46 protein-coding genes and 2 pseudogenes (2 of these 48 running past the window's edge) are annotated in these 56689 nt (G+C 74.1%); 22 read left to right on the top strand and 26 right to left on the bottom strand.

Translation table 11 applies throughout. The features are described 5' to 3' along the window. Nucleotides 1-766, top strand: partial view of an alpha/beta hydrolase gene (locus tag ACBJ59_RS22735; protein ID WP_375112227.1) — the 3' portion only. 779 nt of this gene lie to the left of the window's left edge; the window shows 766 of its 1545 coding nt (coding positions 780-1545); the start codon falls outside the window, past its left edge; its stop codon occupies nucleotides 764-766. 30 nt (nucleotides 767-796) lie between these two features. On the opposite strand, the gene ACBJ59_RS22730 is transcribed toward ACBJ59_RS22735, so the two are convergent. Next, nucleotides 797-4117 (bottom strand): hypothetical protein, encoded by a 3321-nt coding sequence (locus ACBJ59_RS22730; protein ID WP_375112226.1) that lies wholly within the window; start codon nucleotides 4115-4117, stop codon nucleotides 797-799. 125 nt (nucleotides 4118-4242) lie between these two features. On the opposite strand from ACBJ59_RS22730, the gene ACBJ59_RS22725 reads away from it, so the two are divergent. After that, nucleotides 4243-4860 carry a hypothetical protein gene (locus ACBJ59_RS22725; RefSeq protein WP_375112225.1) on the top strand — a complete coding sequence of 206 codons (618 nt, stop codon included), beginning with the start codon at nucleotides 4243-4245 and terminating at the stop codon, nucleotides 4858-4860. Here ACBJ59_RS22725 and ACBJ59_RS22720 read toward each other — a convergent pair. Together ACBJ59_RS22720 and ACBJ59_RS22715 are read right to left on the bottom strand one after the other, a co-directional pair. Next, nucleotides 4841-5599: a response regulator gene (locus ACBJ59_RS22720; RefSeq protein WP_375112224.1), complete on the bottom strand. Its 759-nt coding sequence runs from the start codon at nucleotides 5597-5599 to the stop codon at nucleotides 4841-4843. The genes ACBJ59_RS22725 and ACBJ59_RS22720 overlap by 20 nt on opposite strands. Next, nucleotides 5596-6522 carry a sensor histidine kinase gene (locus tag ACBJ59_RS22715; RefSeq protein ID WP_375112223.1) on the bottom strand — a complete coding sequence of 309 codons (927 nt, stop codon included), beginning with the start codon at nucleotides 6520-6522 and terminating at the stop codon, nucleotides 5596-5598. Before ACBJ59_RS22715 ends, ACBJ59_RS22720 begins: the two co-directional genes overlap by 4 nt. A 130-nt stretch (nucleotides 6523-6652) precedes the next feature. On the opposite strand from ACBJ59_RS22715, the gene ACBJ59_RS22710 reads away from it, so the two are divergent. The 3 genes from ACBJ59_RS22710 (at nucleotide 6653) to ACBJ59_RS22700 (ending at nucleotide 10919) form a co-directional block, all read left to right on the top strand. After that, the gene (locus tag ACBJ59_RS22710) at nucleotides 6653-7369 is read left to right on the top strand and encodes an ABC transporter ATP-binding protein (RefSeq protein WP_375112222.1); all 717 of its coding nucleotides are present in this window, start codon (nucleotides 6653-6655) and stop codon (nucleotides 7367-7369) included. Then, the gene (locus tag ACBJ59_RS22705) at nucleotides 7366-9714 is read left to right on the top strand and encodes an FtsX-like permease family protein (protein ID WP_375112221.1); all 2349 of its coding nucleotides are present in this window, start codon (nucleotides 7366-7368) and stop codon (nucleotides 9712-9714) included. Before ACBJ59_RS22710 ends, ACBJ59_RS22705 begins: the two co-directional genes overlap by 4 nt. Before the next feature lie 83 nt (nucleotides 9715-9797). After that, nucleotides 9798-10919: a cobalamin-independent methionine synthase II family protein gene (locus ACBJ59_RS22700; RefSeq protein WP_375112220.1), complete on the top strand. Its 1122-nt coding sequence runs from the start codon at nucleotides 9798-9800 to the stop codon at nucleotides 10917-10919. Nucleotides 10920-10955: 36 nt separating this feature from the next. On the opposite strand, the gene ACBJ59_RS22695 is transcribed toward ACBJ59_RS22700, so the two are convergent. The 4 genes and pseudogenes from ACBJ59_RS22695 to ACBJ59_RS22680 form a co-directional block, all read right to left on the bottom strand. After that, complete coding sequence (locus ACBJ59_RS22695) at nucleotides 10956-11180, bottom strand: hypothetical protein (RefSeq protein ID WP_375112219.1); 225 nt, start codon at nucleotides 11178-11180, stop codon at nucleotides 10956-10958. After that, the gene (locus ACBJ59_RS22690; RefSeq protein ID WP_375112218.1) at nucleotides 11155-14751 is read right to left on the bottom strand and encodes a WD40 repeat domain-containing serine/threonine protein kinase; all 3597 of its coding nucleotides are present in this window, start codon (nucleotides 14749-14751) and stop codon (nucleotides 11155-11157) included. Before ACBJ59_RS22690 ends, ACBJ59_RS22695 begins: the two co-directional genes overlap by 26 nt. A gap of 391 nt (nucleotides 14752-15142) precedes the next feature. Beyond that, nucleotides 15143-16765 (bottom strand): alpha-L-arabinofuranosidase C-terminal domain-containing protein, encoded by a 1623-nt coding sequence (locus ACBJ59_RS22685; protein WP_375112217.1) that lies wholly within the window; start codon nucleotides 16763-16765, stop codon nucleotides 15143-15145. Between the two features lies 1 nt (nucleotide 16766). Then, nucleotides 16767-17090: pseudogene (locus tag ACBJ59_RS22680) on the bottom strand (carbohydrate ABC transporter permease); the annotation flags it as partial. A 321-nt stretch (nucleotides 17091-17411) separates the two neighbouring features. Between ACBJ59_RS22680 and ACBJ59_RS22675 the strand changes: the two are divergent. Beyond that, the gene (locus ACBJ59_RS22675; RefSeq protein ID WP_375112216.1) at nucleotides 17412-18401 is read left to right on the top strand and encodes an endonuclease/exonuclease/phosphatase family protein; all 990 of its coding nucleotides are present in this window, start codon (nucleotides 17412-17414) and stop codon (nucleotides 18399-18401) included. Between the two features lie 10 nt (nucleotides 18402-18411). Here ACBJ59_RS22675 and ACBJ59_RS22670 read toward each other — a convergent pair whose 3' ends face one another. Both ACBJ59_RS22670 and ACBJ59_RS22665 read right to left on the bottom strand, forming a co-directional pair. Further along, nucleotides 18412-18663, bottom strand: coding sequence for an SDR family oxidoreductase (locus ACBJ59_RS22670; RefSeq protein WP_375112427.1), 252 nt, complete (start codon nucleotides 18661-18663; stop codon nucleotides 18412-18414). Further along, a complete protein-coding gene (locus tag ACBJ59_RS22665; protein WP_375112215.1) occupies nucleotides 18618-19061 on the bottom strand; it encodes an SDR family NAD(P)-dependent oxidoreductase in 444 nt (147 codons plus the stop codon). The genes ACBJ59_RS22670 and ACBJ59_RS22665 overlap by 46 nt, the downstream gene beginning before the upstream one ends. 175 nt (nucleotides 19062-19236) lie before the next feature. On the opposite strand from ACBJ59_RS22665, the gene ACBJ59_RS22660 reads away from it, so the two are divergent. Together ACBJ59_RS22660 and ACBJ59_RS22655 are read left to right on the top strand one after the other, a co-directional pair. Then, on the top strand, nucleotides 19237-20040 hold the full coding sequence (locus tag ACBJ59_RS22660; RefSeq protein WP_375112214.1) for an SAM-dependent methyltransferase: 804 nt from the start codon (nucleotides 19237-19239) through the stop codon (nucleotides 20038-20040). Between the two features lie 190 nt (nucleotides 20041-20230). Next, entirely contained in the window at nucleotides 20231-22333 is a 2103-nt protein-coding gene (locus tag ACBJ59_RS22655) for an MMPL family transporter (protein ID WP_375112213.1), read from the top strand. An 895-nt stretch (nucleotides 22334-23228) separates the two neighbouring features. Here ACBJ59_RS22655 and ACBJ59_RS22650 read toward each other — a convergent pair. Beyond that, a pseudogene (locus tag ACBJ59_RS22650) lies at nucleotides 23229-23669 on the bottom strand (wax ester/triacylglycerol synthase domain-containing protein); the annotation flags it as partial. A 250-nt stretch (nucleotides 23670-23919) separates the two neighbouring features. Here ACBJ59_RS22650 and ACBJ59_RS22645 point away from each other — a divergent pair. Further along, the gene (locus ACBJ59_RS22645; protein WP_375112212.1) at nucleotides 23920-24750 is read left to right on the top strand and encodes a phosphatase PAP2 family protein; all 831 of its coding nucleotides are present in this window, start codon (nucleotides 23920-23922) and stop codon (nucleotides 24748-24750) included. Here the strand turns inward: ACBJ59_RS22645 and ACBJ59_RS22640 are convergent. The 4 genes from ACBJ59_RS22640 to ACBJ59_RS22625 are packed head-to-tail and all read right to left on the bottom strand — an operon-like array spanning nucleotide 24692 to nucleotide 28350. Beyond that, complete coding sequence (locus ACBJ59_RS22640; RefSeq protein WP_375112211.1) at nucleotides 24692-25753, bottom strand: NAD-dependent epimerase/dehydratase family protein; 1062 nt, start codon at nucleotides 25751-25753, stop codon at nucleotides 24692-24694. The two genes, ACBJ59_RS22645 and ACBJ59_RS22640, sit on opposite strands and share 59 nt — an antisense overlap. Beyond that, nucleotides 25750-26916, bottom strand: coding sequence for a hypothetical protein (locus ACBJ59_RS22635; protein WP_375112210.1), 1167 nt, complete (start codon nucleotides 26914-26916; stop codon nucleotides 25750-25752). Before ACBJ59_RS22635 ends, ACBJ59_RS22640 begins: the two co-directional genes overlap by 4 nt. Continuing rightward, on the bottom strand, nucleotides 26882-28102 hold the full coding sequence (locus ACBJ59_RS22630) for a beta-ketoacyl-[acyl-carrier-protein] synthase family protein (RefSeq protein ID WP_375112209.1): 1221 nt from the start codon (nucleotides 28100-28102) through the stop codon (nucleotides 26882-26884). Before ACBJ59_RS22630 ends, ACBJ59_RS22635 begins: the two co-directional genes overlap by 35 nt. Continuing rightward, a complete protein-coding gene (locus ACBJ59_RS22625; protein ID WP_375112208.1) occupies nucleotides 28102-28350 on the bottom strand; it encodes an acyl carrier protein in 249 nt (82 codons plus the stop codon). Before ACBJ59_RS22625 ends, ACBJ59_RS22630 begins: the two co-directional genes overlap by 1 nt. A 204-nt stretch (nucleotides 28351-28554) precedes the next feature. Between ACBJ59_RS22625 and ACBJ59_RS22620 the strand changes: the two genes are divergently transcribed. The 6 genes from ACBJ59_RS22620 to ACBJ59_RS22595 all read left to right on the top strand — a co-directional run bounded on the left by ACBJ59_RS22620 (nucleotide 28555) and on the right by ACBJ59_RS22595 (nucleotide 35474). Next, on the top strand, nucleotides 28555-29748 hold the full coding sequence (locus ACBJ59_RS22620) for an aminotransferase class I/II-fold pyridoxal phosphate-dependent enzyme (protein WP_375112207.1): 1194 nt from the start codon (nucleotides 28555-28557) through the stop codon (nucleotides 29746-29748). A 111-nt stretch (nucleotides 29749-29859) separates the two neighbouring features. Continuing rightward, the gene (locus ACBJ59_RS22615; RefSeq protein ID WP_375112206.1) at nucleotides 29860-30816 is read left to right on the top strand and encodes an NAD(P)H-dependent flavin oxidoreductase; all 957 of its coding nucleotides are present in this window, start codon (nucleotides 29860-29862) and stop codon (nucleotides 30814-30816) included. Nucleotides 30817-31053: 237 nt separating this feature from the next. Continuing rightward, nucleotides 31054-32298, top strand: coding sequence for a PP2C family protein-serine/threonine phosphatase (locus ACBJ59_RS22610; protein ID WP_375112205.1), 1245 nt, complete (start codon nucleotides 31054-31056; stop codon nucleotides 32296-32298). A gap of 85 nt (nucleotides 32299-32383) precedes the next feature. Continuing rightward, nucleotides 32384-33280 (top strand): aldo/keto reductase, encoded by an 897-nt coding sequence (locus tag ACBJ59_RS22605; protein ID WP_375112204.1) that lies wholly within the window; start codon nucleotides 32384-32386, stop codon nucleotides 33278-33280. 59 nt (nucleotides 33281-33339) lie between these two features. Next, a complete protein-coding gene (locus ACBJ59_RS22600; protein WP_375112203.1) occupies nucleotides 33340-34086 on the top strand; it encodes an alpha/beta fold hydrolase in 747 nt (248 codons plus the stop codon). Further along, nucleotides 34083-35474 (top strand): hypothetical protein, encoded by a 1392-nt coding sequence (locus ACBJ59_RS22595; protein WP_375112202.1) that lies wholly within the window; start codon nucleotides 34083-34085, stop codon nucleotides 35472-35474. The genes ACBJ59_RS22600 and ACBJ59_RS22595 overlap by 4 nt, the downstream gene beginning before the upstream one ends. Here the strand turns inward: ACBJ59_RS22595 and ACBJ59_RS22590 are convergent. The 4 genes from ACBJ59_RS22590 to ACBJ59_RS22575 are packed head-to-tail and all read right to left on the bottom strand — an operon-like array spanning nucleotide 35471 to nucleotide 40652. Next, nucleotides 35471-37522, bottom strand: a complete 2052-nt coding sequence (locus ACBJ59_RS22590) for a hypothetical protein (protein WP_375112201.1) — start codon at nucleotides 37520-37522, stop codon at nucleotides 35471-35473. The two genes, ACBJ59_RS22595 and ACBJ59_RS22590, sit on opposite strands and share 4 nt — an antisense overlap. Next, the gene (locus ACBJ59_RS22585) at nucleotides 37519-38805 is read right to left on the bottom strand and encodes an ABC transporter substrate-binding protein (RefSeq protein ID WP_375112200.1); all 1287 of its coding nucleotides are present in this window, start codon (nucleotides 38803-38805) and stop codon (nucleotides 37519-37521) included. The genes ACBJ59_RS22590 and ACBJ59_RS22585 overlap by 4 nt, the downstream gene beginning before the upstream one ends. A 37-nt stretch (nucleotides 38806-38842) precedes the next feature. Continuing rightward, nucleotides 38843-39694, bottom strand: coding sequence for a carbohydrate ABC transporter permease (locus tag ACBJ59_RS22580; protein ID WP_375112199.1), 852 nt, complete (start codon nucleotides 39692-39694; stop codon nucleotides 38843-38845). After that, entirely contained in the window at nucleotides 39684-40652 is a 969-nt protein-coding gene (locus tag ACBJ59_RS22575; RefSeq protein WP_375112198.1) for a carbohydrate ABC transporter permease, read from the bottom strand. The genes ACBJ59_RS22580 and ACBJ59_RS22575 overlap by 11 nt, the downstream gene beginning before the upstream one ends. A 277-nt stretch (nucleotides 40653-40929) precedes the next feature. Between ACBJ59_RS22575 and ACBJ59_RS22570 the strand changes: the two genes are divergently transcribed. Then, nucleotides 40930-42009, top strand: a complete 1080-nt coding sequence (locus tag ACBJ59_RS22570) for a LacI family DNA-binding transcriptional regulator (protein ID WP_375112197.1) — start codon at nucleotides 40930-40932, stop codon at nucleotides 42007-42009. Between the two features lie 252 nt (nucleotides 42010-42261). Here ACBJ59_RS22570 and ACBJ59_RS22565 read toward each other — a convergent pair whose 3' ends face one another. After that, the gene (locus ACBJ59_RS22565) at nucleotides 42262-44739 is read right to left on the bottom strand and encodes a beta-galactosidase (protein WP_375112196.1); all 2478 of its coding nucleotides are present in this window, start codon (nucleotides 44737-44739) and stop codon (nucleotides 42262-42264) included. Between the two features lie 30 nt (nucleotides 44740-44769). After that, the gene (locus ACBJ59_RS22560; RefSeq protein ID WP_375112195.1) at nucleotides 44770-45423 is read right to left on the bottom strand and encodes a TetR/AcrR family transcriptional regulator; all 654 of its coding nucleotides are present in this window, start codon (nucleotides 45421-45423) and stop codon (nucleotides 44770-44772) included. Nucleotides 45424-45511: 88 nt separating this feature from the next. Here ACBJ59_RS22560 and ACBJ59_RS22555 point away from each other — a divergent pair, with 88 nt between their 5' ends. From ACBJ59_RS22555 to ACBJ59_RS22545, 3 genes are all read left to right on the top strand, one after another. Further along, nucleotides 45512-46822 carry a cytochrome P450 gene (locus tag ACBJ59_RS22555; RefSeq protein ID WP_375112194.1) on the top strand — a complete coding sequence of 437 codons (1311 nt, stop codon included), beginning with the start codon at nucleotides 45512-45514 and terminating at the stop codon, nucleotides 46820-46822. 98 nt (nucleotides 46823-46920) lie between these two features. Next, nucleotides 46921-47967 carry an NlpC/P60 family protein gene (locus ACBJ59_RS22550; protein WP_375112193.1) on the top strand — a complete coding sequence of 349 codons (1047 nt, stop codon included), beginning with the start codon at nucleotides 46921-46923 and terminating at the stop codon, nucleotides 47965-47967. Between the two features lie 104 nt (nucleotides 47968-48071). Then, nucleotides 48072-48428, top strand: coding sequence for an ArsR/SmtB family transcription factor (locus ACBJ59_RS22545; protein WP_375112192.1), 357 nt, complete (start codon nucleotides 48072-48074; stop codon nucleotides 48426-48428). Nucleotides 48429-48456: 28 nt separating this feature from the next. Here ACBJ59_RS22545 and ACBJ59_RS22540 read toward each other — a convergent pair whose 3' ends face one another. Further along, complete coding sequence (locus tag ACBJ59_RS22540) at nucleotides 48457-48906, bottom strand: hypothetical protein (protein ID WP_375112191.1); 450 nt, start codon at nucleotides 48904-48906, stop codon at nucleotides 48457-48459. A gap of 218 nt (nucleotides 48907-49124) precedes the next feature. On the opposite strand from ACBJ59_RS22540, the gene ACBJ59_RS22535 reads away from it, so the two are divergent. After that, nucleotides 49125-49937 (top strand): N-acetylmuramoyl-L-alanine amidase, encoded by an 813-nt coding sequence (locus ACBJ59_RS22535; RefSeq protein ID WP_375112190.1) that lies wholly within the window; start codon nucleotides 49125-49127, stop codon nucleotides 49935-49937. Nucleotides 49938-50243: 306 nt separating this feature from the next. Here the strand turns inward: ACBJ59_RS22535 and map are convergent, their stop codons facing one another. Beyond that, nucleotides 50244-51107 carry a type I methionyl aminopeptidase gene (gene map / locus ACBJ59_RS22530; protein ID WP_375112189.1) on the bottom strand — a complete coding sequence of 288 codons (864 nt, stop codon included), beginning with the start codon at nucleotides 51105-51107 and terminating at the stop codon, nucleotides 50244-50246. Nucleotides 51108-51309: 202 nt separating this feature from the next. Here map and ACBJ59_RS22525 point away from each other — a divergent pair, with 202 nt between their 5' ends. Further along, entirely contained in the window at nucleotides 51310-51654 is a 345-nt protein-coding gene (locus tag ACBJ59_RS22525; RefSeq protein ID WP_375112188.1) for a peptidase inhibitor family I36 protein, read from the top strand. A 55-nt stretch (nucleotides 51655-51709) separates the two neighbouring features. Here ACBJ59_RS22525 and ACBJ59_RS22520 read toward each other — a convergent pair whose 3' ends face one another. Together ACBJ59_RS22520 and ACBJ59_RS22515 are read right to left on the bottom strand one after the other, a co-directional pair. Beyond that, complete coding sequence (locus ACBJ59_RS22520; RefSeq protein ID WP_375112187.1) at nucleotides 51710-52624, bottom strand: alcohol dehydrogenase catalytic domain-containing protein; 915 nt, start codon at nucleotides 52622-52624, stop codon at nucleotides 51710-51712. A 62-nt stretch (nucleotides 52625-52686) separates the two neighbouring features. Continuing rightward, on the bottom strand, nucleotides 52687-53553 hold the full coding sequence (locus ACBJ59_RS22515) for an NmrA/HSCARG family protein (RefSeq protein ID WP_375112186.1): 867 nt from the start codon (nucleotides 53551-53553) through the stop codon (nucleotides 52687-52689). 110 nt (nucleotides 53554-53663) lie between these two features. Here ACBJ59_RS22515 and ACBJ59_RS22510 point away from each other — a divergent pair, with 110 nt between their 5' ends. Next, nucleotides 53664-54233 (top strand): TetR/AcrR family transcriptional regulator, encoded by a 570-nt coding sequence (locus ACBJ59_RS22510; protein WP_375112185.1) that lies wholly within the window; start codon nucleotides 53664-53666, stop codon nucleotides 54231-54233. Between the two features lie 37 nt (nucleotides 54234-54270). On the opposite strand, the gene ACBJ59_RS22505 is transcribed toward ACBJ59_RS22510, so the two are convergent. Together ACBJ59_RS22505 and ACBJ59_RS22500 are read right to left on the bottom strand one after the other, a co-directional pair. After that, entirely contained in the window at nucleotides 54271-55683 is a 1413-nt protein-coding gene (locus tag ACBJ59_RS22505) for a sensor histidine kinase (protein WP_375112184.1), read from the bottom strand. Between the two features lie 288 nt (nucleotides 55684-55971). After that, a protein-coding gene (locus ACBJ59_RS22500; protein WP_375112183.1) for a S8 family serine peptidase crosses the window boundary here: on the bottom strand, nucleotides 55972-56689 show its end. It continues 3011 nt past the right edge of the window; 718 of the gene's 3729 nt are visible here — the last part of the coding sequence; the start codon falls outside the window, past its right edge; it ends in the stop codon at nucleotides 55972-55974.

Genomic DNA, 56689 nt, shown 5'->3' with positions numbered 1-56689 from the left:
GACCGCCTCGTGTGCCCTGCACGGCCGGGACGTCCGGGCGCTGTGGCGGGACCTGCTGGCCCGGGCCGACCGGGGCGAGCTGGAGTTCCCCGGCGCTCCCGGGGTCAAGCTGAGCAGGCTGAACCTCATCCAGCAGGCGTTCGGCGCCTTCTACGGCCCGGCGTTCAAGGAGCTGGCCGAGTTCCTCGCCGCCCTGGACAGCGGTGCGCAGGCGGCGCGGGCGATCCTGACGCCCCCGGCCGCCACGGCGGACCAGGTGATCAACGATGCCACCCAGGTGTTCTGCGAGGACTACCTGCTGCCCATCCGCGACTACCGGGACTACGCGCGGCACCTGCGCAGGTCGGCGGCCATCGCTCCGGACATGCTCATCAGCGGCGCGGGCCACCCGATCACGGTCGCCTGCCTCGGCACGCCCGCCCCGATCCCGAACCCGCAGCACCGCCTGCGCGTGTCCGGCACGCCCGCGCTGCTGCTCGGCAACGCCCTGCACGACCCCGCCACGGGCTACCCGTGGGCGGTCAACGCGGCGCGCCAGATCGGGCGCGAGGCGCGGCTGCTCACGTACGAGGGGTGGGGGCACGGCATCTACGGGCGCGGCGAGTGCCCGACCGGCGCCATCGACGGCTACCTGACCTCGCTCACCGCGCCGGACCGGGGCGCGAGGTGCCCGGCGGTGCCGCCCGCCGAGGTGAGCCCGCTGCGGGCCCGCCCGTTCCCGGGGCCGGTGCCCGGGATGCCCGGCTGGACGTACGCGCTGTCGTAAGGGGATCGGGGGCCTCGGCGAGGCCCCCGATCAGCAGTGGTAGGTGAAGCCGAACAGGCCCGCCGCGCCGGCCGCGCACAGTCCCGACCCGTCGGGGAACCACGCGCAGGAGCTGAGCTCGCCGTCCACCACGATCGCGGCCGGGCAGCTGCGCGTGGCCACCTCCCACACCCGCAGGCAGCCGTTCCGCGCGGTGGTGGCCAGCCAGGCGCCGTCCGGGGAGAAGGCCACGCCGGTCAGCCGGTCGTCGTGGCCGAACCGGGCCACCCGCTCCCCCTGGCCCTCCCCGTCCGGCCCGCCCTCGACGTCGAACAGCTCGACGGCGCCGTCGGTCGTGGCCGCCGCCACGTACCGGCCGTCCGGGGAGACGGCGACGGCCTTGACGATGCTCTCCGCCTCCAGCCGGACTCCCGTCGGCCGCCCGTCCGGCCTGCGCAGCCGCACGTCCCGCTCCGACGCGACGGCCACCCAGGACGCGTCCGGCGCGATGGCCACCGCTCTCACGTCCTCGTCGTACGACTCCAGGACCCTGGATCCCTCCGGGGTCAGGACCCGTACCTCGTCGTTCACGGCGGCGACCGTCCAGCCGCCGTCGTGGGAGATCGCCACCGACGGCACGGTGGCCATGGATCTGGTGGAGGGCAGCTGCTCGGTCCGGCGCAGGGTCCCGTCCGGGTCCCACAGCTGCAGGCGTCCCTCGTGGTCGCCGGTGAGGAGGTACGCGCCGCCAGGGGCGACGGCCACGCTCCACGTCCATTCGTCGGGCCCCTGCGCTCGTACGCCGCCGTCGGGGTCCCAGAGCGTGAACCCGTCGGGCCCGGCGGTGGCCAGGTACGAGCCGTCGGGGGCGATCGCGACGGCGTGCAGATCGTGCCCGCGGGGCCGGTCCGCGGGGCCCTGGGGTACGGCCCGGTCCATGTCCCAGACGCGGATCGTGCCGTCCTCGCTCGACGAGACCAGCCGACGGCCGTCGGGCGTGATCGCCAGGCCGGTGATCGCCTTGGTGTGGGCGTTCAGCCGGGCCCGCACCGAACCGTCGACGTCCATGATGACGATGTCGTCGTCGAAGTCGCCGACGGCGAGCCGGCGGCCGTCGGGGGCGATGGCCAGGCCGGTGCCGTGGTAGAAGACGCTGTCGAGCTCGCCGCGCGGGCTGCCGTCGGCGTTCAGCAGGAGGAGGCTGCCCGGCCCGGTGATCATCGCCAGCCATTCGCCCGAGGGCGCGATGGCCACCGCCTCGGCGCTCGTCTCGCTCGTGCGGGCGATCGGCCGGCGGGTGCCGTCGGCGTTCCACAGCTCGATGGTGCCCCGCCCGACGGCGGCCAGCCAGGTGCCGTCGGGGGCGATGGCGATGCGCTCGTACGCACCGCTCGCGTCGTCCAGGACGGCGCGCGGGGTTCCGTCGGCGTTCCAGAAGCGCAGGAACCCCTCCCCGGCCGCGGCCAGCCACGTCCCATCCGGTGCGATCGCCACGGTCTCGGCGTCGCCGGGCAGGTCGTCGAGCACGGCGCGCGGCTTGCCGTCCGGCTCCCACAGGCGGACGGTCTCGTCCCAGCTCGCCGTGGCCAGCCAGGCGCCGCCGGGGGCCACCGCGACCGACGTGACCCGCGTGTCGTGCGGGAGCAGGCTCTCCACGCGAGTGCCGTCCACGCGCCGGCGCAGCACCCGCCCCCGGTCGCCCGCGGCGGCCACCCAGGAGCCGTCCGGGACCATGGCGAGGTCGAGCAGCTGCTCCGCCGGGCTGTGGTACGTGGCCAGCAGCGCCGGATGCGGCAGGTCCGGCGGCGTCCAGCGGGCCTCCAGCCACGGCCCGCCCCCTTCCGCCAGCCACCGGCGGGCCTCCTCGCCCTTGTCCGGCGTCGCGTGCAGGCGGGCGGCGAGCGTGGGCACGACGCTCACGCCCAGCTCGCGTGCCGATTCGAGCAGGTGGGACGAGCCGGCCAGGGTGAGCCGCAGCAGCTCGGCCGTAGCGGTGCCCGACCTGTCCAGGTCCTCCAGGGCCGCCTCCACCCCGGAGTGGTGGATCCGGGTCGACAGCCAGGTCACGTCGCACACCAGCGACTCCAGCCGCTCCTCGTCCCCGGCGTCGGCGTACAGCCCGGCCAGGTTGCGCAGCATCCACTCCTCCGTGCCGGGCAGGTCGGCCCAGCCCTCGGGCGTCTCGTCCGGGTCGGCGTCGGCCAGCGTCCGGCGCGCCCGCCGCAGACCCTCCGGGCCGAGCAGCTCGCGGACGCGGGCGCCGACGGCGTCCGCGAGGACGAGCACCGGGTGATCGGTACGGCGGCTCATCAGGCGCAGGCTCTCCAGCCGGGCGATGAGCGCGCCGATCCGGCCGCCCGTCATGGTCCCGCCCGAGCTCCACAACATGGCGGCCACGCCGATGGGGATGGCCTCGCCCGCGCCGAACAGGCCGAGGTGCAGGAACCGTTCGGCGGCGGCCGGGTCCACGTCGCGCAGGCGGCCGACCGAGTGGTCGACGATCGCGCCGATCAGCGCCGCCCGCGAGTCGGGGTCGGCGAGGTCGGTCCGCTCCGGCAGCCCGGCGACCAGGCGCGCGGCCACCTCGGTGGCGGACTCAGCGGCGCACTCGGTGGCGGGCTCAGCGGCGGGCTTGGTGGAGGACTCGGTCGAGGACTCAGTGGCCGGCTCGGTGGCGGGCTCTCCCGTGCCGGCCTGGCTGATGATGGCCCCGTGTGCCATGGCCAGGGCGAGCGGCCAGCCGCCGGTCAGCTCCGCCAGCCGCGTGGCCGTGCCCTCGTCCAGGGCGGGCAGGTCACGGCGCAGCATCGCGGCGCCCTCCTGGACGGTCATCGCTCCGATGCGCACGGTGATCGCGAACGGCGGCGGCTCGTCGGCCGCCCGCGCGGTGACCAGCCAGGCGCAGCCTGGCGCCGCGAACGCCATCGCCAGCACCAGGCCCGCGTGCCGCAGCCCGTCGATCACCACCAGGCGGGGTCCGGGCGTGAAGATCTCCGTTTCCAGGAGCCCGTTCATCGCCTCCTCGTCGCGGGCGAGGCCCAGGAGATCGTGCCCCTCCAACCAGGAGTAGAGCTCCATGTCCTCACCGTGCAGGCGCTCCAGCACCTGGGTCAGCTCGTCGATCCAGTTGTCGGGGTGTGAGCCGCCGGCGCTCACCCACCCGATGCCCTCGGGGTAGCGCTCGGCCACCTCCGCACGGCGCAGCGCGGCCGCCACGACGGCGGTGACGCCCATCCCCTCGACGCCTTCCGTTTCGGGGACCACCATCACCAGACCGCTCTCCCCCGAGGTCAGCGCGGCCACGACCCGGTCGACGTCCGCCGCCCGCTCGATCCAGCCGTCCGCGCCGGGAACCGCCCCCGTCTGTGTCACGTATGTCCCCCTCCGCCGTCGTTTCCCGGATCAACGGTCCGGGGCCCGGGCAAGTTCATGGAGATGTTTCGCAAAACGCGGAAGCGTGACGGTACGGCTGCCGACCGCGACTAACGTGGCCTTCCATGCACCAACCCCCGCAGAACGCCCCTCACCCGGCTCCCGTGGTGATCGACGTCGGCGCCGACGCCAAGGTCAAGGCGCTGGTCGGCGGCTCGATAGCGGGCGTGATCGGGCTCCTCGCGATCTTCTCGGCGCTGACCGGGCAGGTCACCGGCGGGACCGGCACCGCGGTCGTGGTCGCGGTCCTGGGGCTGGTCTTCCTGCTCATCGGCCTGCTGCCGGTCATCGCCTGGAAGAGGATCGGCCGACCGCGCAGGCTGGTCCTCGACGCCTTCGGCGTGCGCTGGGACGACCCGCAGGGCCGGCCGTGGGCCGTGGCGTGGGCGGAGCTGTCCGGGGTGGGCATCTCGCGTACGCGGCAGCGCCGGGTCAAGCCCGCTGACCACCTCCTCCGCAAGACCATGGTCCGGCTCGACCTGTTCCCCGCCGATCAGGGCTTCCGCGCCCGCCATCGGGACATGGAGCACCTGTGGGAGTTCCACACGGTCAAGAACGGCTACCGGCTGCCGCTCGGGTCGAACCCCAAGTACATCCCGGTCATCGAGCAGGCGATGCGGCAGCACCGGCCCGGGGCGTACCTGGGGGTGAAGGACGAGGGGTTCATGGTGGGCCTGGTCTGAGGTCGGCCTGCCCGGCCATGGGCGCGACGAGGCCCGTCTCGTAGGCGAGCACGACCGCCTGGGCGCGGTCGCGCAGGGCGAGCTTGGCGAAGATGCGGGCGACGTGCGTCTTCACGGTGGCCTCGCTGAGGGTCAGCGCGTAGGCCAGCTCGGCGTTGGACAGGCCCTTGCCCATGAGCGTCAGCACCTCCAGCTCGCGCGGCGTCAGGGCGGCGAGGTCGCTGTGGAGGGCGGGGGACGGCGGGCCGGGGGAACGGTCGGCGGCGGCGAAGCGCTCGACGAGGCGGCGGGTGATCGAGGGGGCCAGGAGCGCGTCGCCGGTGTTGACCAGGCGTACGGCGGCGGCCAGGTGCTCGGGGGTGACGTCCTTGAGGAGGAAGCCGCTGGCGCCGAGGGCGAGAGCGGCGTAGACGTACCGGTCGAGGTCGAACGTGGTCAGCATGATCACCCGGCAGTGCGGGTCGTGGGCGAGGACGCGGCGGGCCGCCTCCAGGCCGTCCATGCCGGGCATGCGGATGTCCATCAGCACCACGTCCGGGGAGAGTCTGATCGCCTCCGCCACCGCCTCCGTCCCGTTGGCGGCCTCGCCGACCACGTCGAGGCCGCGCGCGGTCAGGATGAGGCGGAAGCCGACCCGGACGAGCTCCTGGTCGTCGGCGATCAGCACCCGGGGCCCGCCCGCCTCCGCCCGGCCCTCCACCGCCTCCGTCCGGCTGCTGGCCGCGTCCGCGCTGGTCATGGGCGCTCCAGCGGGATCCGGGCGCGTACGCGGTAGCCTCCGCCGAGTCGCCGGCGCGCGTCGAGGTCGCCGCCATAGACGGCGACCCGCTCCCGCAGTCCCAGCAGCCCGCGCCCCGCCCCGCGCGCCGACCGCTCAGCGCCCGACCGCTCGCCGCCCGACCGTCCGGAACCCATCCGCCCGGCGCCCATCCGCCCGGCGTCGCCCATCCGCCCGACGTCGCCCGGGCGCTCACCGGAGGCGATCGCTCGCCGGGCGGCGCCCGTGAGCACGCTGGGCCCGGTGTTGAGCACCTCCACCCGCAGGTACTGGTCGGTGTAACGCACGCTCACCTCCGCCCGCGCCCCGCCCACCCCGTGCCTGAGCGCGTTTGTCAGCGCCTCCTGGACGATCCGGTACGCGGTCACGTCGATCCCGGCCGGCACCGGGCGGGGCTCCCCCGAGACCCGCACCTCCACCGGCAGCCCGGCGAACGCGATCCGGTCCGCCAGCGCCCCGAGCTGGCCCAGCCCCGGCTGCGGCGCCAGGTCCGCCGGGTCGCCGTCGTCGGAGCCGTCCTGCGCCGGCGCCAGCAGGCCGAGCAGGTGCCGCAGCTCGGTCATGGCGTCGCGGCCGGCCGACTCGACGGCCTTGAGCGCGCTCTCGGCCTCGCCCGGCATCGTGGGCAGGACCTCACGGGCGGCCCCCGCCTGCACCACCATGAGGCTCACGTTGTGGCTGACGATGTCGTGCAGCTCGGCCGCGATCCGGGCGCGCTCGGCGTCCACGGCCGTGCGGGCCGCCCGTTCGCGCTCGCGGTCCAGCAGCCGGCCCTGCTCCCCCAGCGCCGCCCGGTAACGCCGCCGCGTCCGTACGAGCGCCACCGCCAGCCACCCCGCGGTGCCGCACGCCAGCGCCAGAGCGGCGATCAGCCATTCCCACACCGGACAATCCTCGCCTGCGCCGCCCACGATCCGCATCCTCCCGGGGCCCTACATCCACGGGATGACGGCAGCCCCCGGTTACATCCGGGGCGGGATGCCCGCGCGGCGGTCCGGAACCTAGGTTCTGACCATGAACTCTCACCACGACCCCGGCGGGCGGCTCGTCGTGCGGCTGGAGGACGTCCACAAGGAGTACGGCGCGGCCAGGGCCCTGGACGGCGTGTCGCTGGCGGTCCACGCCGGGGAGGCCGTCGCCGTGATGGGGCCGTCGGGGTGCGGCAAGTCCACGCTGCTCAACATGATCGCCGGCCTCGACCGTCCGACGCGGGGCACGGTCGAGGTGGACGGCCAGGACCTGAGCACGCTGAACGAGACCGGGCTCGCGCTGTTCCGCCGCCGCCGGATCGGGATGATCTTCCAGTTCTTCAACCTCATCGAGGACCTGCCGGCGCTGGACAACGCCGCCCTGGCCGCCCAGCTCACCGGCACGCCGGCGCGGCAGGCGCGTGACCGGGCGCTGGAGCTGTTCGAGGAGCTCGGCATCGCCGAGCGGAAGGACTCCTACCCGGCGGCGCTGAGCGGCGGCGAACGGCAGCGCGTCGCCGTGGCCAGGGCGCTGATGAACCGGCCGGCGCTGTTACTGGCCGACGAGCCGACCGGGGCGCTGGACAGCCGCTCCGGCGAGCAGGTGATGGACCTGCTGATCGACCTCAACCAGATCGGCCAGACGCTGCTGATCGTCACGCACGACCCGGAGCTGGCCGGCCGCTGCGCCGGCCGCCTGGTCGAGCTCGCCGACGGGCGGGTGGCCGGCGGGCACAGCCTGCGGCTGGAGGGAACCTCATGAGCGCGGCGCGGAAGCCCGGGCTCGCGGAGGCGGTCCTCGCAGGGGTGGGGCCGGTGTGGCGGGCCGCGCGGGGGGCGGTGCGGCGGCGGAGGGTGCAGACGGTCGTGCTCGGGGTCGTGGTGTTCTGCTCGACCGTGACCATCGTGATCGCGCTGGGCCTGCTGGAGAGCGTGTCGGCGCCGTTCGAGCGGGCGTTCGCGGCCCAGCGTGGCGCCCACGTGGTGGCGGCGTACGACGCGGGGAAGGTCTCGGCGGCCCGGCTGGCGGGCGGTGCGCGCGCGGCGGGGGTCGAGGCGGTGGCGGGGCCGTTCGCGCAGGCGGCCGTCACGATCCCGGACTCGTTCGAGCACCTGCCGCCCGGCCCGCTCTCGGTCACCGGCCGCGCGGCCCCCGGCGGGCCGGTGGACCGGGTGGACCTGTGGACCGGCCGCTGGCCGGCCCGCCCCGGGGAGATCGTGCTGAGCCGGCCGCCCAACTCCCACTTCTCGTTCCTGCTCGGGGTGACGTTCACCGTGCGGGAGGGCTCGACGTTCACCATCGTCGGGCTGGCCAGCAGCGTGAGCAGGAGCGGCGAGTCGTGGGTCACCCCGGAGCAGGCCGCCGCCCTGCGCCCGGGCACCCTCCAGATGCTCTACCGCCTGGACGGCGCGGCCACCGACGCCGAGGTCCGGCGCGGGACGGCCGCGATCACCGCGGGCCTGCCGGCCGGCGCGCTGCTGGGCACGCGGTCGTACCTGACGGTGAAGCGCGACGCCAACCGCATGGCCTCGACCTACCTGCCGTTCCTGACCGGGTTCGGCGTTCTGGGCCTCGTGGTGGCGGTGCTGATCGTGGCGAACGCGGTGAGCGGGGCGGTCGTGGCCGGGTTCCGGCACATCGGGGTGCTCAAGGCCCTCGGCTTCACCCCGAACCAGGTCGTCGCCGTCTACCTGACGATGGTGCTGGTCCCGGCGGTGGCGGGCGGCGCGCTCGGGACCTTGGCGGGCGGGCTGGCCGCGCGGCCGCTGCTGGACGACGTCGGGGCCGGGACGTTCAGCGTCGCGGTCAGCCCCTGGGTGTACGCGGCCACGCTCGCCGGCATGCCGGCCGTGGTCATGCTCGCCGCGCTGGTGCCCGCGCTGCGCGCGCGCCGGGTGCCGTCCGCCGTGGCGATCAGCGCGGCCGGCGCGAGCCGGTCCGGGAGGGGGCGGCGGGTGCAGCGTCTGCTGTCCGGCGCCCGGCTGCCGCGGGCGGTCAGCCTGGGGCTGGGGCTGCCGTTCGCGCGGCCCGGCCGTACCGCGCTCACGCTGGCGGCCGTCGTGCTCGGCGCGGCCACGGTGACGCTGGCGACCGGCCTGTCCACCACGATGACCGCGTACGGCCAGGCCGCCCAGCGCGTCGGGTACGTGCACACCATCGTCCAGACCGGCCAGGCCCGCCAGCGCGAGACGCCGCCCCGGCACGACGACGCCGCGATCGAGGCGCTGCTGCGCGCCCTGCCGGGCGCGGTGCACGTGACCGCCGACGCGTGGATCGACCTGCACCTCACCGGCTACCCGGAGCCCATCATGGGCCGGTTCCTGCGCGGGGACTCCGCGACGCTGGGCGAGACGCTCGTCGAGGGGCGCTGGCTGAGCGGCCCCGGGGAGGTGGTGGCGCCCTCGGCGTTCCTCGGCAAGCACGGCCTGGCGGTGGGCGACCGGGTCTCCCTGTCCCTGGGGCGCGGGCGCGCGGAGGCGACCGTCGTCGGCGTCACGATGGACGGCTCCGCCGACCTCGTCCAGGCCGACTGGCAGACGCTGACCGCGCTCGCGCCCACCCAGAGGGCCACCCAGTACGAGGTCCGCCTGGCCCCGGGAACGTCGGTCGAGTCCTACAACGCCGCGGTCAGGGCGGCGGACCCCGGCCTCTACCCGGTGGCCAAGAGCCGGACCGACGAGACCACCGTGGCCGTCATCGGCTTCGCGTCCGTGCTCACCCTGCTGCTGGGCACGGTCTCCGCGCTGGGCGTGCTCAACACCGTCGTGCTCGACACTCGGGAGCGGCGGCGCGACATCGGCATGCTGAAGTCCATCGGGATGACGCCGCGCCAGGTCACCGTGATGATGGTGACGTCCATGGCGGCCCTGGGGGTGGCGGGCGGGCTGCTCGGCGTGCCGATCGGCGTCGCCGCGCACCGCCTGGTCGTCCCCGCCATGGCCGGCGCGGCGGGCGTCACGCTGCCGGCGTTCATGGTCGACGTCTGGCACTTGCCGATGCTCACGCTGCTCACCCTGGCGGGGGTGGCGATCGCGGTGCTGGGGGCGTACGTGCCGGCCCGGTCGGCGGCCCGGCTCACCATCGCCACCGTGCTGCGCAACGAGTGACGGCGGCGTTCCCGGGGTGGACGGGCCAGATCGGGCGGTGGAGGCTGATCCCACGGACCGTCTGCGAGACTCCGGGAGGAAAGATGCCCACGACCTACCACGCCGAGCACGTCGGCAGTCTCCTGCGCCCGCCCGAGCTGCTGCTGGCCCGCCAGGCCAGGAAGCGGGGCGAGATGAGCGACGAGGAGCTGACCCGGCTGGAGGACAGCGCCGCCCTGGCCGCGATCGAGCTCCAGCGCGCGGCGGGGATCGAGGTCTTCACCGACGGCGAGGCGCGGCGGGACACCTGGATGGCCGGGCTGCTGGAGTCGCTCGGCGGGGTGTCGCCCATCGAGCTGCCCTCCACCGCCTGGTTCCGCGGCGACGGCGAGGAGGTGCCGCCCGAGGAGACCTCGTGGGACATGGTGGCCGCGACCGGCAAGCTCACGCAGAAGGCGAACTCCACGGCGGTCGAGGCCGGCTTCCTCGCCCGGCACGCCCCCGGCCAGTACAAGATCACCATGATGAGCGCCTCGATGGGCAACCTCCTGTGGCTGCCGGACGTCAGCGGCGAGGCCTACCCCACGCCCGGCGACCTGCTGCGCGACCTGCTCCCCCTGCGGGTCGCGGAGATCGAGGGCCTGCTGGAGCGCGGGGTGACCTGGATCCAGCTCGACTCGCTGAGCTACAACCACCTCATCGACCCGGGCTTCCGCGCCCGCGTGCTCGGGGCCGCCGCGCCCGACCCGACGACCCTCCTCGACCTGACGGTCTCGATCGACGCCGCCCAGGTACGCGCGGCCAAGCAGGCCAACCCGGACGTCACGGTCGCCATGCACATCTGCCGCGGCAACAACCGCAGCGCGTGGGCCGCCAAGGGCGGCTACGAGCCGGTCGCCGAGCGGCTGTTCGGGGAGGTGCCGGTGGACCGGTTCCTGCTGGAGTACGACACGGAGCGGGCGGGCGGGTTCGAGCCGCTGCGCTTCGTCCCCCAGGGCACGATCGTCGTGCTCGGGCTGGTCTCCTCCAAGGTGCCCCGGCTGGAGTCGCAGGACGAGCTGCGCCGCCGGATCGACGAGGCGGCCAAGTACGTGCCCATGGAGAACCTCGCCCTCAGCCCGCAGTGCGGCTTCGCCTCCACCGCCAGGGGCAACCTGCTGACCGTGGACGAGCAGCGGCGCAAGCTGGAGCTCGTGGTGGACACGGCGCGCATGGTCTGGGGCTGACCCGGCCCTCATGACACACGTCACTGGTCGCAGACGTCACCTGTGGCAGGGGTCGCGGAACGGGAGGCCGGGGACGAAGGCCGTCCACTCCTCGCGGGTGAGGGAGCGGGCGGCCTGGGCGCACGCGGTCGCCGAGGCGTCCGCCGCGAGCGCCGCCGTGTCCCACTCCCAGACGGCGTAGGCGTCGCCGGTCACCTGGACGAGGTCGGCCGCCGCGGCGACCAGGGTCCTGCCGTCACCCGTGAACGCCAGGGCCCGCACCTCGCCTCCGTGGCCGGTCAGAGGGGGGGCCGAGGGGAACGCCGGTGGCGGTGTCCCACAGCCGTACGGTGCGGTCCAGGCTCCCGGTGGCCAGGTACGTCCCGTCGGGGGCGAAGGCCACGGCCTGGACCTGGCCGGTGTGACCGGTCAGGGGCCCGCCGTGCGGCCGGGCGGTGGACACCTTCCAGAGCCGGGCCGTCCGGTCCTCGCTGCCCGACAGCAGCAGCGCGCCGCCGGGGCCGAAGGCCAGCGACGTGACCGGCAGGGTGTGGCCGCGCAGCACTCCGCGCTGCCGGCCTGTCGCCACCTCCCACAGCAGCACTGACCCGTCCGCGGTGCCCACGGCGAGCAGGGTGCCGCCGTCCGGGCTGAAGGCCGCCGCCGTCACCCGCGCCGGATGCCCGGCCAGGGGCGCGCCGCTCGCCCGGCCGTCGGGCAGCGTCCAGACCCGGACCGAGGCGTCCGGGCCGGTCGTGGCCAGGAGCCGGCCGTCCGGGCCGTAGGCCAGGGGGCGGCCGTGTACGGAGGCGGGGCCGTCGAGGATGGTGGTGTTCAGGCCGCGGTCGTCGTCGAAGGAGCCGGAGGCGGCCAGCGAGCGGCCGTCGGGGCCGAGGGCCACGCCGTCCACGAGATCGTCGGGCCGGATGCGCAGCCGCTCGCCGCGCCATCGGGCCGACCGCACGTCCCATGACCAGATGCTTCCGTAGCCGGCGCGGCTGCCGTCGTACGGCTGGACCACGAGGCGGCCGGCGTCGGCGCTCAGCACGGCCTGGGTGGTGTCCGGGCGCTCGTACCAGCGGGGCGGGACCGGCCGGTCGGCCGGGACCTGGCCGCCTTCCGGACCGATCAGCGTGAGCCGGTGGCGGGTGCCGCGCGGGAGCCGCCACAGCCGTACGGTGGCGTCGGCGCTCGCGCTGGCCAGCACCCCGCCGTCGGGGCTGAACGCGACGGCGTTGACCGCGTGCGTGTGGCCGGTCAGCGGGTCGCCCAGGGGCCGGCGGCCGCGCACGTCCCAGAGCCTGATCGTGCCGTCCTGGCTCGCGGTGGCCAGGACGCCGCCGTCCGGGCTGAAGGCCGCCGAGGTGATCAGGCCGGTGTGGCCGGTGAGCGGGCGGCCCACGACGCGCCTGGTGGCGACGTCCCAGAGCTGGATGCGCTCGCTGCCCGTGGTGCCGGCCAGGAGCCTGCCGTCCGGGCTGAACGCGAGCGCGGCGACCTCCTCCCGGGGCTCCGGCGTGACGCTCCCGGCGGCGGGTTCGAGCGGATCGCCCGTCAGCCTGCCCGAGGCGACCTCGAACGTCCTGATCGGGCCGCGCGGGTAGGCGGCGGCGATGAGGGTGCCGTCGGGGCTGAACGCGACCGGCCCCGGCGCACCCTCCAGGGAGTGCAGGGCGGCCACCGGCGTGCCCGAGGCCGCGTCCCACAGCCGGGACGCGCCGGTGGAGCCGCCGGCCGTGGCCAGGAGGCTGCCGTCCGGGCTGAACGCGGCCCACTGCCGGGTCCACGGTGTGCGCTCGCCGCCGGTCCAGCCGCGGCGCGTGGCGGTGTCCCAGACGCGTACCCGTCCGGTCGGGCCGGCCACGGCCAGCCGGGTGCCGTCGCCGCTGTACGCCACCGCCATCCCGTCCTCGTCCCCCTCGCCGCCCGCCACCGGCCACGCCACGGGGGCCAGCCGGGTCGTGTCCCACATCCGCAGCGGCGCGCCCCGGCCGGTCGCGGCGAGGGTGGCGCCGTCGGGGCCGAAGGCGACGGAGTGCACCTCGCCCGGGAACCCGCCCAGCACCGCGAGCTGCGGGCGGGCCGTGGCCGCGCGGATCGCCGCCCTGGTCTCGGGCGACGGCGGGACGATCCGGCCGGCGGCCACGGCCAGCAGTCTGGCGGTCTGGGGCGCGGTGATCGCCAGTGCCTGGCTCTGGGCGACGAGCTGGCGGCTGAGCGCCTGGTCGCGCTGTGCCCGGGCGCGTTCGCGTTCGGCGTCCGCGGCGATGTTGAGCAGCACCAGGCCCGTGGCGGCGGTCAGGAGCACGGCGACCATCGCGGCCAGCACGGTGATCACCGTACGGCGGCGGCGCTCGCGGCGGGCGGCCGCGCGCAGCGCCGACTCCAGGAAGGCCCGCTCCAGGTCGTCGAGCTCGATCCGGGTACGGCCGGCCGCGGCCCACGTCGTCACCTGCTCGAACAGGGTGCCCCGCGGCAGGTCGCCGTCGCGGCGGCCGTGGTCGCGCCAGAAGCGGGCCGCCGAGCGCAGCCGCGCGAGGACGCCGAGCCCTTCGCCCTCCTCGCGCACCCAGGCCCGCAGCCGGGGCCAGGCCGGGATCACGGCCGCGCTCGCCAGCGTCAGCCCGCCGTCGTCGTCCTCCGCCAGCAGTCCCGCGTCCAGGAACCCGCCGAGGGGCGGGACCGGCTCGGGCGGCTCGCCGGGCTCGGCGCGGCGCGGGGTGCGGCCGTCCTCGCCGATCAGCCTGAGGAACGTGGCCGGCACCCGCTCCCGCTCCCAGCCGGAGAGCTTGCGGTACGCGGCCTCCGCGGCGTCCCCCAGCGCGGGCGGCCCGGCCAGGCCCGCCGGCACCCGCAGCCCCCGGGCCCGCTCCTCGCCCCGGACCAGCAGCTCCTCCAGGGTGAGCTCGTCGCCCTCGCCCAGGAAGTCGCCACCGGCGTGCTCGCCGCCGCGGCCGAGCCCCCGGCCGGGCCCGCCGCCGGGCCCCCCGCTGGGCCCGCCGCCGCCCGTCGAGCCGGAACCGCCTGCCGGGGCGGCGTCTCCAGCGGAGACGGTGCCGGCAGGTGGGGTGAGCAGGCGCAGGAGGAGGGCCTCGGCGGTGGGGCGGTTCGCCGGGTTCTTCGACAGGGCGGCGGCCACCGGCCGGCGCAGGACTTCCGGCAGTGCGGTCAGGCCGGGGACGGCGTGCGGGGCTCGGTGGATCGCCGCCGCCGCGTCGCCGCCCGGATGGGGCGGGAGGCCGGTGGCGGCGAACAGGATGATCGCGGCCCAGGCGTACACGTCGGCCTCCGGGCCCGCGCACCCGCCGCCGAACAGCTCCGGCGCCAGGTAGTGCGCGGTGCCCGGCAGGTCGTGCGAGGAGGTGCCAGTGAAGGCCAGGATCCGGGCCGCGCCGAAGCCGACGACCCGGGGGCCGTCCGGGCCGAGCAGGACGTTGTCCGGCCTGAGGTCCCGGTGCACGGCGCCGGCGGCGTGGATGGCGGTCACGGCGGTGGCCGTGCCGGTGGCCAGCCGGCGCAGGTCGTCGCCCGCCAGCGGGCCGTGCTCCGCCACCACCGCCCGCAGCGTCGGCCCGGCCACGAACTCGCTGACGATGTACGGCCGCTCGGCGTCCAGGTCGCAGTCCAGCACCCGGGCCGTGCAGAAGGAGGCCACCCTGCGTACGGCCGCCGCCTCCCGCCTGGCCGGCCCGCCGGGGAAGCCGCCCTCGCGCAGCACCGTGACCGCCACCCGGTGGCCGGCCTCGTCGTAGCCCTCGTACACGTCGCCCTGCCGGCCGGAGCCCAGCCGTCCGGCCAGCCAGTAGGCCCCGACGCGGGCCGGGTCCTGCGCGGAGAGCGGGACGCGGGCCATCGCGGACCTCCGGGGAGCGGCAGGGCGGCCGGGCACGCGTCACGGTAGACCGGGGGCGGGCCGCGTGCCTCTCACCGCGGGCGTCTCGGTTCCGTTCCCGCCAGGAGTGCCCCTCCCCGACCGCGCGGCGGTCAGCAGCCCGTCGGTCTCCTGCTCACTGCCGGTACCCGCGCCACCCCTCCTCCGCCTCGGGCCGCAGGCCGGGGCCCGCCGATCTCCGACAGCACCACCGGCCGGCCCCGGCCGGGCAGGCTCGCCGAGCAGGGGCGACGCGGCGCGCGGGCGGCGGCCGGTCGGTGCGGACGCGCGCGGGCGGCCGGTCGGTCGGTGCGGACGCGGCGCGCGGGCGGACCAGCTGGGGCGGGGGTGGTCGGTCACGGTTGTCCCGATCTCAGAGGGCCAGCACGGTCACCGAGTGCGGCGCGACGGTCCAGGCCCCGCCGCTCGCCTCGACGTCTCCCAGGTCACGTACGGCGATCGTGTCCGGCGCGCCGAGCGTGTTGACCGCGCCGAGGCCGGGCACGTCGGCGCCCAGGCTGCGGACGCGGGCGGTCGCGGGCGTGTTCGCCGCGGCGCCGTCGAGCACGATCCGCAGCCGCAGGGCCGCGTCGCGGTGCCGGTTCACCACCGCGACCCGGACCGAGCCGTCGTCGGCGCGGGTGGCCGACACGTCCAGGTAGGGGACGGTCATGGGCGCGGTGAGCAGCCGGCCGTCCGGGCCGCGGTTGTCCCCGAGCCGGACCGCGGCGGTCCGCGCGGGCCCCTCCACCTCGCAGGGCAGCACGGTGCGGCCGGTGTGGTGGCGGTAGAGATGCCACACGTGGTAGATGGCCGACCGCAGCGCGCCGCCGGGGCGGGCGACGACCAGGCCGTTGGCGTTCACCAGGCTCACCGGGTTGGCCATGGCGACCGGCGCGGGCAGGCCGGCGGTGCGGTGGACGGCGTGGAACACCCCGGCGCAGAAGAGCGCGTCGGCGACCGTCCTGGGGCTCCACCGGTTCACCCGGACCTTGCCGGGCCCGTCCACCTCGGGGGTCTCGCGCGGGGCGACGCCGCCGTCGTCGCCGGGCAGCGGCTGCGGCCACGCCTCCGGCTCCAGGTGGCGCATCGTCCACTCGTCCAGCGCGAGCGCGGGCGGGCGGTCGAGGCCGGCGTCGGCGGCCAGCGCGGTGACGAGCTGGGAGTAGGTGTGGATCTCGCGCTCGAAGTAGAGCGACTGGGCCACGACGGCGTCGTAGTCGTCGCCGGTCCACAGGTGGGTGCCGGCCCCGTACAGGTGCAGGGACAGGTGGTCGAGCAGCGAGCCCGCGCGCTTGAGCAGCGGGCGCGTCCACTCCTCCTGCCGCCACGGGATGCCGACCCCGACCAGCCGGATCCCGGGGTCGACCAGGCGCATGAACAGGGCGTGCTCGCGGGCCGCGGCGGCGTACTCCTCGGCCGTGCGGTGGCCCATCTGCCAGGGGCCGTAGACCTCGTTGCCGACACCCCAGTAGCGCACGTTCCACGGCTCGGCCCGGCCGTTCTTCGCGCGGCGGGCGGTGAGCGTGGTGTGCCTGGCGGCGTTGGTGTACTCGATCCAGCGCACCGCCTCGTCGACGTCCCGGGCGGAGTGCACCAGATACGGCTCCGCGCCCACCGCCTCGCACCAGGCCAGGAACTCGTCGGTGCCGAACCGGTTGGATTCCTGCCCGCCCCAGGCCAGCTCCAGCCGGCTGGGCCGGGACTCGCGCGGCCCGATGCCGTCCTCCCAGTGGTAGGCCGAGGTGAAGTTGCCGCCCGGCCAGCGGATCGGGCCGGGCCCGAGCTCGCGGCAGAGCTCCAGCACGTCGGCGCGCACGCCGCGCAGCGGCCCCGGATCGGTGACGGACAGGGGCGAGCCCTCGTCGAACACCCCGCCCTCGATGTTGCCGAAGAACGCCGACTCCAGGAAGTGCCCGTAGATGTCGTCGTCGACGCGACCGGCGGGACGGCGGGTGTCGATGGTGACGAGCGCCTCGGGACTGGGGACAGGCATGTCAGGAAGACTCCGTTCTGGTCATTGCTGCACCGCTCCCGCGATGCTGTCGACGAACTCGCGCTGCACACGGGCCCCCGCCGGTGAGGGTCCGCATCAGGTCGAAGACGTTGAACGCGGCCACGGTGTCGATCAGCGTGATGATCACCAGGAACGGGACCAGCAGCGGCATCCTCACGTGCCCGAACTCCGCCCAGGCGCCCGCGCCGTCGATCATCGCGGCCTCGTGCACGCCCTGCGGGATCGTCTGCGGCGCGGCGAGCCGGTAGATCAGGGTGATGCCCAGCCACTTCCACACCCACACCGCGATGCCGGCGTACAGCGAGGTGCCCGCGTCGGCCGCGAGGCTCGCGCCGGACTCGCGGCGCTGTCAGCGCTCGGCGTAGGCCCTCTGGTCGTGGTCCGCCGTGCCGGTGAGGGGGCGGGGCGATGCAGCCGGTCGCGGGAACCCGCCCGTCGCATGGAGTCGGCCCGTCTCGTAGGCCTGCCGGGCTCGTGAAGTCGGCCGGTCTCGTGGAGCCGGCCCGGGCCGGCACGTGTCGCCTCCGCTCGCCTCCGCTCGCCTCCGCTCACTTCCGCGAATCGATCGGGCACGAGGGGCCGATCCTCATGTGGCGTTAAGAATGGCCGCTTACCGTGGGCGGCTGTGTTGGTGCGAGATGACGTGGAGACGGAGCGGCGGGTGCGGCCCCGCCGGGTGTGGCGGGTACGGCTGGCCGCCGGGCTGGCGGTGCTGTTCGCGGCGGGGACGGCCGTGCGGGCCGGTGGGCTGGAGGCCGGGGCGTTCCTGGTGCCGATGGTCTCCTTCACCCCTTACTTCGCGCTCGCGGCACTGGCCGGGCTGGGGGTCGCGGTCGCCGCGCGGAGCCGGGCCGCGATCGCGGTCATGGTCGCGGTGTGCGCCTGCCTCGCCTGGCTCGTGGTGCCGCGGGCGGTCGGCGGGGGCGAGGTCCCGGCCGGGGGTCGTCCGCTGCGGGTGCTGACCGCCAACCTGAACGGCGGGCGCGGGGACGCGACGGTGATCGTCGACCTGGTACGCCGGTTGAACGTGGACGTCCTGAGCATCCAGGAGCTGACGTACTCCGCCCGCGACCGGCTGGCGGCGGCCGGGCTCGAGGCGCTGCTGCCGTACCGGATCGGCCGGGCCGACTTCCGCGGCCCGGAGGGCAGCGGCCTGTACGCCCGCCACCCCCTGCGCGAGCGGACCGGCCTGTTCCAGCCGGTCGGGCACCACATGCCGGTGGCCGAGGTGTCGCTGCCCGGCGGCTCGGCCGTGGAGGTGGTGGTCGTGCACCCGGTCGCGCCGGTGCCCTCGACGGTGCCGGAGTGGGCGGCCGGGGTCGCCGCCCTGCCGCCCGCGCCCGCCTCGGGACCGCCGCGGATCCTGGCGGGCGACTTCAACGCGACCCTCGACCACGCGGTGTTCCGGCGGCTGCTGGACACCGGCTACACCGACGCCGCGGCCTCCACCGGTCAGGGCCTGAACCCCACCTGGCCGCAGGGCCGCGCGCTGCCGCCGCTGGTGACCATCGACCACGTGCTGACGGACGCGCGGGCCGGGGCGGTGGACGTGCAGGTGTTCGACGTGCCGGGCTCCGACCACCGCGCCCTCTTCGCCGACCTGCGGGTCAAGTGACGGGGGCCGCTCACGAGCCCATCGGAGGAGAGATCATCTTCCGGCCGGCGGTGGCGCCGCCGTCCACCGCGACCGAGGCGCCGGTCTGGTACGGGAAGTCGTCCGAGGCCAGCCCCAGCACCGCCCGGGCGATCTCGCCCGCCGTGGCCATGCGCTCCATGCCGGCCACGTCGAGCGGCCCCCAGGCGTCCCGGTACCGCGCCCACATCTCGTCCGTCAGCCCCGGGGGCCGGACGAAGGGGGTGTCGGTGGTGCCCGGCAGGATGGCGTTGACCCGGATCCCGCGGGTGCCGTACGCCAGGGCCGCCGACTTGACGATTCCAGCGTGATCGCGTGCGGCTCGGCCGAGCCGCCGATCCCGGCGTTGTCGAAGGCGACGTCGAGGCGGCCGTACCGGGATGCGACCCGGTCCACGAACGCCTTGACCTGGCTCTCCACGCGTACGTCCCCCCTGACGTAGACCGCCTCCCCGCCGGAGCGGCGGATGTCCGCCTCGACCTCCTCGCCGAGCTGCTCGCGCCGGCCGCAGAACCCCACCCTGGCGCCCTCCCCGGCGAACGCGACCGCGGCCGCCCGGCCGATGCCCGAGGTCGCGCCGGTGATCAGCACGACCTTGCCCCGGAAGCGCTCCCGCGCGGCCACCGGGGAGTCGATCAGCACGGGGACCATGCTGCTGAACGGCCCGCCCGCCCGGATTCCCCCCGCCGTCTCGGCTTTCCGGCCAGTAGGAGGAGACCGCGCCGCGAAAAGGACCGGTACGCCGCGAAAAGGACCGGTACGGGGTGATCTTTCACGTCATATGATCGTCCCCCACCCTTGTCTCCGGAGGTCCCGCATGACCGAGGCGCACCCCCACCCGCGGATCGACACGTCGGTCCCCCATTCCGCGCGCGTCTACGACTACTGGCTCGGCGGCAAGGACAACTTCGCCGCCGACCGAGCCGTGGCGGAGGCGACGGCGCAGGCCGCGCCCGGCGTCGTGCAGGGGGCGCAGGACAACCGGGCCTTCCTCGGCCGGGCCGTGCGCCACCTCGCCACCCAGGGCGTCACCCAGTTCCTCGATCTCGGGACCGGCATCCCCACCCAGGGCAACACGCACGAGGTCGCCCAGGCCGCGAACCCGGCCGCGCGGGTGGTGTACGTCGACAACGACCCCATCGTGATGATCCACGCCCGCGCGCTGCTGCGGAGCAACCCCGAGGGGCGCACCGCGTACATCGAGGCCGACCTGCGCGACCCGGACTCCATCCTCGGCCACCCCGACCTGCGCGGCACCCTCGACCTCGACCGGCCGGTCGGGCTGATCATCGTGGGCACGCTGATGTTCATCAAGGACCACGAGGACCCCTTCGGCCTGGTCGGCCGGTTCACCTCCGCGCTGGTACCCGGCAGCTACCTGGCCGTCTCGCACGTCACCGCCGACTTCGCGCCCAAGCAGGTGGGGGCCAGCGCCGACGCGTACAACAGCGACGCCCTGGCCTTCACCCCGCGCACCGCGGAGCAGGTCATGCGGTTCTTCGAGGGGTACGAGCTGGAGGAGCCCGGCCTGGTGCCGGTGTTCGACTGGCGTCCGGACGAGCCGGTGACCCGGTCGGCGGAGGAGGCGGGGGCGTACGGCGCGGTGGGCCGGAAGCTCTGACGACCGCGCTCCACCGGATTTCCCCGAACGCATAAACGCGCATTTTCCCAATTGATCCACCCATGACCCAGATATAAGACTCCTGCATGAAGTTGTTTAACCGGGAGCGGGAATTTAGGGTCTACGTGCCGGCCGGCATCTTCACTTTCAAGGCCGGAAGGTGGGCGGGGAATTGTCGGGTTTGTTGCGAATGGCGGTTGCGCGGAAAATCGCGGCCGGCGTGGTGTTCGCCTGGGTGGCCATCGCCGTGGCGGCCGTTCTCGCCAGCGGCCCCCTCGACGACGTCCGGGTCACCAGCGGCACCTCCATGCTGGCCAGGGACGCGGAGTCGGCCCGCGTGCTCGACCTGCTGGCCCAGCAGTCCGGCCGGGTGGTTCCCGCCCTCGTGATCTACGAGCGGCCCGGGCCGCTCCAGCCGGGCGACCTCGCGGCGGCCCGGCACGACCTGCGGCAGTTCGCCACCGTTCCCGACGTGCTCGGCACCGCGTCGGCGCCGGTCCCCAGCGCCGACGGGCGCGCGCTCCAGGTGACGGTGCTGCTGTCCGGCAAACCTGGCGTGCTCGTCAGCCCCCTGGTCGAGCGGCTGCGCCAGATCGCCGCGGAGGGCAGCCCGCCGGGGCTGGTCAGCCACGTGAGCGGCGCCGGCGGGGCGGCCGCCGACTACGTCGACTCCTTCCGCCGCGTCGACGGCACGCTCCTGGCGCTGAGCGTGGCCGTGGTGTTCCTGGTCCTGCTCGCCGTCTACCGCAGCCCCGTCCTGTGGGTGATCCCCATGCTCGCCGTGGTGGTGGCCTACCTCGCCTCGGCGGCGGCGGTCTACGCGCTGGCGCGGGCCGGGCTGATGACACTGCGCGCGGCCACGCCCGAGATCTTCACCGTGCTGGTGTTCGGGGTGGCCACGGACTACGCGCTCCTGCTCGTCGCCCGCTTCCGGGAGCGGCTGCGCGTGACGGCCGATCCGGGGGCGGCGCTGAAGGAGGCGCTGTCCGGAGGCATCCGCACGGTCGTGGCCTCGGCGCTGACGGTGGCGGGCGGCGTCGGCTGCCTCGTGGTGGCCGACACGCACGCGTTGCGCTCGATCGGCGCGGCGGCCGCCGTCGGCATCGTGATCACGATGGTGGTGATGGTGACCCTGCTGCCCGCGCTCATGCTCCTGGGCGGGCGGCGGGCCTTCTGGCCGAACACGCCGCGTCCCGGCCAGGTGCCCCGCGACGGGCTGTGGCAGGGGGTCGCGGGCTTCGTCGGCCAGCGGCCCCGGCTCGCCTGGGCGGGCTCGGCGCTGCTCCTGACCATGCTGTGCATGGGGCTGACCACCCTTGACGCCTCGGGCATCCCGCCGTCGGCCCTGTTCACCATGCGCACCGACTCCGTGGCCGGCTACGACGCGCTGCGGCGCCACTACCCGGCCAGCGCCCCCGTGGTGGTCCTGGCCCGGCAGGACCAGAGCGCCGTCGTGGGGCGGGCGGTGCGCCAGGCGGAGGGGGTCGTGTCGGTGCGCCGGGGGCCGCCCGCGCCGTGGCGTACCTTCGACGTGGTGCTGGCCGCTGAGCCGAACACGCCGGAGGCCCGGCGTCTGGTGGAGGACCTGCGCACGTCAGTGCGCGCCGTCGCCGGTGGGGCGGCGCTGCTCGGCGGGTTCACCAGCGAACTCCTCGACATCAGGACCGCCGCCCTCGACGACACCTTCCTCGTGGTGCCGCTGATCCTGCTGGTCGTGGGGCTGATCCTGATCGTCCTGCTGCGCTCGCTGGTGGCGCCGCTGCTGCTGATCGGCACGGTGGTGCTGTCGTTCGCGGCCACGCTGGGGCTCTGCTCGGCGCTGTTCACCCAGTTCCTGGGTTATCCCGTCATGGACGCGTCCTTCGCCCTGTACGCGTTCGTCTTCCTCATCGCCTTCGGCATCGACTACAACATCTTCCTGATGGCCCGGGTGCGGGAGGAGTCCCTGCGGCTGGACACCCGCGAGGCCACCCTGCACGCGCTGCGGGCGACCGGCGGGGTGATCACGGCGGCAGGGGTCGTGCTGGCGGCGGCGTTCTTCGTGCTGACCGTGCTGCCGCTGGTGCCGGTCGTGCAGCTCGGGCTGCTGGTGGCGATCGGGGTGGTCATCGACACCGTCGTCGTACGGTCGTTCCTGGTGCCCGCGCTCGCCCACCACATGGGGCGGCTCATCTGGTGGCCAGCGCGTGCAGCTCCTTCAGCTCCTGCCCCAGGAGCCCGAGCAGCTCCCCGGACCGCGACACCCGGGGATCGAACACCGCCGAGAACGACACCGTGCCGCCGACAGGCATGATCACCACCATCCCGGCCAGCCCCGGCGCCAGGCCGGGCACCGCGAACACCTCGCCCTGGGCCGCGAGCTCCTTGGGCAGCGGGATCGCGGTCACGCTGAGCCTCCTGGGCTCGTCCTTCCTGAACAGCGGCGACAGCAGCCGCAACATCGGCACCGCGACTGCGGCGGGCAGGCCGTAGAGCCGGCCGGCGGCCTGCCGGGCGTGCCCGATCCGCCTGAGCGTCGTCTGCTCGGTCACCCGCTCCAGCCGGGCCATCGTCGAGGGCTCGTCGCAGGGCATGGCGATGGGCAGGAGCCCGGTGTGGTTGCCCAGCGCGGTGTGCTGCCGATGCCCGCACAACCCGACCGGCAGCGCCACCACCAACTCCCGCCCCCGCCCCTTCCACCAACGCCCGTCGCTGTCGCTCCCGCCGCGCCCCCCGCGACCGGCGCCCCATACACCGCCGACCGGCGTTCCGGCGTCGTCGCCCCACACGCCGTCACTGTCGCCACCGCCCCGCTGCCTGGGGCCATCGCTCCACCCGCGACCATCGCCTCCGCCCCGTGACCCGGCACCGTCGGGCGGGTTCTGCGTGCGGCCGGGATCGCCGCCGTCCGGCGCGCGGTCGCGCCCCTCCCCGCACCGCACCCCGTACAGCCCGCCACCGGGGCCGAAGTCCGGCCGGAGGTCGGGGGGCCAGGCGGTGGGGTTCCAGGCGCGCAAGGCGCCGGCGACGAGGGCGATGCCGATCTGGGCGAGGCTGGCGCCGGTGGCGCGGGCGATGTCGTGGAACGGGGCGCTGTCCAGGGTGGTCACCTGCAACTGGAGGTCCTGCCCCCCACCAGCGCGGGCGGTGAACCAGCGGGGCGAGGCAGCCCCCAGCCGGCCCAGGTCGGCCAGCGCGCGACGGGCCGGTCCCGGCGACCTCCAGTACGTCCCGCCCGCCTCGGGCGGCGGCAGCGTCTCCGTCCCCAGCAGGACACGGGCGGCACCGGCGATGCCCATGCCGTCCTGGAAGACGTGATGCGCCCGGTAGCAGAGCACATGTCCGGCCCCCTCGTCGTCCCCGTCCAGCACCATCAGGCTCCACAGCGGACGGTCCGGGGCGAGCGGCCGGACCCGCAGGGCGTCCATCACCGCCTGGTGGACGCCGATCCCGGGGGGCAGCCGATGGAACTCGACGTGGTGGGCGGGATCGAACGCGGGATCCGGCTCCCAGCGTGCCCGCCGTCCCCGCCCGGCCAGCCGGTAGGCCAGCGCCGGCGCCCGTACGCGCACCTTCTCGGCGACGTCCGCGCACAGCTGCGCGGGATCCGGCGGGGGCCCCGGACGGCGTACGGCGATGCCGTAGTGCATGCGGGAGTCGTGCACCGCACCCGCGCCGAGCCGGATCACATAATGGTCGCCGAAAGTCAGGGGTATCGCACCGGCGGCGAATTCGCCATTCACGGTCGGCCAGGTTATCTTCCGGCGTACACCGAGTGAAGCAATTCCCGTCCGGCGAGCCGCCGATATATTTGACCTCCAGCGAAAATCACCGGAAGTCGGGGGGCTAATTGTGGAAATTCGACCGGTTGAAGTGCTGTTGTTGGGCTATTTCGGGCTCATGGCGCTCATCGCGGCCGTTTCCCTGGACCGCCTGGCCGGCGGCCCGGCCCTGCTCGCGGGATACGCGCTCGCCGCCCTGTTCCTGATCGGCCTCGCCCACGCGGAGCGCCGCCTGCCGGGCGTCAGGGCGGTGTCGCGCATCCGGTTCGCCGGGCCGCTCCTCGTGCTCCCGTTCGCATACTCCGCCGCCGCCCGCACCGCCCCCGTCCTGCACGGCCGCTTCGTCGACGACGCCGTGCAGGCCTGGGAGCAGGCGGCGTTCGGGATCTCGCCGAACGCCGCGATCAGCGTCCTGGCCAACCCACCGCTGACAGAGCTGCTGACCTTCTGCTATTTCTCCTACTACGCCTGCTTCCTGCTCCCGGTGATCCTCTACGCGCGAGGCCGCCGGCAGCTGGCCGAGCGCTACCTGTTCGCCGCGCTCACCGCGCTGCTGACCTGCTACGCCGGGTTCGTCCTCGTCCCGCTGGCCGGCCCGGCCCTGGCGGCGCCGGAGCTGTACGCCGCCCACCGGCCCTCCGGCTACGCGATCACCGCCCTGCAGAACCACATCATGGCGGCCTTCGACCCGCCCGGCGCCTGCTTCCCGTCGCCGCACGTGGCGGGCGCCTGGATCACCCTGTTGTGCCTGCGCCGGTTCGTCCCGGCGAACGTCCGCCTCCTCCTGTGCGTGCTGACCGCCGGGCTGACGGTCGCCGTCGTCTACGACTGGTATCACTACTTCTCCGACGTCATCGCCGGCCTGGCGGTGGCGCTGGCCGCGCACGCCGTCACGAAGCGGTACGCGGTGCGGCCAGAGCAGCCAGAGCGGCCTCGAATCCCTGCCTGAGCGTGGTGGCGGGGGCGAAGCCCAGCTCGCGTACGGCGTCGTCCGGCGCGCAGGTCCAGTCGGCGCGGCGCATCTCGCGGGCCTTGTCCCGGTTGAGCGGCGGGACGGTCCCCGCGGCCAGCTCGGCCAGGGCGGCCACGGCCCCCACGACCGGCACCGGCAGCGGCAGCAGCAGGGGGTCGCGGCAGCCGGCCGCCCGGGCGAGGGCGCGGCAGATGTCGGCCCAGTGATAGGCGTGGCCGTCGCTGATCGGGTACGTGCCCCGCCGTGGATCGTCCGGATGCAGGGCGGGGCCGTGGTCGGCGGCGGCGAGCAGCGCGGTGCACAGGTCGTCGACGTAGACCATGCCGTAGCGGCGGGGGCCGTAGCCCGCCTTGACGACCACGCCGAGCCGGACCATGGGCAGGAGGGCAGGCAGCAGCGCGGCCTCCCCCGGGCCGTAGACGATGGCGGGGCGCAGGATGACCGAGGGCACCTGGTGGGCGTGCTCCCTGGCGACCTGCTCGCCCGCCCGCTTGCTGGCCCCGTACAGGGAGATCGCCGGGCCGGCGGCCAGGGAGGAGCAGAGCACCAGGCGCGGGGGGCGGGGTCTGGCGGCGAGCGCGCGGACCAGGTGGGCGACGCCGTCGCGGTTGAGCGCCCAGAACTCGGCGGCGGTGCGCGCCCTGAGCGCGGCGGCCAGGTGGATCACCCGGTCGGCTCCCTCCAGCGCCTCCGGGATGCCCCGGCCGGTGGCCAGGTCCCCGTCGACCACCTCGACGCCCAGCTCGCGCAGCGCCCGCGCGCGCGGGGACGGGCGGGCGAGCGCGGTGACCCGGCCGCCACGCGCGAGGATCATCCGCGTCAGCCGCCCCCCGACGAAGCCGGTGGCCCCGGTGACCAGGTAACGCCGCCCGCCCGCCCACGCCGCCGACGCGTCCTGCCACGACAGGCCGTGCCGCGAGCCCGCCCCGCGCGCGTCCTCCTGCCGCGAGTCCGCCCCGCGCGGCTGCGCGGGCGTCACAGGTCGCGGCCGTAGATGCGGTACGTCTTGCTGTGGGTGCAGCCGGCGCTCTCCAGGTAGCGGTTCACGGCCGAGTTGTCCTCCAGCGTCCACCCGTGCTCCATCCCGCCGTCGTACCCAGCCGCCCTGACCGCCTCCTGCCCCCGGGTGAAGAGGGCGGTCTCGATGCCGCGGCCGGACAGGTGCGGGACGACACCGAACAGGACGCCCCGGACCCGGTCGATCCGGCGCGCGGCCAGGGACAGGCGGACCAGCCCGATCGGCAGGCCGAAGCGGGTCAGGCGGCCCCGGGCGGCGGGCAGGGCCTGGTTGAGGTCGGGCAGCGCGAGGGCGACCGCGACCGGCTCGCCCGCGACCTCGGCGAGCTGGACGAGCCCGGGTTCCATGACCGCGCGCAGCCGGCCCGCGACGGCGGTGAACTCGGCGTCCGTCATCGGGGTGAAGCCCCAGTTGCCCTGCCACGCGCGGTCGAAGACGTGCTTGACCCGCATCATGTCGGCGTGGAAGTCGCCCGGGTCGAGGGATCGTACGGTGAGCTGGTGGCTCCGCTCGGCGTGCCGCGCGATCCGGGCCAGCCGCTCCCCCGGCGCCCCGTGACCCCCCTCCCACGCCCACAGGTCCTTCGCCTTCGCCAGCCCGCACGACTCCAGCAGCCCCGGATAGTAGGCGGGGTTGTACGGCATCATCACGCTCGGCGGCGTGCCGAACCCGTCCACGAGCACCCCGCACTCCTCGTTCGTGGTGAAGTTGACCGGCCCCAGCATGGTCCGCAGCCCGCGCCCGCGCAGCCACCCGCCGGCGGCGTCCAGCAACTCGCGCGCGACCGAGGGGTCGTCGGCGCAGGCGAACTGGCCGAAGAACCCGTCGCGCGCCCCGTGGACGTCGTTGTGGCGCGGGTTGTCCACGGCGGCCACCCGACCTGCCACCCGCCCGCCCCGGCGTACGGTGAACAGCTCGACGTCGCCGTAGGCGAAGAAGGGGTTGCGCCGCCGGTCCAGCAGCCGCCGGCAGTCGCCCCGCAGCGGCGGCACGAAGCAGGGGTCGCGGCCGTGCAGCGTGTACGGCAGCTCGACGAACTCCCGCAGCCGGCGGCGCCCCCGGACCGGTTCGGCGGCCGGGGCCCGCCCGCTAGGTGCCGGACGGGACGAAGACGAGACTCGCATTGTGGCCCCCGAAGGCGAACGAGTTGGACACGACGGCACCGGGCGCGAGCGGGCGCGGCCGGCGTACCACGTCGATCTCGCACTCGGGATCCTGCACGTCGAGGTTGATCGTGGGGTGGATCAGGCGCTCGTGCAGCGTCAGCACGCCCGCCACGGCCTCGATCGCGCCCGCGGCGCCGATCGCGTGGCCGACCACGCTCTTGGTCGAGGTGACCGGCACCTGGCCGGGGCCGAACAGCCGGGCGATCACCTGGGCCTCGGTGACGTCGTTGAGCGGGGTGCCGCTGCCGTGGGCGTTCACGTGCGCCACGTCCCCCGGCTCCACGCCCGCGTCGGCCAGCGCCTGGCGGACGCACCGTTCGGCCCCGTCGCCCTTGGGATCGGGCGAGGTCAGGTGGTGGGCGTCGGAGGTGCGGCCGTAGCCCGCCAGCTCGGCGTAGACGCGGGCGCCCCGGCGTACGGCGTCCTCGAGGCGTTCGAGCACGACGAACGCGGCGCCCTCGGCCAGCACGAAGCCGTCGCGGTCGGCGTCGAAGGGCCGCGAGGCCCGCTCCGGCTCGGCCACCCGCTGCGACAGCGCGCCGCAGCGGTGGAAGGCGAGCAGGACGGCCGGCGAGACGCACGCCTCGGTGCCCCCGGCCACCACCAGGTCGGCCGACCCGTCCCTGAGCAGGCGCAGCCCCTCCCCGATCGTGTGGCCGCCGGAGGCGCAGGCCGTCGAGACGGTCAGGCTGGGGCCGAGGATCTGGTGGCGCATGCTGACGAACGCGGCCGACGCGTTGGGCATCTTCCTCGGGATGTAGAGCGCGCCCGGCTGCCCGTCGTCGCCGAGCAGGGCGGCCTCGGTGGTCTCGTTGCCGCCCAGCGCGGTGCCGGTCACGACCGCGCGCCGCTCGGGCAGGACCGCCGGCTCACCGGCGTCGGCCAGCGCGTCGTCGGCCGCGCACACGGCCAGCAGCGTCGCGCGGTCCATCCGGCGCGCCTGCTTGCCCGTGACGTAGGGGGAGGTGTCGAAGCCGGGCACCTGGCAGGCGAAGTCGACCGGCAGGCCGGCGGGGTCGAAGGAGGTGATCGTACGCGCGGTGGAGCGCCCGGCGACCAGGGTGCTCCAGAACGTCCGGAGATCGTTGCCGGCCGGGGTGCGCACGCCCAGGCCGGTGACGGCGACGCGGACCCGCCCGCGCATCAGCCGGCCTGGGCCCCGGCGTGGACCAGGGCTGTCACGTCGGCCAGGGTGCGCGCCTGCTTGGCGGTGTCGAGGTCGACGACCAGCTTGAAGCGGTCCTCGCTCGCCGCGGCCAGCTCGGCCATGTCGAGGCTGTCGGCCTCCAGCTCCTCGCGCAGGTCCGTCTCCGGGGTGATGAGTGCCGGATCCACCGAGAGGATCTTGGCGCAGATGGCGCGGAGCTGGTGGAAGATCTGTTCCTCGGTCATGCGTACGTCCTTGTCGGCTGTCGCTGTCGTGCATCGGGGCTGAGCCGGGGCTCGAGCGCCGCGCGCCGCTGGGCGCGCTCATGCTCGGTCCAGACCAGCGGCGATTACTATACTATTACCGACAGTCACTGTCAGCTACGATCACCCGATGCGGAGTGAGTCGCCGGAATGCTTCGGACAGAGCCGGAAAGTGAATGCCGGGCCGTGCCGGACCCGTTCAGCAAATGCCGGGTCCCGCAGGAGATAGCGGGGCTGGTAGCGCCGGGCGTCTACCCCTTCTACCTGCCGGTCGAGGAGCGGCCGGGCGGCGGGGAGGTGGTGGTGGGCGGCCGCCGCGTGCTGATGGCCGGCTCCAACGACTACCTGGCGCTGTCGGACGACCGGCGGCTGAAGGAGGCCGGCGCGGACGCGCTGCGCCGGTTCGGCGCGGGCAACTCCGGCTCGCGGGTGCTCAACGGCACGCTGGTCCTGCACCAGCGCCTGGAGCAGGAGCTGGCCGAGTTCCTCGGCCACGAGGCGGCGATGGTGGTCTCCACCGGCTACCAGGCCAACCTGTCCCTCGGCGCGTTGTTCGGGCCGCGCGACGTCCTGCTGGCCGACCGGCACATCCACGCCTCGCTCCTCGACGCCGCCCGGCTCGGCCAGGCGCGGCTGCGGCGCTTCCGGCACAACGACATGGCCCAGCTCGGCGCGCTGCTGGAGGCCGCCGGCCCGGACGACGGGGTGCTCGTGCTCACCGAGGGCATGTTCTCGGTCGGCGGCGACCTGTGCGACCTGCCGGGCATCGCCAAGCTCGCGGCCCGGCACGGAGCCCGGGTCGTCATCGACAGCGCGCACGACGCGGGCCTGCTGGGCGCCGGCGGGCGGGGCGCCGCCGAGCACTACGGCCTGCAGCCGGCCGTGGACGTGCAGACGGTCACCTTCTCCAAGTGCTTCGGCACGCTCGGCGGAGCCGTCGCCGGGCCCCGGCACGTCATCGACTACCTGCGGCACAGCGCGCGGGCCGCGCTGTTCTCGGCCTCGCTGCCGCCGGCCTGCACCGCGGCGGCGCTGGCCGCCCTCCACATCATCCGTACGGAGCCCGAACGCCGCCGGGCGGCCCTGACCGCCGCCGAACGCCTGCGCTCGGGCCTGGTCGCGCTCGGTTTCGCCATCCCGCCGGGCGGCACCCCCACCGTGTCGCTGCAGGTGGGAGACGCCCTGGAGTGCAGCCGGTTCTGGGCCGGGCTGCTGGACGAGGGGGTCTTCGGCAACGTCATGCTGCCGCCGGGCGTGCCCGAGGGCAAGGCGCTGATCCGGCTGAGCGTCACCGCCGCCCACACCGGCGCGCAGGTGGACCGGGTGCTGGGCGCGGTGGCCGCCGTCGCCGGCCGCCTGGGCACGCTCACCCGGCACTGACGCACGCGTCCCGACCCGCACTCCGGCGGGACCGACCGGGTCGGCGCTTCCATTAGCCTGGCCCCGCGGAGCGGCAGGCGACGGTACCTGTCGCGGACGAATGGGAGGACGATGGTGCGGACCTGGCTGACCGACCGTTTCGGGGTGGAGGTGCCGTTGGTCGGGGCGCCGATGGCGGGGGTGGGTGACGGGCGGCTGGCCGCGGCGGTGTCCGCGGCGGGCGGGCTGGGCGTGATCGGGGCGCCCCCGAAGGCACCGGCCTCGTGGATCTCCCAGCAGGCCGCCGTCGCCGCCGCGAGCGGGCGCCCGTACGGCATCGGGCTGATGGCCTGGGCGCTGCGCGACAACCCCGGCCAGCTCGACGCGGTGCTGGAGGCCCGGCCCGCGCTGGCCTCGGTGAGCTTCGGCGACTTCGCCGGTTACGTGGAGCCGCTGCGGCGGGCCGGGATCGTCGTGGCCGTCCAGGCGGGCACCACCGAGGAGGCGCGGGCGGCCGAGCGGGCCGGGGCGGACGTGGTGGTGGCCCGTGGCGCGGAGGGCGGCGGGCACGGCCGCAACGAGGTGGCCACGCTGCCGCTGCTGCAGGGCGTGCTGGACGCGGTGAGCGTGCCGGTGCTGGCCGCGGGCGGCATCGCCACGGCCCGCGGTCTGGCCGCCGTGCTGGCCGCCGGGGCGGAGGGCGGCTGGGCCGGGACGGCGTTCCTGGGGTGCGCCGAGACGATGCTGTCCGAGGCGGGCCGGGAGCGGGTGCTGGCCACCGGGGAGACGGGCACCGCGTACGGGCGGGTCTTCGACGTCGCGCAGCACCTGGCCTGGCCTCCGGAGTTCGGCGGGCGGGCGCTGCGCAACGCGTTCTTCGACCGGTGGAACGGGCACGAGGAGGAGCTGGCCGCGGACGAGGCGGCGCGGGCCGAGCTGGAGTCGGCCCGCGTGGAGGGTGACTTCGACACCGCCTACGTCTACGCGGGCCAGGCGGTGGGCCTGGTGGAGCGGCAGCGCACCGCCGCCGACGTGGTCGCCGCCTTCGCCACCGCCGCCACGCTCCTGGGCCGCTTCGCTCGTCCCTAGCCGCCCGGCACCGAGCTGCCGGGCGTTTCGGGAAGCCGGGCGAGGACCGCGTCCAGCAGGTCTTAGCCGTCCAGCTCGGCCCCGTCACCCACCCGCAGCACACCCCCGGTGTGCAGGCCCGCTCCCCCGGCCAGCCGCCGATACGCCCCCTCGCGCCGCACCATGCCGGCACCTTACCGGCCTGTGCGCGGGCCGGTGGGCGGTGCAGTGGGTAAGGGGCAGTGTGGAGGTGAGAACGTGAGCGGTGACGACGTCCGGGACGCTGGTGAACGCGCCCTCAGCGGTCTGCTGCAGACCATGCACCTGGCCGCGATGGAGGACCTGCCGCCCCGGGCGGCCGAGCACGCGCGGCTGGTCGGCTTCTCCGACCTCGCGATCTACGTGACCGACCTGCAGCAACTGCTCCTCGTGCCGCTGCCGGGCCAGCGCGGCGCGGACGGCGAGCCGCTCGACACCATCCGGATCGACGGCACCATGCCGGGCCGCGCCTTCCGCGTGGTCGAGATCGTCCGCACCCGTGCCGTCGGCGACCCCGAGGGAGCGGTGCGGCGGTTGTGGCTGCCGCTGCTGGACGGCACGGAGCGGGTCGGCGTGCTCGGCCTGACCGTGCCCCAGGACGCGGCGTCCCGGGACGGGGCGCTGCTCGAGCAGCGGGCCAAGGATCTCGCGTCGCTGGTGGCGCTGATGGTGATCAGCAAGCGGCCGCACAGCGACTCCCACGCCCGGCTGGTACGCGCCCGCCCCCTGACCCTGTCGGCCGAGGTGCTGTGGAACCTGCTGCCCCCGGGCACGTTCGCCAACGACGACGTGGTGATCAGCGCCGCCCTGGAGCCCGCGTACGAGATGGGCGGCGACGCCTTCGACTACGCCCTCGACGGCCACACCCTCTTCCTGTCCGTCTTCGACGCCATGGGGCACGACACCTCCGCCGGACTGACCGCGTCCGTCGCCATGGGCGCCGGCCGGAACTGCCGCCGGCACGAGATGGACCTGCGCGCGACCGGCGAGGCCATCGACGCGGCGATCAAGGCGGAGTTCACCGGCCGGTTCGCCACGGGCATCCTGGCCGAGCTGGACCTGCGCAGCGGGGTGCTGACCTGGGTCAACCGGGGGCACCACCCGCCGCTGCTGATCCGGGAGGGCCGGCTGGTCGCGACCCTCGACAGCGTCCCCGACCCGCCGATGGGCTTCGGCCTGGACGCGTCCACGGGCATGCTCCGCTACCAGCTCCAGCCCGGCGACCGGCTGCTGTTCTACACCGACGGCATGATCGAGGCGCAGAGCCCGGACGGCGAGCTGTTCGGGCTGGAGCGGTTCATCGACTTCGTCATCCGGCGCGAGGCGGACGGGATGTCGGCCCCGGAGACGCTGCGGCGGCTGATCCAGGCCATCCTGGAGCACCAGCGCGGCCGGCTCCAGGACGACGCGACCGTGCTGACGGTGGAGTGGCAGACCCGGCGCCGCTACCAGCTCACCCTGTGACGTCACGGCACATGCGATGATCGTGCCGCGAAATCAGACGATCGCGGTGAGAGGCGGACAGTTGCCGGAGCAGCAGGGGCGTCGGGTGCCCGGAGCGGAAGGCCCGTTGCGGGCGGTGACCCTCGGCACGTCGGGGCTCGGCCGCCGGCCCGGCGACGACGAGTTGGCGGACGCGCTGCTGTCCGGCCGGTTCCGGCAGCTCGACACCTCCAACGAGTACGCGGAGGGCCGCAGCGAGACGCTGATCGGGCAGGCGCTCAGCAAGGCATCCGGCGAGGCGCAGGGGGTGACGATCTTCTCCAAGGCGGACCGGGACCCGGACACGGGGGTGTTCGACGGTGACCGGGTCATGCGCTCCTTCGAGGAGACGACCTCCCGGCTCGGCGTCGAGACCCTGCCGATCTACCACCTGCACGACCCGATGACGATCACGGTGCGGGAGGCGATGGCGCCCGGCGGCGCGGTTCCGGCCCTGGTGTCGCTGCGCGAGCAGGGGCTCGTCGGCGCGATCGGCATCGCGGCCGGCGGGTGGGGCACCATGGTGCAGGACTACATCCGTACGGACGCGTTCGACGCGGTCCTCACCCACAACCGCTACACCCTGGTGGACCGGCGCGCGGAGGACATCCTGCGGCTCGCCACGGACCGGGACATGACGGTCTTCAACGCCGCGCCCTTCGGCGGCGGCATCCTGTCCGGCTCGCCGCGCCACGCCGGCACCTACGGCTACCGGCCGATCTCGCCCGAGTTCGGCCGGCACGTCGAGCGGGTGCGGGAGCTGTGCGAGCGATGGCGGATCGGCCTGGCGGCGGCCGCCCTGCACTTCTCCCTGGCCGAGCCGCGCATCCACTCCACGGTGGTCGGGATCACCTCGGTGCGGCGGCTGGAGGAGCTGGACGGCCTGGTGGACACCGTGATCCCGGACGGGTTCTGGGCCGAGCTGGCGGCGCTCGGGACGCCGCCTCCGTCGCCGGTCGACTGAGCGGACGTTCGCGCGATCACGGTTCGGGTAGGTGGGCAGCCCCCTGAGAGAGGAGAGGCGTGCCGCTCGAACAGCGAGTCCACACCGCGCTGGGCATGAGGGTGACCAGCTGGCGCGGCCACGGCCCGGGCCCGGCGGTCGTGTGCGTGCACGGCGCGGGGGTGTCCAGCCGGGAGCTGCTGCCGTTCGTCCGCGTGCTGGGCGCCACGCACGACGCCTGGAGTCTCGACCTGCCCGGGTTCGGCCGCAGCGAGAAGCCCGCCGAGCCCCTCACCCTGGAGACGCTCGCCGACGCGGTGGCCGACTGGCTGGCCGTGACCGGGCTGGAGCGGCCGTGCCTGCTCGGCGGGTCCTTCGGCTGCCAGGTCGTCGTGGACCTGGCAGCCCGCCACCCGGGCCTGGCCGGCGCGCTGGTGCTGACGGGCCCGACCGTCGACCCGCACGCGCGCACGCCCGTCCGGGTCGTGGGCCAGTGGCTGCGCAACTCGGTAGGCGAGAGCCCGCGCATGGCGCCGCTGAACGTCGCCGACTACCTCGACGCCGGGCCGCGCCGGGTGCTGGCCAGCTTCGGCGCCTCGATGCGCGACCGGATCGAGGACAAGCTGCCGCACGTCGCCGAGCCCGTCCTGGTGGTGCGGGGCGGCAAGGACCGGATGGTGAGCCAGGCGTGGGCCGAGGAGGTCACGCGGCTGCTGCCCAGGGGGCGGCTGGTCGTCATGGACGGCCTTCCGCACATGGTCCCGTACCGCGATCCCCGGGGGCTGGCCCGCGAGGTCGCGGCGTTCCTGGAGGAGGTGGCCGCGTGAGGCCGGGCAAGGCGGTGGCGTCGTTCGACTCGGCGACCGGCATGTTGCGGGCGCTGTCGCGGTTCCTGCACGACAAGGACGTGCCGCTGCTCGGCCAGGGCCCGGCGGCGCTGGAGCCGGTGGCGGCCGCGCTGCTCGGCGGGGCGGGGCGGCTGCCGCGCAAGGCCAAGGAGCGGGCGTACGCCGTGAGCGGCTGGGCCGAGGCCGTGCCGATGCGCCGCGTCCCCGAGATCCGCTCCGAGGAGCTGGCGGGGTGGGTGACCGGGCACTACCCGCGCCGCCCGTACCCGGTGGCCTTCGTCGGCTCGTCCAACGGCGCCCTGGTCCACCTGGCCGCGGCGCTGCGCGCGCCGTGGCTGCCGCAGACGCTGCTGCTGCCGGTACGCCGCCGCGGCGTCCGCCCCGACGACCCGCGCGGCGACCTGCGGGTGACCCAGGGCGCCGGGCGGGCGCTGCTGGACGCGAACCCCGACCTGGTGCTGCACCACATGCACGACGCCAACCAGGACCGCCTGATGATCGCGGGCATGACGTACTTCCGGGTGAAGTGGCGGCGCCTGGCCGAGGCGTACCGGCGGTTCCTGGAGGAGTCGCTGCCGCCCGGCGCGACGCTGGTGGTGGTGGACTGCGGGCTGCGCTGGCCGGCCACGGAGGTGGGCCCGCGCCACCTCTTCCAGCACGGCGCGCTCGGCGGCGCGACCCGCGAGGAGTACGAGCACGGCGGCCCGCGCGTGGCCGGCTACCTCGCCCGGTACGGCGCCGGGCGGTCCGCGTGGGACTACCCGGAGGCGGACGGCGAGCACCCGGAGGCGGAGTGGGGGTTCCAGCCGGAGCTGCTCGGCGACCTGACGGAGCTGGCGGAGCGGAACCGGTGGCAGCTGGTCCGCATACGGTTCGGCGAGCCCGAGGACCTGAGCCCGGTCGTGGCGGACCTGTACCGGAGCTGGTACCGGACCCGCGGGCTGCCCGGCGACCGGCTGCTGGTGGAGTGCTTCCTGCTGCTGGAGCCGTGGTGGACGCTGCGCAGCGGGTCGGTGCCGTACTGGATGGTGTTCAACACCGATCAGTCGCACGCGCACGCGATGTCCTACCTCGACGACGTGGACCCGTTCGACGAGATCAGGCTCATCCTGTTCTCGCACGGCGTGGACTCGGTCGGGCTGGCGGGGATCGACGACTGGCGCGCGCTGCTGGCGCGGGGCCGCAAGCTCGGGGTGTTCACCGGGGTCGACACCGACGCCTACCCGCGTGACTTCGCCGGGCTCGTGCGGGCGCACCGGGAGCTGGCGCGGATCCGCACGACGTACCCGATGCCGCTGCCGCTGGAGTGGCCGGTGGCCGAGGAGTTCCTGGCCAAGCGGGAGGAGCTGGAGTGGCACGCCGGTTAGGGCAGGCGGAGCAGCCCCTCGTGCCGGACCGCCCAGGAGGCGGGGAAGCCGGGTGAGGGCGGGCCGCCGTCCCAGCCCCTGGCCATGAGGGCGACCGCCGCCAGCAGGCCGCCGTTGCCCGGCAGGTAAACGGGCAGGGTGGCGCTCTGCCGGTTGTGGCCGTTCGGCAGGTACGCGTTCTTGGCCACGGGCCGCAGCAGCGCCTCCACGGCGGTGGCCGGATCGCCCAGCCTGGTGGCGGTCATGGCGATCGCCGGGTGGTCCCAGCCCCACGTCGTCTCCCAGTCCCAGGTGGTCAGCACGTCGGCGAGCGTGGCGCGCATCGTGCCGGCGTCGATGAGGCGGGTCTGGGGGACGAAGCCGAGCGCGTACAGCATGGAGGGGTGGTCGTCGCGCACGGTGTACGGCGGCGCGTCCATCGCCGCGTACACCCCGCCGCGCACGCGGGGCGCGGCCATCCCGGCGGCCACCTCGGCCCAGTGCGGGTCGGGGCCCAGCCCCATCAGCCGCCGCCAGCGCTGCGCCACCTCCAGGGCCCACGACCAGTACGCCAGCTCGAACGTCGGGTTGGCCGCGCTCGCCCGCACGTCCGCGTACGACTCCTGGGCCGGCACCAGCGGCGGCCCCAGCCCGTACCCGCCGGGCCCCTCGACCGCGAACGCCGCCATGAACGCGGCCGTGTCGAGCACGAGGTCCGCGTACCGGGCCAGCGCCCGCCGGGTGCCGACGGCGCGGCGGACCAGCTCGGCCAGGAAGATCGGGTGCGGCTGCTGCCAGAGCAGGAACGGCCCGATCGGGCTCGGGCTCTCCCGCCCGTCCGGGCCCACCTGCTTGGGCCAGCGCGCCCCGGGGCAGCCCTGCGCGGCGGCGGTCTCGCGGGCGCGGGGCAGGACGGCGGCGTACCAGCCGAGGCTGCGCTCCAGCAGCCCGGGCCGGCCCCAGAGCGGGAAGTGGGCCGCGTGCCACCAGTGCATCTCCAGGTGGAAGCGGCCGCGCCAGCTGTTGGCCATCAGCCCGGTCTCGGCCGGCGGGGTGGACCCGGCGCAGTGGATCGCCGTGAGGTACTGCGACAGCACGATCCGCCGCTCCAGCTCCGGGGCCCGCTCGTCGCGGCTGCCGGACAGGTCGACCGCGCCGCCCGTGCTCCAGAACCGGGCCCAGTGCCGTCCGGACGCCGCCATCACCTCCCCGAACTCCGGCAGGCGCCCGGCCCCGCGCGTGTCGAACCCGATGACCAGCTCGGCGGCCGGCTCGCGGAAGGTGATGAGGAACTCGTGCGGCCCGCACCGCGCCACCTCCCCCCCGCCGGTCACGGCCACCGCCACGTCGTAGGCGGTCCCGTCCAGCACCCGCGCCACCGTGAACCCGCCCGCCGAAGCCCGCAGCTCCGACGTGTGCGCCTCCGGCCGCGACCAGTCGGCCGCGTTCCCCCACGCCTGCGACCCGTACGGGAACGCCAGCCGCACCCCGGCCTCGGTCAGGCCGGGCGACTCGATCCGCACGGCCAGGACGTCCCGCTCGGGGTGGCAGGCGGTGACGACCCGGTAGGGCGTGCCGCGCAGCCGGAAGCGGCTGGTCAGCGTGCCGGTCCACAGGTCGAGCCGCTGGCGGGAGCCGCTCAGGTCGGCGGGCGACAGCGGGGCGGCGCCGGGCCGGGCCAGCCCGATCCGCCCCAGGTCCAGCCGGTGCGGGTTGGCGCGCAGCCACGACTCGGCGGCCGAGGCGGGCGCCTCGCCGGAGCCGCTCAGGTCGCCGCGCATGTCCACGTACGGCACCGGCCCGCGCGGCGTCCCGTAGGTGCGCATGGTCTCGGCCAGCCCGTACGAGCCGGGGACGCTGTGCCAGCCCCATGACGCCATGGTGGCCAGCAGCGTCCCCGGCCCGGTGCCGGAGCGGTCCTCGACCGGGTAGGAGGCCGGGAAGGTCTGCAGCCCGGTGACGTCCACCGTGAAGCAGAGCTCCCCGTTGCCCACCGACAGCGGCGACTCGGGCAGGATCCCGGTCACCTCGACGGCGTGCCGCCCGGCCAGCTCGCGGCGGTCGATCACTGCTTGATCGCCGTCCCGACCTGCTGGATGAAGTCCGCCGCCGCGGCGGCGGGCTGCTCGCGGCCGAACAGCACCTCGGCGTTGACCCGGTCCAGGATCTTGGGCGTGTCGGTGGACCCGGCCGGCCCGATCACCAGCGGCGGCCCGGCCTTCGGCGTGAGCGCGTCGATGAACGCGGCCTGCGCCTTCTCCGGCTCGCCGAGCACGCCCTGGACGGCCGTGCGGACGTCGGAGTTGGCCGGGATGCCCCGGTCGGCCAGGATGATCTTCCCCGCCTCCGGGCTGTTGACCAGGAAGTCCACGAACTTGGCCGCCTCCTGCGGGTGCTCGGACTTGGCGTTGATGCTGTAGATCTGCGACGCCTGCAGCCACATGCCGGGCTGGGCGGCGCCGCTCTCACCCGGCACCCGCATCAGCCGCAGCGGCTGCCCGGCGGCCTTGCTCAGGGCGCTGAGCTGGTTGCTCCAGTCGAACTGCATCGCGGCCTGGCCCCGGCCCATCAGCGACTGCTCGGGCGCGGGCTGGGTGATCAGCTCGGCGGTCTGCGAGGCCGGCGGGGTCGCCCCGGCGCTCTGCAGCTCCAGCGTCATGGTCCACCAGTCCACCAGGGTTCTGTCGCTGATGCCGACCTTGCCGTCGGCGGTGTAGAGGGCCTCGCCGCGCTGGCGCGAGTACACGTCCAGCATGTCGGTCCTGGTGGGGTCGGCCAGCGCGAACGTGCCCTCGGGCACCTTCCCGGCCAGCTCCTTGGCGATGCGCTTGAAGTCGTCCCAGGTCCAGGTGTCCTCCTCGGGCAGCGGCACCCCGGCCTTGTCGAACACGGCCTCGTTGACGACCACGGCGATGGCGTTCACGCCGGTGGGCACGCCGTACTGGACGCCGCCGAACTTGCCGTTGTCCAGGGCCGCCGCGCCGATCCTGTCGGTCTTCAGCCCGACCTTGGCCAGGTCGAGCAGGGCGCCGCGGTCGCCGTACTCGCGGGGGTAGGCGCCGCCGAGCGTGATGACGTCGGGCGCGCGCCCGCCGGCCACCTCGGTGGCCAGGCGGTCGAAGTAGGAGTTGAAGTCGGTGAACGAGCCCTTGACCTTGATGCCGGGGTTCTTGGCCTGGAAGGCGTCGATGACGCGCTGCGTGGCGGCCGCCCGGTCGTTGTTGCCCCACCAGCCGAAGCGCAGCTCGACGGTGCCGTCCCCGCCGCCGGACGAGCCGCCGCCGCAGGCGGAGGCCGCCAGCAGCACGCCGGCCAGGCAGAGCGCCGCCAGGCCACTGGATCTTGTCGGCATGGCCCTTCTCCTTCTATGAGAACGTTTTGATCGCGGATCAGCGAAAGCCGGTCGTGGAGATGCCCTGCGTCAGATAGCGCTGTCCGGCGAGGAAGAACCCGAAGATCGGCGCCAGCCCCACGATCGACATGGCGAAGAGCTGGCCCCAGGCCGTCTCGCCCTGGCCGTCCAAGAACGAGCGCAGCGCCACCGGCATGGTCCACAGCTCGGGGTCGGTCAGGAAGATGAGCTGGCTGAAGAAGTCGTTCCAGGTCCAGATGAAGGTGAACAACGCCGAGGTGGCCAGCGCCGGCACCGACAGCGGCATGATGATCCGCCAGTAGATCCTGAAGTGGCCGCAGCCGTCGATGCGGGCCGCCTCGTCCAGCTCCTTCGGCAGGCCGCGGATGAACTGCACCATGAGGAAGATGAAGAACGCGTCGTGCGCCAGGAACTTCGGCACGACCAGCGGCAGGTTGGTGTTGATCCAGTCGAGCTGGGAGAACAGCACGTACTGGGGGACGATGAGCACGTGGATGGGCAGCATCAGCGTCGCCAGCATCATGGCGAAGAAGATCTTCCTGCCCCGGAACTCCAGCCGCGCGAACGCGTACGCGGCCAGCGAGCACGACAGCAGGTTGCCCGCCACGGCCAGGATCGCGATGACCGCGGAGTTCAGCAGGTAGTAGTGGAAGGGATGGTCGAGCGCCGTCCAGCCTTCGACGTAGTTGCCCAGGTCGAGCCGGCTGGGCCAGATCGACGGGTCGCGGAAGATGGTCTCGGTGGGCTTGACCGAGCTGGACACCATCCACAGCAGCGGATAGAGCATCACCAGGCCGAAGCCGATGAGCAGCGCGTGCTTCGACAGGCGCCGCGACCGGCCGCCTGGGGCCCTGAGCTCAGTTGCCATAGAACACCCACCGCTTGGCGAAGAGGAAGTTGATCCCGGTCAGCACGGCGATGAGGACCAGCAGGACCCACGCCATCGCGGAGGCGTAGCCCATGTCGAACGAGCCGAAGCCGCGCTCGTACAGGTAGAGGGTGTAGAGGAGGGTGGCGTCCGACGGCCCGCCCCGGCCGCCGCTGATCACGAACGCCTGCGTGAAGCTCTGGAAGGCGCCGATGAGCTGCAGGACCAGGTTGAAGAAGATGATCGGGGTCAGCATGGGCAGCGTGATGTGGAAGAACCGCGACACCGTCCCGGCGCCGTCCACCTGGGCCGCCTCGTAGTAGGAGGCGGGGATCTGGCGCAGGCCGGCCAGGAAGATGACCATGGGAGCCCCGAACGTCCACGCGTTGAGCAGGACCAGCGTGCCCAGCGCGAAGTCCGGGTGGGCCACCCAGCTCACGCCGTCCACGCCCACCGTGGCCAGGAGCTGGTTGACCAGGCCGTCCTTGCCGAAGATCTGCCGCCACAGGATGGCGATGGACACGCTTCCGGCCAGGAGCGAGGGCAGGTAGTAGACCGACCGGTAGAAGCTCAGGCCCCGTACGCCGCGGTTGAGCAGGAGTGCCAGCGCCAGCGCCAGGACGAGCTGGATGGGCACCGACACGAACACGTAGACGAACGTGACCAGCAGCGACTTGTGCAGCCGCGGGTCGTCCAGCATCTGGCGGTAGTTGTCGAGCCCGAGCCATTCGGGCGGCTTGAGCAGGCTGTACTCGGTGAACGAGAGGTAGAGGGAGGCCAGGATCGGCCCCACGGTGAACAGGGCCATGCCGATGAACCACGGCGTGAGGAAGAGGTAGCCGACGCGGTCCTTGGGCGGGCCGCTCGGTCGCGGTGCCGGCGGCTGCTCGGCGGGGGGCGGGTGTGGGGGTGTGAGCGGGGTGACGGTGGTTTCGGGGGGATCCAAACGTTTGCTCATCTCTCACCCTTCGCAGTCGCGCTGAGCCGCACGCGACCGGGATAAGCAGGGGCACAAGCCGTGATGTCTTGTGAGTAACCAGTTTCTAACATCGCCCACATCGGGTGTCAACGCTCCGTTAGCGAGGCACTGAACTGGGTGAACAGGTCTTGCGCGCCTCTTGGCAACCGGTTGTAATGCAAGGTGAGAAACCGGTATCTCGACGTCGGTGCCCGGCCGGGGGCGTCCGGCGATTTAATGCATGCAGCAAACGGGCCCGAGCGTGCGGGGAGAGCGGATGAGGGCGAGCGCCGGAGACGGTGACCAGGACGGGTCGGTCAGGGAGGAGACACCGGTCGCTCCCGCCCGCCCGGGCGGACGGCGCGGGCCGCGACCGGCCGGCCCGGCCACGATCAGCCGGGTCGCCGAGGCGGCCGGGGTCTCGCGGGCGACGGTGTCGCGGGTCATGAACGGCTCGCCGACCGTGAACCCGGAGCTGGCCGCCCGCGTGCGGGCCGCGGCCGAGGAGCTGGACTACGAGCCGAGCGTGGCCGCCCGCCGGCTCGCGCTCGGCCGTACCGGCACGGTCGCGCTCGTCGTCCCCGACCTGGCCAACCCGCTCTTCCAGGGCGTGCTGCGCGGGCTCAGCCAGGCCGCCGGCAAGGCGGGCCGCCAGCTGCTGGTGGCCGAGTCCGACGAGGACCCGGAGGAGGAGGTGATTCTCGCGCTGGAGGCGCGGCGCAACTCCGACGGGCTCGTGCTGGCCTCACCCCGCGCTCCGGGCGGGCGGCTGCGCGCGCTCAGCGACAGGCTGGCGCCGTTCGTGCTGGTCTACCGGGAGATCCCCGATCTGGGCGCGCCGTCACTGTCGATCGACAACGCCGCGGGCATCGGGGAGATCGTGGCCCACCTCACCGGCCTCGGCCACCGCCGCGTGGCCTATCTCGCCGGTCCGCCGGGCAGCGCGGGCAACGCCGAGCGGCTCGCCGCGCTGCGCGCCGCGCCCGGCCTCGACCTGACCGTGCTGCCGTGCGGGTCGATGTTCGACCACGGCCACGCCGCCGCGCACGCGGTGGTGGAGTGCGGGGCCAGCGCGGTGGTGGGCTTCAACGACATGGTGGCCTCGGGCGTGCTGACCGGCCTGCACGAGCTGGACGTACGGGTGCCCGGCGAGGTGTCCGTCACCGGGTTCGACGACATCCCCTTCGCCCGCTACACCACCCCGCCGCTGACCACGGTGTCGATCCCGAAGAGCGAGCTGGGCCGGCAGGCGTGGGAGCGGCTGTGGGCGCTGATGAACGGCGAGAGCGGCGGCTACAACGTGCGCTACCAGCCCCGGCTGCTCGTCCGCGACAGCACCGGGCCGGCGGCGTCCTGAGCCCTCCGGCGGCGGGTCACCACTCGGCGAAGGAGCCGTCCGGGTGGCGCCAGATCGCGCCGCGCCAGCGGTGCCCGCGCTTGGCCGCGCGCTCGGCCGCGCGCTCCACGGCCCGCCTGGCGGGCGGGCACGCCGGGGTGCTGCCGGCGGTGGGCAGGCAGCGGCCGAAGGCGGCCGAGACCGCGATGCGGGTGCTGGTCGGGCGTTCGATCGCGGACGTCGGTCTGGCCAGGAAGGTCCACGGCGACCGGGTCAGCGGGCGCCGGCTCCGACCACGGTGCGGGACAGCGGGACCAGCGTGGCCCCGCGCAGCTCCAGCACGCTGCCGCCCGGGTAGGCGGGCGGGCGGGCCTGCGGGGACAGGTGGACGGGGGCGTCCTCGCGCAGCGGCAGCAGCCTCAGCTCCAGCCCGTGCTCCAGCAGCTCCGTACGGAACCGGCGCAGGCCGATCTCCCAGGGCGGGCCGTACCAGAACTGGTCGGCCACCAGGCGCCCGCCGATGTAGGCGCGGCCCACGTCGCCGACCCAGTCCAGGCGCAGCAGCACCTCGTCGTCCCCTTCCAGGGCCTCCGGGGGGACGGTGAGGTGGTAGACGGCCGCGTCGTCGAAGTCGGCGTCCACGGGCGCCGAGGCCCGGCCGGAGGCCGGGTCGACCACCGGCCGCCGCGCCGGCCCCGCCTCTTTGACGACCTCGACCGTCACGACCCGGCCTTCCCCGCCCACGGGCCCGGGCACCGGCAGGACCCCGAACACGCCGTCGGTCTCGCCGGCGAGCTCCGGCGCGGGGAAGACCAGCACCCTGTCCCCGGCCACCCCCGGGGACCTGGATCCCGCGCTTCGGGAACGGCCGGCGCGCGCCGTCTCGCCCGCGCCGCCGTACACCACGAGACGGTCGTCGTCGATCACGGCGGGCCGGTCGCTCAGGACGAGCCGGTCGGCCCCCCAGAGCCGGCCGCGCGTCGCCGTGAGGGCGCTGTCGTGATCCAGCACGAGCACCGCCGCCGTCCCGCCGCCCGCATCGGTCACCCGGAGCAGGCAGCCCGGCCCCGGCCGCAACCCGCTCACCACGACCTCGCCCCCGTCCCGCGTCACCGTCGCGGGCCCCTCGATACCGGCGACGGTGGCGGCGTCGAAGACGAGCTCCACCGGGATGCCCGCCGTCTGCGTGAAGACGTGCACGGGCTCCCCCGCGCCCCGGGCGGCCTCGGGCGCTGCCGCATCCGCCCCGATCACGCACACGGGCTGTGCCGTGGCGCTCAGCAGCACGCTCCGCCCGACCCGCCGGGCGAGCGGCCAGGCGAAGAACGCCCCCGGCGGCACCGTCACCGGCTCGCGCGGGACGACGAGCTCGCGCCCGTCCAGCTCGACCGCGAACCGGACGCCCTCATGGGCCGGCAGCGTCTCGACGGGCTGGTGGTTGTTGACGAACAGGAACCCCGAACGCCCGTCGGACCGCACGGCCCAGCGCAGGGCGTCGCGGTCGGCGGTGTCCTCGGGCGCGCCCGGCGGCATCGTCAGCGTCATCGTGGCCAGATCGGGCCCGTCGCAGCCCAGCCACAGGTGCTGCAGCCGGAGGTGGCGGTAGGACTCGCGGAACTGGCCGAACTCGCCGAGCGGCGCCTGGAAGTCGTAGCCGATCACCGGGCAGTCGTTGGGGTAGCCGGTGGCGTGCGACTCCTGCAGCGTGGACAGCGCGCCGACCTTCTGGGACGCCCCGTGGTACATGTAGTAGCCCTGCCACACCGACCCGCTCCCCAGCTTGACCAGGGCCAGGGCCGCGACGTCGGCGGCCGCCACGATCGGGCGCCGGTGGTAGGAGGTGTACATGCCGCCGCCCAGCTCGCAGGTGGCGAACGGGTAGCGCGCCGGCTGGGCCTCGTCGGAGGCGGCCACCTCGGTGGTACGCAGGTCGGCGCCGATCGAGTCGTCGTCCCGCCCGGGGCCGAAGAAGTAGTGCGCCCGGCTCTGCCGCGGCCAGCCGTCGTGCGCGGTGTCCCAGGCGGCCTCCGGGTAGCCGCCGAACAGCGGGATCAGCTCGTCCGGCGGCAGCACGGCGTGCCCCCAGCCGGTGGCCGTCCACAGCGGCGCGTCGATGCCGGCCTCCTTGGCCAGGCGCTTGAGGGTGAGCAGGTGGCCGGGCTGGTCGTGCAGCTCGTTCTCCACCTGTACGGCCACCACGGGCCCGCCGTGCGCCCGGGTCAGCCCGCGGAGCCGGGCCCCGATCTGCTCGAAGAACGGCCGGACGAGCGCGAGGTAGCGGGGGTCGTCGGTGCGCGGCACGCAGCCGTCGGCGAGCAGCCAGTCGGGGAAGCCGCCGTTGCGCGACTCCCCGTGCGCCCAGGGGCCGATCCGCACGACCAGGTCGAGGCCCAGCTCGGCGCAGATCATCGCGAAGCGCCGCAGGTCACGGTCGCCGCTCCAGTCGAAGACGCCGCGGCGTTCCTCGTGCAGGTTCCAGAAGACGTACGCGGAGACCGCCGTCACGCCGCCGGCGCGTACCTTGAGCAGCTCCTCGCGCCACTCCGCGGCCGGGTAGCGGCCGTAGTGGAACTCCCCCGTGACCGGGAACCACGGGCGCCCGCCGCGGGTGAGGTGGCGCGAGTTCACGGTGATCGCGCCGGGCTCGTCCGGGGGGTCGCCGAGCCGGAGGTGTCCCTGGAGGGGCGGGGGTGTCTCGCGCGGCACGGTGACCCGCCGTACCGCCGGAGCCTTGGTCTGCCATCGCGCCACGAGTTCGTACAGTACTACTGACGAGAACTGTCAACGCAGCCGGTGATCCAGCGCGGGCGCGAGGTCCGTGGTGGTCAGCAGCAGGGCGACGACGTAGTCGATGAGGTGGTCGCGATCGGTGTCCACCTCGCCCCGGAACCACGCCGACAGCAGCTCCCACAGGCCGCTCACGATGGTCAGCGCGGTCATGGCGAGATCGGTCTCGCTGAGCGGCACCTCGTCGAGGAGCTCGTGGACCTGCGCGGTGAAGATGCCCGCCAGCACCCCGGTGATCCGCCGTCGGCGCTGCTGCAGCAGCGGGCTGGCCGGGAACTCGTAGGCGAGGATGCGGGCCCGGCGCGGGTCGGCGGCCAGGAAGTCGACGATCGCGGTCACCACGGCCGTGGTGCGGGCGCGCAGGCGGCGCGGGGCGCCGTCGGCCACCGCCTGGATCATGTCGGTGGCCTGCGCGGCCTGGTCGTCGACGACGGCCAGCAGCAGGGCGTCCAGGTCGGCGAAGCTCTCGTAGAAGTAGCGGTCGTTCAGCCCCGCCCGCGCGCTCACCCCCCGCACGGTGGCGGCGGCCCAGCCCTGGGTGCCCAGCAGGTCGAGGCCGGCCGCCAGCAGCGCGGCCCGCCGCCCGGCGCGGCGCTGCTCGGCGGGCACGCCTCGGTACGGGCGCACGGGAGGGCGGTGAGGCGTCACAGCCCCGATTCTGCCGTAGCCCTTGACGGGTCCGGGTAAATCTGGTGATGGTTAACACCAAGTTCCCCTGTTGCAGAGGCGGTGGATCGTGGCCACGGAACAGCAGCCTGTGGACCTCTCTCCGGCCGACATCGATCTGAGCGACCTGCGGTTCTGGGAGCGGCCGGCGGCCGAGCGGGCGCGGGCGTTCGCGATGTTGCGCGCCGAGCCCGGTCCGCGGCTCTTCCGCCTGCCCAAGGTGCCCTTCCTGCGCCAGGACCCCGGGGCCTGGGCCCTCGTCCGCCACGCCGACGTCCTGGAGGCCAGCCGCCACCCCGAGATCTTCAGCAGCGAGCCGAGCGCCACCAGCCCGACCGACCTGCCCCGCTGGATGGACGGCTACTTCAACTCCATGATCGACATGGACGACCCGCGGCACGCCAAGATCCGCCGCATCGTGTCCCGGGCGTTCACGCCGAAGACGCTGGCCAAGGCGGAGGACGACATCGCCCGCCGGGCCGGGCGCATCGTGGACGAGCTGATCGCGGCCGGCCCCGGCGACTTCGTGGCCCGGGTGGCGATGCGGCTGCCGGTCGAGGTGATCTGCGACATGCTCGGCATCCCGCCCCGCGAGCACGCCCGCGTGGTGCGGCTGACCAACATCGTCGTCGGCTACACCGACCCCGAGTACGTCGGCTCCCCCGTCGACTACACCGGCGCCAGGGCGAAGGTCGGCCGGTTGCGCGCGGCCCGCCTGCTGGGGACGGTGGCCCTGGCGGGCTGGCAACTGCACCGGCTGGCCGCCGAGCTCGGCAGGCAGCGGCGCGCCGCCCCGACCGGCGACCTGACCTCCGCCCTGGTCAACGCCAACATCGACGGGGAACGGCTGAGCCCGCGCGAGTTCGCGGCGTTCTTCCTGCTGCTCGTGGTGGCCGGGAACGAGACCACCCGCACCGCGATCGCCCACGGACTGAAGCTGTTCACCGACCACCCCGAGCAGCGTGAACTGCTGCTGTCCGACTTCGACGCCCGCATCGGCGGCGCCATCGAGGAGATCGTCCGGCACAGCTCCCCGGTAGTCTTCATGCGCCGCAACCTCACCCGCGACCACGAACTGAACGGCCACCTGTTCAAGGCCGGCGACAAGGTCACCCTCTGGTACGCCTCCGCCAACCGCGACGAGAGCGTCTTCACCGACCCCGACGCGTTCGACATCACCCGCTCCCCCAACCCGCACGTGGGCTTCGGCGGGCCCGGCCCGCACTTCTGCCTGGGGGCGAACCTGGCCAGGCGGGAGATCGCGGTGATGTTCCGGGAGCTGTTCACCCGGGTGCCGGACATCAGGGCGGGCGAGCCGGACCGTCTGCTGTCCAGCTTCATCAACGGCTACAAGCGCCTGCCCTGCACGTTCCGCTCCTGAAGTTCAAGCGGTTCCATGCCGTCCGCGCATGCTCCGGCTGAACACCACCCGGGCGGCCCGCGTATCTCCCCATGAGACGACGCGGAGGAGGCGGCGGAGTGACGGTCTCGGTGGCGGTGTCGGCGGCGGTGTCGGCAGCGGTGTCGGCGGCGGTGTCGGCGGCGAGGTTCGTGACGGGATCCGTCACGGGGCTCGTGCGAGCGGCGGCGACCGTGGCGCTGACCGTGGCCGCCATGCCGGGCGCCGCCGTGGCCGACCCGTCGCCCGCCCAGGCCAGGGCCAGGCTGGTGAAGCTGAACGAGCAGGCCGACCAGCTCGTCGAGCGCTTCAACCAGGCGACGGAGACGTACAAGAAGGCCAGGAAGAAGTACGAGACGCTCGACGCCGAGCTCGCCGGCAAGGCGGCGCAGGCCGACGCCCTGCGCACGGAGCTCGTCACGGTGGCGGTCCAGGAATACCAGTTCGGCTCCGGGCTGCACTGGCAGCGGTTCGTCATGAAGGGCACTCCCGAGGAGATCCTCAGCGGCATGGCCTCCCTGGAGCAGATCGCCCAGGACAGGGCGGCGAAGCTGCGGGCCTTCGAGGCGGCGACCAAGGACCTGCGCGACCGGCGCGACGCGGCCAGGACCGCGCTGGCCGAGGCCGACGACGCGCGCGACAAGGTACGCCGGGAGCAGGCGAAGGTCGACAAGCTCGTCAGCGCGCAGACGAAGCTGCTGCGCCGGCTGGGCGCCTTCCGGACCGGCAACCCCCGCAGCACCGGCCTGACCTACACCGGCCCGGCCTCCGGCAACGCCCGCGAGGCCCTGCAGTTCGCCTTCGCCCAGGTCGGCAAGCCGTACCGGTACGGCGCCACGGGGCCGAGCTCCTACGACTGCTCGGGCCTGGCGCAGTCCGCCTGGCGCGCGGCGGGCGTCCAGCTGCCCCGCACCACCTACACGCAGTGGAGCTGGGGCGCCGACCGGCGCGTGCCCCTGGACCAGGCCCAGCCCGGCGACCTGCTGTTCAGCCGGGGGCTGGGGCACATGGGGATGTACGCGGGCAACGGGAAGATGGTGCACGCGCCGCAGACCGGGGACGTCGTCAAGGTGGTCGACCTCGACGACTACTGGCGCAACCGCCTCATCGGCGCGGTGCGCCCCTGATCGGTGCGGCTTGGTCGGTGCGGCTTGGTCGGCGCGGCGTGCCCGCTCGTTCGACGCCCGTCGTAGTATGGCGTGCCGGCCCTGATCGCGGAGGAGGAGACCACGTGGCCCGACCGAAGAGCACCCCGCGCACCGTGGACAACCCCTCCGTCTCCGAGGTCACCCTCCAGCAGCTTCTCGAAGCGGTCGCCGACCCCGTTCGCCGCTCAGTGATCGCCCAGCTCGCCATCGCGGGCCACGACCTCAGCTGCGGCACCTTCGACCTGCCCGTCTCCCGCTCGACCGCCACCCACCACTTCAACGTGCTCCGCGAAGCCTGCGTCATCAGCCAGCACTACCAGGGCACCACCAAGATGAACAGCCTGCGCCCCGACGAGCTCGACGCCCGCTTCCCCGGCCTCCTGCGAGCCGTCATCGACTCCTGCGTCCGCGAGACCGGCCAGGTCGCCGAGGCCCGCTAGGGGCGGCGCCGGCAGCGGCCGGCACTGGCTATATCGGGGCGCGGTGGTAGCGCTCGGCCTGGGCCTCCGCCTCGGTGCAGAAGATCGCCGAGTCCAGGGGCGTCACGCTGTAGGAGTCGTCGCCGGGCAGCCGGTAGCTCCTGGCGGCGGCGAAGTCCGTGGCGACGAGGGGCAGACCGCCGCACCTCAGCACGTGGATCGGGTATCTCGCCATGGCGTGGGTGAGCGGGACGACGAGCGCGATCCCGTACACGATCACCGCCGCGATCAGGGCGCGGATCCAGTGCGTCGGCACGCGGAGCACGGCGAGCGGGATCAGGGCCACGACGAAGGCCAGCACCATCAGCACCAGGAACCAGAACGAGAACACCCACCCCCGCCGCCAGCCCAGGGCGACCACCATGAGGGCCAGGCCCAGGAGCGGCAGGCCGAGGACGAATCCCGCCAGCCAGGCGGTCGCGCGGGCGAAATCTGCCATATCCCAGTGTCTCCCGGAGGACCGTCGCGGGCCGATGGGGTTCCCGATTCTTCCCATCGCGCTCGGGTACGGCATGCTAATGATCTGTAAGCGTCCGCCTTTGCGGCAAAGACGCGGTCATCCGCCCACCCAGCGGCGATCACCCAAAGCCATAGCGTGACTACTCGTCGTCAATCGAAGGTTGTGAGACTCATCGAGACGCATGACGGAGGTCTTCGATGCCCTACTTGACGCAGCTCGCCGACGTCGCCCGCCGCACCGGCCACCCGGTGACCGAGGTGGCCGGCTGGAGGACGCGCGGCCACGGTCCGCAGCCCGAGGTGCAGGGCATCGTCTGCCACCACACCGCGGGCCCGGCGGGCGGCGGCGACTACCCCTCGCTCGCCGTGGTGCGCGACGGCCGGCCCGGGCTCGACGGGCCGCTGTCGCAGTTCGGGCTCGGCCGGTCCGGCCGCATCTACGTCATCGCCGCCGGGCGCTGCTGGCACAACGCCCCCTCGACCTCGCCCCGACACGACAACTCCAGCTCGATCGGCATCGAGGCCGAGAACAACGGCTCCCAGCCCTGGCCGCAGGCGCAGCTGGAGGCGTACCGGCAGCTGTGCGCGGAGCTGTGCCGCGAGTTCGGGCTGCCCGCCTCGCGCGTGAAGGCGCACCGGGAGGTCAACACCGCCAAGCCCGACCCCCACTCCATCGACATGAACGACTTCCGGGCGGCGGTCGCCGCCCTCATCACCGGCGCCCCCGCGCCGGGATCTTCCTGGACGGAGGAGATCGTGAAAGAACTGCCGCTGATCCGGCTCGGCGACGACAACTACGACGTCAAGACCGTCAGAGGCTGCCTGTTCGCCCGGGGCCACGTGCCTCCCGCCGCGTACGCGAGCGTCGAGGACGGCCTGGAGGGCTGGCTGAAGTCCACCCGCTGCGACACCGGCCTGATCGAGCTCGTCCGCGGGTTCCAGCGGGCCGAGGGCATCGGCGAGGACGGGCTCGTCGGACCGAAGACGTGGGCTCCGCTGCTGCGCGTGTAGGCCGCCGGGCTCGATCCAGGCGATCACCGGCCGTCCCTGGCCCTCCCTGGGCGTCCCTGGCCCTCCCTGGGCGTCAAGCGGCATCGCGCGGCCCCGCAGCGCGACAATGCCTTGCTCAAAGGCGGTTTACCAGGGCGTTTGGGCAGGTCAGCCGGGGTAGGTGCGGATCGTGCGACGGGTTCAGCGTGCGGCTGGACTGTTCTCCGTGGTTACCGGCCGCTCCGACATACCAGTGCGGAGCGGCCTCCGCGGGAAGTGAGACCCGCGTTGACCGGTGAGCGATCACGTCCCGCCGCGGGAGCGCGATCAGCGTGACGAGGCGGCCGAGGACGGGTGCAGGGCGGCTTGGGCGTCCTTTGCGGACAGCCGGCCGGCGGAATCAGCCCGCGTTGCCGGGGTCTCCGATTCACGCCGGGTGAGCACCAAGGGTGCGTCCTCGGTGATGGCCACCGTGTGCTCGGAGTGGGCCGTGCGCGAGCCATCCGCCGACCGGATCGTCCAGCCGTCGGCGTCGTAGACGATGCGGTCGGTCGTGCGGGCGAGCCAGGGTTCGAGCGCGAGGGTCAGGCCCGGCCGGAGCGTGAGGCCGCGCCCGGCCCGGCCCTTGTTCGGAACGTGCGGCCCCTCGTGCATGGTGCGGCCGATGCCGTGGCCACCGAACTCGGTGTTGACCGGGTAACCGTAGTCGTGGGCCACCGCAGCGATGGCCGCCGAGATGTCACCCAGGCGGTTGCCCGGACGTGCCACCTCGATCGCCGCCTCCAACGCTTCCTCGGTGGCGCGGATGATCCGCAGGTCCTCCTCGGCGGCGGTCCCGACGACGACCGTGCGCGCCGAGTCGGCCACCCAGCCGTCGACGCTGACCGCGAGGTCCGCGCTGAGGACGTCGCCGTCACGCAGCGTGTAGTCGTGGGGCAGGCCGTGCAGGACGGCGTCGTTGACCGACAGGCAGATGACGTTGCGGAAGGGGCCGTGCCCGAAGGACGGCGCATAGTCCCAGTAGCACGACTCCGCCCCGCGCCGTTCGATCATGCCGCGTACGTGGCGCTCCAGGTCCAGGAGGTTGACGCCCACGTCGGCGAGCCGGCCGACCTCGGAGAGCACCTCGGCGACGAAACGCCCGGCCACGTGCATGCGCTGGATCTCGGCAGGCGTCTTGAGTTCAATCACGAGTACCTCGCGTAACAGGGTGTTGGTATTATTATACCGGTCACCCTAACACCTTCCGGTATAATAATACCAACCGGATCCTCGCCGGCGAACCCTGAAGACGGCCGCAAGATCCACAGCCCGCCTAAATCAATGGCGCACCGCCACTCGTGAGCGCATGATGGTCACTGAAAGCGACGACTCAGATCCGCGGAGTGCTCACGTGTTCAAGATTCGTACCCTCATGCTCGCCCTCGCTCTCGCCCTCACGCCGCTCCCGCTCGCCGGACCGGCGCGCGCCGCCGACGGCTTCAGCAGATGTCCGAACGGCCACTTGTGCCTGTTCAGCGAGTTCGACGGAAACGGCACCATCGCCTGGTTCCAGTCCGGCGCGCCGAACCTGGAACCCTTGGGCGTCAAGGACGCCCGCTCGGCGTGGAATCGGACGGGCCGTTCGTTCTGCCTCTTCGCGTCCCCGAACTACGAGGTGCACAACGCCACCGTCCCGCCAGGGCACAAGGAGGGGCTCAATCCCGAGATCGCCTACAACTCCGTGCGGGCCTGCTGACGCCTGGGTGACAGCGTTCCCCGCATCAACCCGCATCAGCCCGCATCAGCCCGTATCAGCCCGTGAGGACCCATCGGCCGCGGTGTCCGCCGGCGCGGAAGGCGCGGTACGCGTACGCGGCCCTGTCCAGGGGCACCGTGCCCGCCCGGCGCGGTTCCAGGGTGCCCCGCGCGGTCAGCGCCAGCATCTCCCCCAGGAGGGTGCCGTCGGGGACCACCACCGCGGAGGTCACGGTGATGCCGCGTACGGACGCGGGTTCGAGGCCGGGGAAGACTCCCACGTACGCGCCATGATCGCGGACCGGCCGCAGCGCCGCCTCATTCAGCAGGGCGGTGTCCAGCACCGCGTCGAAGCCGATCGCCCGGTCGAGGGTGGTGATCGCCTCCGCCGCTCCGGCCCTGGTCAGGAAGTCCTCATCCGTCGCGCGGGCGAGCGCGGTGACTTTCCACCCGGCGCGCGCGGCGAGTGCGACCGCGTAACCGCCGACCCCGCCGGCGGCGCCGGTGACCAGCAGTCGCCGGGCCCGGGACGGGCCGAGCAGGGCGAGGAGCTGCGCGGCGGTCAGCGAGTTGAGCGGAACGGTGGCCGCGTCCAGCAGCTCGACCCCGTCCGGGACCGGCGCCGCGTCGGCGGCTGGGACGATCACGTACTCGGCGGCCGTTCCCGCGGTGGCGTGCGGAGCGTGCGGGAAGTGGAGTGCCGCGACCGGCGTGCCGAGGGCGAGGTCGTCGACGCCGGGCCCCACCATGTCGACGATCCCCGCCACGTCCAGCCCCAGGCCGCCGCGCGGTGTGGGGCCGTCTCCGCCGGCCGCGCCGCGCGAGGCGTCGATGATGTGAAGATCGGCCGCGTTGACCGCGGCCCCGGCCATCCTGATCCGGATCTGCCCCGCCGCAGGCTGCGGATCGGGCAGATCCACCATCTCCACCTCGTCGTCCGAACCGGGGTGAGCGGTGACGATCGCGCGCATGTCAGTGACTCTCTTTCTCGTATGGTCGTTCGGCCGTACGCCGGATCCGGCGGGCCGGCTCGTCAGCGGTGGCCATGGCCCTGGAAGTGCTTGTCCAGCAGCGGCTTTCCCGCTCGTGACAGCCAGTCGCCGAAGTCCAGCAGACCCGGGTGGAGCTTCCGCAGGGCGGGGATGTCGGCCTGCCAGTCGCAGAACGACGTCGTCCCTCCGGGCCCGCCGGGAGGCGGAGCCGGCAGGGCCACGTCATGTCCGGTCGCCCGGCCGATCGCCGAGGCGATCCGGTGCGGCGCCAGTTCGTCGCCGGCCAGTTCCAGCACCCGGCCGAGGAACCGGTCGGGGGCGGCGAAGGCCAGCGCGGCGAACGCGCCGATGTCCTCGAGGGCGATGAGCTGGACCGTCACGTCGGCCGGGAACGTCCGGATGAGGGAGGCCGCACCGCGGACGCCGTACGTCGAGTCGGCGAAGTTCTCCATGAACGTCACCGGGCGCAGCACCGTGGCCGGTACGTCATGCGCCCGGATGTACTGCTCGATCTCCCACTTGATCTCCCAGTGGGGGATGCCGGTGGCCCGGTCGGCACTGGCCACGGACGCGTAGACGAGGTGCCGGACGCCCGCGGCCATCGCGGCGTCGACCACGTTCAGCCCGCGTCGCAGCTCGTTCTCGGCGTAGTCGGGCGCGATGAAGGCGGGCTGGACGCTGAACACGCCGTACGCGCCGCGGACGGCGGCGTCGATGCCGTCCCGGTCGTCCATGTCCCCGGCGATCAGCTCGGCGCCGGCGCCGGCGAGCCGCGCCGCCGCCGCGGTGCCCGGGTCCCGGACCAGTGCCCGCACGTGCCAGCCGTCGGCGAGCAGGCGCCGTGCGGTGGCGCCGCCCTGCTGCCCGGTCGCTCCCGTGACGAGGATGGGGCGATTTGCCGTGATCATGTCTGCTCCATGGGTACGCTGGTCAGCAGCGGCGGAGCACCGCTCCGCCACTGTCGCGTTGGAAGAATACGGAGCACTGCTCCGTCGGTCAAATCATCGAAGGAGAGCACGTGACCGGCACATCCCGGGCCGACGTACGACGCAACAGAGAACGACTCCTGGCCTCGGCCCGCGACGCGTTCGCCACCGACGGAACCGACGCGTCGTTGCGCGAGATCGCCCGGCGAGCCGGGGTCGGGATCGGCACGCTCTACCGGCATTTCCCCACGCGCGAGGCTCTCCTTGAGGCCATCCTCGACAGCAACTTCGACACGTTGCGCGAGCGCGCCGAGCAGCTGCTCGCCTCGCCGTCGCACACCCCGCACGAGGCGCTGCTGACGTGGCTGAACGACCTGGCCGCCAGCACGCGCACCTATCAGGGACTACCGCAATCGATCATGACGGCGCTGGCCGACGAGAGCTCCGAGCTGTACGTCTCGTGCGCCGCCATGCGGGCCTCCGGCGCACGGCTGCTCGGGCGCGCCCAGGAGGCCGGGCAGGTGCGCCCCGACCTCACGGTCTATGAGGTGATCGCGCTCGCCATCGGCCTGGCATGGGCGGCGCAGCAGCCAGGAGGGCCGTCAGACCTGATGGAGCGCCTGCTCTCCACGGCGATGTACGGGCTGGCGGCGCACGGGTAGCCCCATGCGCGTCCCCGCCGATCGACAGGACGTGACCCTAGGCAGGGGCTCCACGCTCGGCGGCCGGTTCCGACACCGGCAGGCGGAGCGCGAACCGCGCGCCGTCGGGGCAGTCCTCGACGGTGAGGGATCCGCCGTGCGCCTGGCAGGTCTCCCGGCTGATGGCCAGCCCGAGCCCGCTGCCGCCCGGATCGAGGCGCTGGCTCTCCGGCAGCCGGACGAAGGGGTCGAAGATGCGCTCGCGATCTTCGGCGGCGATGCCCGCGCCGTCGTCCTGCACGGTCACCACGGCCTGATGGTCCACCTGCTCGACGGTGACGTCGATGTGCGAGCGGGCGTGCCGTCGCGCGTTCGCCAGAAGGTTGGTCAGCACGCGGCCCAGCTGCACGGACGAACCCCGTACGGTCGGGCGGCAGGTCACCCGCAGCCGGATCGGGATGCCCTCGCGGGGCATGCCGGCCACCTCGTCCTTGACCAGGGCGGCCAGGTCGAGCGGCTGGTACGCCTCAGGACGGGCGTTCTGGACCCGGCTGTAGGCCAGCAGGTCGTCGATGATCGCCTCGAGGCGTTCCGTGCTGCGCAGCGTGTGCTCGAGGGCCGCGTGCGCGTCCACGTCGCCGGGATACATGAGCGCCTCCTCCAGCTGGGTACGCAGCGCGGTGACCGGGGACCTCAGCTCGTGGGAGGCCAGGGAGGCGAACCGGAGGTATGCGTTCACCGCCTTCTCCAGCCGATCGAGATAGGCGTTGGAGGCGCGGGCGAACTCGGCGATCTCGTCATTGTGGAGCGGTGCCGGGACGCGCATGGTCAGGTCGTTCGCCGTGGCCTCGCGCATCTTCGTGCTGATCGCCTGCACCGGACGCAGGGTCCGGCCCACCACGACACGCGTGCCCAAGGCGGCCATCAGGGAGGCGACCAGGGCCGCGGCCCCGAAGCCGGCCTCCAGGTAGGGCCTGGCCAGGGCGGGAGGTTCCACCGTACCGGCGTAGATGTAGTGCGGCTCGCCCCTCAAGGGCACATCGGGCATCTGGCCCTCAAGTCGCAAGGCCGTGACCAGAAGGCACGTGCCGTTGTCCCAGGGCGGGCACACCGTGAAGTCGTGCATGCCATCACCGGAGGCGGGCTTGAGCGTGCTCAGCGGGGCCTTTCCGGCTGCGGCGGCGTTGGCCACCACCACCTGCCCCCGGGAGTTGACAAGCTGGAGATACCGGACGCGCGCGCTCGGCCTGGGCGGCGGGATGTAACCGGGCCGCATCCTGCTGACCCAGTCGACGATGGCCATGTGGACGCCTTCGGCGAGGTCGGCCGCGATCCTGTGGCGGATGCCGTAGACGGCCAGCGCGCCGACCGCGCTGAGGAGCGCCAGGAACAGTGCTCCGACCGCGAGGGCGAAGCGCACGCGGATGGACTGCGGGTACGGCCAGCGCCGCCTGCTGACCAGCGGTGACATGCGTCCCCCTCTCCCACTGCCCTCCGCGCGCGGTTGCTCGAAAGCGGCGGTTGCGGCGGCCCCCGCCTGGACGGACGAAGGCGTCCGGCGGTTCTCTCCGGAGCGGCGGCATCGGCTCTTCAGGGGACCCGGCGGACCACACTGTGACGGTATCCGCAGTCTCCGTGATATATGCGAATGCTTGTCCTACTGTGACCGTGTGCGTGGGCAGTGATGGGGCTCATCAGGCGATGGCGTGGACGGGGATGTCGGCGGGAGGGCCGGACGGCGGCCCTCCCACCGACGGCGTCACTTCAGACCGAACGCTCGGGTGATGGTCTGGGTGACGGTGTTGCCCCGGGTGTCGCCCGCGGCGGTGCGGAGCGTGACGAACAAGGCTCCGGCGGGAGCGTCGAGGCGGGTCCGCCAGCCGTCCCTGCCCCGGTCGAGGCGGGCCTGGTGCCAGGTCGTCCCGTCGTCGTAGGAGATCTCCAGGGTGAGGGTGCGGAGGTCACCCGCCCCCGCCACGCCGTCGAGGTGGGACGGGACGACGGTGAGGTCGGCGCGGCGGCGCGCCTTGCCGGCCACGTCGGTGTCCACGGCGTAGTCGAGCTGGATCAGTGGCAGCCGCTCCACCGCGCCGGAGGCACCCGCCTCGGAGGTGAAGCCCCACTCGGTGCGGGTGGCGGTGGAGTAGGGGTTCGCCCAGGTGCCGCGGGAGTTCTCCGACACCAGGCGGTACGGCAGCCGTTCCGGCCGCAGGCCGCCGACGACCAGCTGGTCGTAGGGTGCCTCGCCCAGCAGGCCGTCACCCTGGTACAGCTTCAGCGAGTTGGACACCATGCTGTTGAGGAAGGTGTCCCCGATGTGGCCGGCTCCCGAGTCGCCCCAGCCGGGCAGGACCACCTGCAGGGTGTCGTCCAGGCGCAGCGGCGACGCGCCGGGCGCCGAGCGCGGCCGGTGGACGGGGCCGAACCAGTGCAGGTCCGTGCTGGTGCCCGCCCGGTACGTCACGGGACGATCCCTC

Origin of the sequence: Nonomuraea sp. MTCD27 (assembly GCF_041950495.1) — a bacterium.
Lineage (GTDB): Bacteria > Actinomycetota > Actinomycetes > Streptosporangiales > Streptosporangiaceae > Nonomuraea.
This window is presented reverse-complemented; position numbering and strand designations above follow the sequence as displayed.

What these genes read in the sequence shown, in the direction of transcription:
- ACBJ59_RS22660 (WP_375112214.1), top strand. Translation starts at nt 19,237, where the DNA reads ATGACCGAGGCGCACCCCCACCCGCGGATCGACACGTCGGTCCCCCAT.
- ACBJ59_RS22630 (WP_375112209.1), bottom strand. Translation starts at nt 28,102, where the DNA reads ATGCGCGGGCGGGTCCGCGTCGCCGTCACCGGCCTGGGCGTGCGCACC.
- ACBJ59_RS22575 (WP_375112198.1), bottom strand. Translation starts at nt 40,652, where the DNA reads ATGAGCAAACGTTTGGATCCCCCCGAAACCACCGTCACCCCGCTCACA.
- ACBJ59_RS22570 (WP_375112197.1), top strand. Translation starts at nt 40,930, where the DNA reads ATGAGGGCGAGCGCCGGAGACGGTGACCAGGACGGGTCGGTCAGGGAG.
- ACBJ59_RS22585 (WP_375112200.1), bottom strand. Translation starts at nt 38,805, where the DNA reads ATGCCGACAAGATCCAGTGGCCTGGCGGCGCTCTGCCTGGCCGGCGTG.
- ACBJ59_RS22505 (WP_375112184.1), bottom strand. Translation starts at nt 55,683, where the DNA reads ATGTCACCGCTGGTCAGCAGGCGGCGCTGGCCGTACCCGCAGTCCATC.
- ACBJ59_RS22710 (WP_375112222.1), top strand. Translation starts at nt 6,653, where the DNA reads ATGAACTCTCACCACGACCCCGGCGGGCGGCTCGTCGTGCGGCTGGAG.
- ACBJ59_RS22720 (WP_375112224.1), bottom strand. Translation starts at nt 5,599, where the DNA reads ATGACCAGCGCGGACGCGGCCAGCAGCCGGACGGAGGCGGTGGAGGGC.
- ACBJ59_RS22635 (WP_375112210.1), bottom strand. Translation starts at nt 26,916, where the DNA reads ATGCGAGTCTCGTCTTCGTCCCGTCCGGCACCTAGCGGGCGGGCCCCG.
- ACBJ59_RS22580 (WP_375112199.1), bottom strand. Translation starts at nt 39,694, where the DNA reads ATGGCAACTGAGCTCAGGGCCCCAGGCGGCCGGTCGCGGCGCCTGTCG.
- ACBJ59_RS22690 (WP_375112218.1), bottom strand. Translation starts at nt 14,751, where the DNA reads ATGGCCCGCGTCCCGCTCTCCGCGCAGGACCCGGCCCGCGTCGGGGCC.
- ACBJ59_RS22725 (WP_375112225.1), top strand. Translation starts at nt 4,243, where the DNA reads ATGCACCAACCCCCGCAGAACGCCCCTCACCCGGCTCCCGTGGTGATC.
- ACBJ59_RS22615 (WP_375112206.1), top strand. Translation starts at nt 29,860, where the DNA reads ATGGTGCGGACCTGGCTGACCGACCGTTTCGGGGTGGAGGTGCCGTTG.
- ACBJ59_RS22535 (WP_375112190.1), top strand. Translation starts at nt 49,125, where the DNA reads ATGCCCTACTTGACGCAGCTCGCCGACGTCGCCCGCCGCACCGGCCAC.
- ACBJ59_RS22705 (WP_375112221.1), top strand. Translation starts at nt 7,366, where the DNA reads ATGAGCGCGGCGCGGAAGCCCGGGCTCGCGGAGGCGGTCCTCGCAGGG.
- ACBJ59_RS22540 (WP_375112191.1), bottom strand. Translation starts at nt 48,906, where the DNA reads ATGGCAGATTTCGCCCGCGCGACCGCCTGGCTGGCGGGATTCGTCCTC.
- ACBJ59_RS22685 (WP_375112217.1), bottom strand. Translation starts at nt 16,765, where the DNA reads ATGCCTGTCCCCAGTCCCGAGGCGCTCGTCACCATCGACACCCGCCGT.
- ACBJ59_RS22520 (WP_375112187.1), bottom strand. Translation starts at nt 52,624, where the DNA reads ATGCGCGCGATCGTCACCGCTCACCCCGGTTCGGACGACGAGGTGGAG.
- ACBJ59_RS22625 (WP_375112208.1), bottom strand. Translation starts at nt 28,350, where the DNA reads ATGACCGAGGAACAGATCTTCCACCAGCTCCGCGCCATCTGCGCCAAG.
- ACBJ59_RS22655 (WP_375112213.1), top strand. Translation starts at nt 20,231, where the DNA reads ATGGCGGTTGCGCGGAAAATCGCGGCCGGCGTGGTGTTCGCCTGGGTG.
- ACBJ59_RS22645 (WP_375112212.1), top strand. Translation starts at nt 23,920, where the DNA reads ATGGCGCTCATCGCGGCCGTTTCCCTGGACCGCCTGGCCGGCGGCCCG.
- ACBJ59_RS22700 (WP_375112220.1), top strand. Translation starts at nt 9,798, where the DNA reads ATGCCCACGACCTACCACGCCGAGCACGTCGGCAGTCTCCTGCGCCCG.
- ACBJ59_RS22515 (WP_375112186.1), bottom strand. Translation starts at nt 53,553, where the DNA reads ATGATCACGGCAAATCGCCCCATCCTCGTCACGGGAGCGACCGGGCAG.